Origin of the sequence: Streptomyces sp. NPDC088246 (assembly GCF_044741025.1) — a bacterium.
GTDB lineage: Bacteria > Actinomycetota > Actinomycetes > Streptomycetales > Streptomycetaceae > Streptomyces.
Window position 1 is genome coordinate 1 of the sequence record NZ_JBIURV010000047.1, and the last position, 45,753, is coordinate 45,753.

The following is a 45,753-nucleotide window of genomic DNA, read 5'->3' on the forward strand; positions in this document are numbered from 1 at the left end:
CCGCTACATCATCTGGCGAAACCGCAATGCCGACAACCGGCACCTACGCGCCGTCGTGGACAGGGCAAACGTTGCCTGATCCGGCACTAGCGAAGCGCCACGCCTGTCGCACCGGCCGCTGCAGACGCGGACGCACTCCGGTTTCGGGCCGAACTCGACCACGACACGGTCATTGTGATCGTCCGCCGGGTCCGCACCGCCGGCCGCAGTTCCGGCAAGCACGCGAGATCCTCAAACCCAACATGGGCCCGGTCCACCTGGCGATCTGCCGGAAACACTGCGACCCACAGCACTGAGGAGCAACGAATGACCCACCGCCCCGACCTGACGCGCTACTCCTACGACAAGTCGGACCAGGAGATGCTCAACGTCGGCTGGCCGGCGCTGGAGCACGGCCTGACGGACGCGTACCTCAACGCTCCGAACGACAGGAAGAGGCCGGGCCAGCCGTCCTTGAGGCGGCTGAACGCCTCAGCGAGGGCGGCTCTGCGGTCGGGCCGGGCGGAGGTGAGGTCGGGGGGCTCCAGGATGTAGCGGGCCAGGACATACACGGAGTCGTCGGGTTCTGGGCGGCCCGTGGCCTCGGCAAGCAATGTGGCGAGGCTGTTCTGGCAGGCGATCCAGACATGACGGGCGCAGGCGCCGAGGGCCGACGTACCGCCACCAGGTCCATACGGCGCCGGAACTCCCGGGAAGAAGCGCCAGGTCGCGAAAATTGGACAGCGGTGGTGCGGATCAGGGTCCGGGCTTGAACATGTCGGCAATCGGCAGGTACCGGCGCCAACGCCGCCCGAAGAGGGCCAGCAGCACCAGTATCGCCACCGCGACAAGCCCCCGAAGCTACGTCGGGCAGATTCAGCAGGGAGACAGTGATGGCTCCGCCGGCAATCACCACGACGGTAACACCCACGAGCATTGGCTCACGGTCACGTACGGGTTCAAGGTCCGCAACCGATCCGACCGGCAGCAGGGTTCAGACCTTGCCGCTCGCGTAGTGCTCCGCGATCGTCGCGACCAGCCGCGCCAACTCCTCCAACGCGTGCTGCGGATAGTGGCCGTGCAACTTCGCCTCAGCGATGCGGAGCTGGGCGACCACCTGACCGGCATGGCGCCGCAGGTCTGCGTTCGGAGGGGAGAAGGACGGCACCGACCCACGCCTGCGGTAAGCCGTCAGCACTTCACGATCACGGGAGGTGACGATGTCACCGTAAGGTTCCAGACGCTCGGGGTCGAAACCCTCCGTCCTGGCGAGTGCCACGCGGGCGTCGCCCTTGCAGCCCATCCACCACTTCTCGTCAGCCATGGGGCCCTCCAACGAAAAATCCCCTGCTGTTAACGGAAGCTTTAACGATGTTTTGGCAGGTCAGGCGGACAGAACCAGCGTAAAACGGATGACCCTAAGATTGGGACTCCCCAACCAGCACATCGTGGGCTTAACTTAGGTGTCATGACCTCCCCCCGCTCCACCTACGGCGGCGGCTACTACGCCGCACCGTCGTTCCCCGAAACTCCGATCTACGACTCCCTGGTCGCGGAGCGGGGCACCCCTCAGATCGCTCCGATCCGAGTGCCTGCCGTCTATGACACCGGCAACAGCTATCTGCCGGCTCTCCCGGCAGCGCTGCCGGCTCTTCCCGCGGCGCCTTCCCAGCCCAGTCCGTCGTACGGCTACCAGCAGCCGGCCCAGCAAGGCTATGCGCCGATGCAGCCCGCACAGCTGCAGCACGCCCCGGCGCCGTACATCCCGCAGCAGCCGACCGCGGCCCGTGGCGGGTACCAGGCGCCCTATCCGCCGCAACAGCAGCAGCGGCCGGCGCCCGGCACCGGTTACGAGGCGATGCGTCCGGCGTCACCGCGCCCCGCCCCGGCACCCTCGCCCTACGAGGACCCGTACGACCGCCCGCACCAGGGCCGGGGGTACTGAGCCGGGAATCGCTCGCAGTCGCACGAGGTCGTCGTCGAGCCATGGGGACTCGACGGCGACCTCGGTGTTCCCGCACCGGCAGCGCTGCCCCTCGGTCGCGCGCGCCCCGGACGGACCGTCAGCCCGGACCGGTGGGGCAGGGGAACTCACGGGGGCGGTCCCCGCGTTGGCCAGGGTGAGGTTGCTCTCTCTTCGCTGCTCCGGCGAGCGAAGCATGCCGTATCAGGTTAAGACGGATACGGAAGGGGGTGCAGGACTGTGCGAGCGGTTACGGGAGTGTGGCGTTGGCGGCGCAATCCCCTGCGCCGCGCCACTGACCGGCGCGAGGCATGGGTGGCTCTTGTCGCGCTGCTTCTCATGGTGCTGGCGGCACCGGCAGTGGGCTGGGTGTGCGGTTCGCTCACGGACGACGCCCTGCAGAAATCGGTGCGGGCCCAGCAGGCCCAGCGTCGTACCACGACCGCGGTCGTGGTACGCCGGGCCCCGGGAGCATCACGTCTCGTCAGCGATCCCGAAGTGTCCTCGGAGCGCACTACGCAGACCTCGGTGGTGGCGCGCTGGAAGGCCCTGGACGGCACGGACCGTCGCGGTACGGTGACCACCTCTTCCCGCAAGACGGATCCCGGGGCCGTGGTGAAGATCTGGACAGACCTCGACGGCCACCCCGCGCTGCGGCCCATGGACGCTCCGACGGCTCATACGCATGCGGCGCTGGCCGGGCTGGGGGCGATGCTGCTCGCCGTCGGACTGGTCGAGGGCGGCCGGCGCCTGATCGTCTGGCGCATGGTGCGGGGGCGGTACACCAGGATCGACCGAGCCTGGGCGAAGGCCGGTCCGGACTGGGGCAGGACCGGGACCGGCAGCTGATCAGCTGCCGGATCGGGTCAACTCCCGCCCGCCGCGCGCGCTACGGTGGACCGGCCCGCCCGCTTCCTCGGCGGGCGGGCCCGGGGTTCGTCGCTGCCGCAAGGCCGGTGACACGGGCATCACACACGCACGAGGTGGGGGCACAACAGCGCCATGGCACAGGGCACGGTCCAGGTGACGCACACCGGCACATCGCGGTGGCGGCGCCGCACAGGCGAATACGCCTCCCTCACCGCAGCCCTGGAGGCCGCGGCGGACGGTGATGTCCTCACCGTCGCGCCGGGCACTTATCGGGAGAATCTGGTCCTGCACCGCGCGGTGACGCTGCGCGGCCCCGAGGGCTCGGTCGGTTCCGTTCGGATCGCACCGGTCGACGGCGTACCGCTGACCGTCCGTGCCTCCGCCGTCGTCACGGACCTGCATGTGGAGGGTCAGGACTCGACGGCCCCGGCGCTGCTCGTCGAGGACGGCGCACCGGAGCTCGCGGATCTGCGGATCGTCACGCGTTCGGCCGCCGGGATCGAGGTGCGCGGTGCGGCCCGGCCGACCGTACGCCGCTGCACGGTCGACAACCCGGCCGGGGTCGGCATCGCCGTACTCGACGGTGCGGGTGGGGTGTTCGAACAGTGCGAGGTCGTCTCGGCCGGCCAGTCCGGTGTCTCGGTACGTGACGGTGCGCATCCGCGGCTGGAGCGCTGCCGGATCCACCATGCATCGGGTGCGGGGCTGAGTGTCACCGGCGAGGGCAGCGGTCTGGAGGCCGTCGGCTGCGAGGTGTACGAGATCAAGGGCAGTGGGATACAGGTGACCGCTCGCGCGGCCGCCCACCTCACCGACTGCACGGTGCACCGCACTTCGGCGGACGGGGTCACGCTCGACACCGACGCCGTACTGACACTCGCCGACTGCGACATCCACGACATCCCGGAGAACGCGGTGGATCTGCGTTCCCGTTCGGTCCTCACCCTGACCCGCTCCACGGTGCGCCGGTTCGGTCGCAACGGTCTGTCGGTCTGGGACCCCGGCACCCGTGTCGACGCCAACCAGTGTGAAATACATGACAGTACGGGCGATTACCCGGCGGTCTGGGTGAGCGACGGGGCGACCGTGATACTGGACTCCTGCCGGGTCCACGACGTACCGGACGCCATCTTCGTGCTCGACCGGGGATCGCGCGCCGACGTGGTCGACAGCGATCTGTCCCAGGTCCGCAATACCGCGGTGTCGGTGAGCGACGGGGCGACCGCCCAACTCGACGACTGCCGCATCCGTGAGGCGTCCACCGGCGCCTGGTTCCGCGACCACGGCAGCGGCGGCACGCTGAACAACTGCACCATCGACGCCGCGCAGACCGGAGTGATCGTCACCAAGGGCGCCGACCCGACGATCGAGCGCTGCACGGTCACCTCCCCCGCCGAGGCAGGTTTCTACGTCTCCGCCGAGGGCCGCGGCACCTTCCACAGCTGCCGGGTCACCGGAAGCGAGGGCTATGGCTTCCATGTGATGGACGGCTGTCGTACGACTCTGACCCGTTGCCGTACCGAGCGGTGTGCCCGCGGTGGATACGAGTTCGCCGAAGGCGGCTCCGCCCACGGCGACGGCACGGGAGCGGGGCCCGTCGTGGAGGACTGCACGAGCGACGAGAGCGCGCTGCGCTCCCCCGCTCCCCCGGCCCCGACCGTGCTGACGGCGACCCAGTCGGCCCCCGGGCTGCTCGGCACGATCCCCGGGCCGCGTGCCGTGGAGCCCGCCCCGGCCGAGGTGCCAGCCGCCGAGCCGGTACGCGCGTCGGACGCCGTCCTCGGGGAACTGGACGCGCTGGTGGGCCTGGACAGCGTGAAGCGGGAGGTGCGCGCCCTCACCGACATGATCGAGGTCGGCCGCCGGCGTCAGGAGGCCGGGCTCAAGGCCGCGTCGGTCCGTCGCCATCTCGTCTTCACCGGCTCCCCCGGCACCGGCAAGACCACCGTGGCCCGGCTTTACGGCGAGATCCTCGCCTCGCTCGGGGTGCTGGAGCGCGGACATCTGATCGAGGTGTCCCGCGTCGATCTGGTCGGTGAGCACATCGGCTCCACTGCCATCCGCACCCAGGAGGCATTCGACCGGGCGCGCGGCGGGGTGTTGTTCGTCGACGAGGCCTACGCCCTGTCACCCGAGGACTCCGGCCGGGACTTCGGCCGGGAGGCGATAGACACACTCGTGAAGCTGATGGAGGACCACCGGGACGCGGTGGTCGTCATCGTCGCCGGGTACACCCATGAGATGGAGCGGTTCCTCACCGTCAACCCCGGTGTGGCGTCCCGTTTTTCCCGGACCATCACCTTCTGCGACTACGAGCCCGCCGAGCTGCTGCGGATCGTCGAGCAGCAGGCCGACGAGCACGAGTACAGCCTGGCGTCCGGGGCCGGGGAAGCACTGCTGAAGTACTTCACGGAGCTTCCCAAGGGCCCGGCCTTCGGCAATGGGCGGACGGCTCGGCAGACCTTCGAGTCGATGGTGGAGCGGCATGCGGGCCGGGTCGCCCAGCTCGCCGAGCCGAGCACGGACGACCTCACGCTGCTCTACCCGGAGGATCTGCCGGAGCTCCCCTGAGCCCGCGGGGTGTCCTGGGCCCCCTCCCCGTCGGCCTGGCGCGGCAGGACCGGTGCCAGCCGGTCCAGCAGTGCGGCCCGCTCCTGGGCGAAGACCGGGTCGGCCTGGTAGTCCGAGTGCCCCAGAACGGGTTCGGGCAGCGGATGTTCGGGGGTGCGCCCGTAGACCAGGGGGTCCTTCAGCGGCCCCCGGTCCACCTCTGGCCCCGGTCCCTCGTCGAGCCGGACCCGGCCGCCGATCGGGTCGGTGGCCCGCCAGAGGTTGCGCCAGCAGTGCACGGACCGGTGCAGTCCGTGCAGCGGTGCGGGGCCGAAGTAGGCCGGGAACCAGCGCGCGTACAGTCGCTCGATCGGCGAGCCGTAGGTGAGCAGGGCGACCCGGCTCCTGGTCTCGGCGGACAGCTGCCAGACCGCGGATGCTGCGAGGACGCTGCCCTGGGAGTGGCCGGAGATGACGAGCCTGCCGCGGGTTCGTCCGGTCCAGCCGGACATCCGTGACGCCAGATCGGGGACGGCGCGCTCGGCGTAGCAGGGCGGTGCGAAGGGGTGGGCGGCGCGGGGCCAGAACGTACCGACGTCCCAGAGGATGCCGATGGTGCGCCGGGCGGAGGCGTCGCGGTAGGCACGCCGTCCCCAGGTGACGAAGAGTATGAAGCCGAGTCCGACCATCCAGGAGCCGGTCGACTGGGCCGCTTCGGCCACGGACTCGACGAACGGGCCGCTTCCCTCCATCGCGAGCCCGGGCACTTCACCGCTCGCCCAGGCCCCGCCGACCGCCGCCGCACCGAGCAGCAGCGTGGCGCCGGAGACCGGGCCGAGGATCCAGGGCGCGGAGTCGGTGAGGGCTGCCGTGGCCCGGATCCGGGCGATCTGCCGGGACCGGGCGGGGTCCGGCCGCTCCTGCCCGTACTCCCGGTCGACCTCGGGTTCCAGGGCGCGGGCGGCGAGCCAGGTGCGTACGAGCAGCAGAAGGCCGGGGACCGCCAGCAGCACCAGGAGCACGGGGATGACCGAGGCCTGCCAGCTGAGCAGCACCGGCGGTCCCTCGATGACGGCGTTCCGGCCCATGCCCGGGGTGCCGGAGCCGTCGAGCCAGTCGGCGACGCGCTGGGCTACCCCGCCGGTCATGACGCCGCCGAGAGCGCACGCGAGCATGGCGACGGCCGGTCCGCCGAGTCCGTACATGACGGTGCGGGGTTCGGGGGTCCGGCGGTACAGGCCCAGCGACACCACCGCGAGGACGACGACGAGCGCCGCCTGGCCGAGCGTGAGGACACTGAAGGCGACATCGCCGGGCAGAGCGCCCGCAGAGGCCCAGGCGGGGCGCGACCAGGCCGCGTACACCGCGGCGAGGGCGAGCAGGGCCAGGGCGGCGCCGGGCAGATAGGTGATGAGGGCATGGTCGAGCCGGTTGTCGAGACGTCGTTCGCTACGGCCGCGGCGGCAGACGACCCAGAGCACCACGAGCGCGCCCAGAACCAGCGCCGCCTCGATCAGCCTGCCGAGGATCTCGGGTACGGGGCCGGTGACTGCGCGGTCGTGGCGGGCCGCGGCGCCCGCGACCGATGCGGCGACGGTGAGGAATCCGGCGGCGGTGTGGGCGGCGCGCAGCCGGGCGACCAGCCGGCGGCCGTACCAGAATCCGGGCCGGCCGAGAGCCGGGCGGCCACCGGCCGCGATGCCGGAGGTGTTCAGGTCGTGAGCGGTCTCGGTGTCGACGTCGTCCGGTTCGGATCCGGTGAGCGGGCGCTGCGATTCGTACGCGCTCCATGTCCGGTTGGACAGGACCCAGAGCAGCCCCACCAGGGCGGTGGGCACCAGGGAGGCAAGGGCGAGCCTTCGGCCCGGCTGGGACCACCAGCCGCCCTGTGCCGTCGACAGGAAGCCGAGCCAGGAACGCTGGTTCGAGCAGTCCGGCACGCCCGCGCATTGCCAGGCCGTCAGATCGAGCGCGACCTCGCACGCCGCCGCGGTCAGCAGGACCGTGAGGCTGAGCGCCACGAGCCGGACGAGGACGCCGTACAGGCGCACCGCGCGGGTACGGCCCCGGGCGGTGGGGCGCATCCAGTGGGCGAGGTTGACCACCATGAAAGGGAGCAGCAGCAGCCACAGGGCACGGGAGCCGTTGCCGGATGTCAGGTTGGACCAGCAGTAGGCCTCGGCGATGGGCCGGTCGCGGTACCGCTCCGGGTGCTGTTCGGCGTCCATGTCCCCGGCGCGGCGGTAGATGGCGGCGGTCGCGTCGCCGGTGACCCGGACCGGACGCGGATCGTCGAGCATTTCCTGCGGGGTGGCTCCGCCCACGCCGTGGACCAGCAGTTCCAGCGCGGGCCCCGGACTCTGCGGGGCCTGGGTGACAGGTGGCACTGGATTGACTCGCTCTCTCGGTCGTGGGGGGAGTGCTGATGCACGGTCACCAGAATCATGGAGGAGGGCCGGTGTACGCACCGCTCTCACGGAATCTCCCCAGTGCGACGGCCGACGACACCGCGTGGCAGGATGACCCCGTCCGAAGAGACTGTTGTACGGCCAGAGGGAAGGACCGGACCGGCGTTGAGCGAGAATCAGAACCTGCTCGCGGAGCAGCGGCGCGCCCTGATCCTCGACGAGGTACGCAGGCGTGGCGGGGTCCGGGTCAATGAGCTGACCCGCAAGCTGAGCGTCTCCGACATGACTGTCCGCCGGGATCTGGACGCGCTGGCCCGCCAGGGTTTGATCGAGAAAGTGCACGGCGGGGCCGTTCCGGTGGTCGAGGCCAGCACGCACGAGCCCGGTTTCGAGGCCAAGTCGGCTCTGGAGCTGACCGCCAAGGAGGACATCGCGCGGGCGGCCGCGGCGATGGCGGTGCCCGGCAGCGCCATCGCGCTCTCCGGCGGTACGACGACGTATGCGCTCGCCCAACAGCTGCTGGACGTACCGGATCTGACGGTGGTGACCAACTCGGTGCGGGTCGCCGATGTGTTCCACTCCGCGCAGCGGTCGGGGGGTGCGGGCGGGGCGCGTACCGGGGCGGCCACGGTGGTGCTCACCGGTGGGGTGCGGACCCCGTCGGACTCGCTGGTCGGCCCGGTCGCCGATCAGGCGATCGCCTCGCTCCACTTCGACGTGCTGTTCCTCGGGGTGCACGGGATCTCGCTGGAGGCCGGTCTTTCGACGCCGAATCTGGCGGAGGCCGAGACCAACCGCCGTTTCGTCCAGTCGGCGCGGCGCGTGGTGGTGGTCGCCGACCACACCAAGTGGGGCAAGGTGGGTCTGAGTTCGTTCGCGACTCTGGAGCAGGTGGACACGTTCGTGACGGACGCGGGTCTGTCGGCCGCGGCCCGCGAGGAGATCGAGGAGCATCTTCCGGGCCTGCTGGTGACGGGGCGCATCGCGGACGCCGACTCCTGAACCGTGGGCCGGTACGTGGCTTCCGCTCAGCTCGCGATGGGCGGTGCACGGCCTAGGCTCGTGCTGTGGCCGTCTTCCGGATCGAGCGCTTCACGCCCCTGCCCGCAGCCGAGTCCTGGCGCCGGGTGACGGACTGGGAGCGGCACGCGGCGCATGTACCGCTGACCACGATCACTGTTCCCACGGGGCTGCCGACCCGGATCGGAACCGTCTTCGTGGCACGCACGGGTGTGGGGCCGCTGGGGTTCGACGATCCCATGGAAGTGGTGCGGTGGACACCGCCCGCAGCCGGGCGCGCGGGGCTGTGCCGACTGGAGAAGCGCGGTTCGCTGGTGCTGGGCCGGGCCTCGATCGATGTGTATCCGACAGATTCCGGATCGCATGTGGTGTGGGTGGAGGAACTGACTGTCCGGCTGCTGCCGCGATGGGCTGATCCGTTGCTCGCCGGAGCAGGCCGCCGGGTCTTCGGCCGGGTGCTGGACGGCATACTGGACCGTCCGGCGCGGCCGCATCCGTAGGCGGCCGCGGTTGCGCGGGGCCGGTGGCGGTGCGGTGGACCCGGGTACCCGCGTGCCGCCGTTCGGAGTGCTCCACCGGGCCCCGTACGGCGGTCCGGTGGAAGACTCGGGCGGGTGACCGAATCCTCCGGTGGTACGCAGCTGCGTTGTCTGGTGACCGGTGCTTCCGGGTACATCGGCGGCAGACTGGTGCCCGCACTCCTCGACGCCGGCCACCAGGTGTGCGCACTGGCCAGGACCTCGCGGAAACTGCGTGACCACCCGTGGGCGGACCGGGTCGAGGTGGTCGAGGGCGATGTCTCCGACGCCGCCTCGGTGCGGGCGGCGATGCGGGACATGGATGTGGCGTACTACCTGGTGCACGCGCTCGGCTCCGGACCCGGATTCGAGGAGACGGATCGCATGGCGGCCCGAATCTTCGGCGAGCAGGCACGGGCGGCGGGGGTCGGCCGGATCGTCTATCTCGGGGGGCTCACTCCGGCCGGGGTGCCTGAACGGGAACTGTCACCGCATCTGCGGTCGCGGTCCGAGGTGGGGCGCATTCTGCTGGATTCCGGGGTGCCGACGGCCGTCCTGCGGGCTGCGGTCATCATCGGATCGGGCTCGGCATCCTTCGAGATCCTGCGTCATCTCACCGAACGGCTGCCGGTGATGATCACCCCGAGCTGGGTGCGCACATCGATCCAGCCGATCGCGGTACGGGACGTGGTGCGGTATCTCGTCGGATGCGCCGACTTGCCGGCCGATGTGAACCGTACGTTCGACATCGGCGGCCCGGACGTCATGACGTACCGGGACATGATGCAGCGGTACGCCGCGGTCGCCGGGCTGGCCCACCGAGTGATCCTCCCCGTGCCGGTGCTCACCCCGGGACTCTCCAGTCTCTGGATCGGCCTGGTGACACCGGTGCCGCCCTCCATCGCCCGGCCGCTGGCCCAGTCGCTGCGCCACGAGGTGGTCTGTCACGAGCGCGACATCGCCCGGTACGTACCCGATCCGGCCGGCGGCATCATCGGCTTCGATCAGGCGCTGCGGCTGGCGCTCCAGCGGATCAAGGATGCCCGGGTCGACACCCGTTGGTCGTCCGCGGCAGTGCCCGGTGCCCCCAGTGACCCGTTGCCCACCGACCCCGACTGGTCCGGCGGCAGTCTCTACAGCGACGAACGGGAACTCACGGTGCCGGTGGCGCCGGAAGCGCTCTGGCGGGTGATCGAGGGCATCGGCGGCGAGAACGGCTGGTACTCCTTCCCGCTGGCCTGGGCCGTGAGGGGCTGGCTCGACCGGATCATCGGTGGCGTCGGGCTGCGGCGCGGGCGGCGGGACGCGCAGCGACTGCGGGTGGGCGACTCATTGGACTTCTGGCGTGTGGAGGAAATCGTTCCGGGTGAGCTGCTGCGGCTGCGCGCGGAGATGCGGCTGCCCGGTCCGGCCTGGCTCGAACTGTCGGTGGACCGGAACGAGCAGGGGCGGACGGTCTATCGACAACGGGCGCTGTTCCATCCGCACGGACTGCTCGGTCACGCCTACTGGTGGAGCGTGTGGCCGTTCCACTCGGTGGTGTTCGGCGGTATGGCCCGCAACATCACCGCAGCCGCACGGGCGGTCCCGTAGCACTCTGCCGCGTCATGCCCTTGCGGGCAGGGACATCTGACGATACGCCAGCTATGGTGTGCGCAACCCCGCCCGCCGCCGGCCGCACGGGAGGTGCGATCCGTGAAACGCCGACTCCGTTCCGTGGACCTCGACTTCATCGAGTCCGCTCCACTGCGACTGGTCTTCGCCGCCGAGGTGTCCGCGCCTCCCGAGGTGGTCTATCGTGCGCTCGCCGATGATGTGGCGGGCTGGCCCAGCTGGTTCACCTCGGTGACTGCGGCCCGGCCCACCGAGGCCGGCGCAGGTCGCGAGGTCCGGCTCAGGGGCGGCACGGTGTTGCGCGAGACGATCATCGCGACGGCACCCGGCGAGCGATACGTCTACCGAGTCGACGAGTCGAACGCCCCTGGCCCGCAAGCCCTGTTGGAGGAGTGGCGGCTCACCCCGGCCGGTACCGGGACGCAGGTGCAGTGGACGTTCGCCGCGGACGGTTCCGCACCCTTCCGGTTCGCGCTGCGGCTGGGCCGGTCAGGGATGGGCCGGGCTTTCCGGAACGCGGTACGCAATCTCGACAGGCGGCTGGCCGGGCCCGCGGCCTGAGAGCGGCCGCGGACCGGGTGCGCCGCGTCCCGTCCGGGCTATCCGGGCCAGTTGCCGTCGGCCAGGAAGGAGTCGATGGTTTCCGTGTACGGGGCGATGTCCAGGCCCTGTTCGGCGAGCCAGCTGTCGGAGTAGTACTTGTCGAGGTAACGGTCGCCCGGGTCGCAGATCAGGGTGACGATGCTGCCGGTGCTGCCCTGCTCGACCATTTCGGCGACCAGTTTGAACGCGCTCCACAGCCCGGTGCCGGTGGAGCCGCCAGCCTTCCGGCCGATGGCCTTCTCCAGGGCGCGCACGGCCGCGACACTGGCCGCGTCCGGCACCTTCATCATCCGGTCGATGGCCCCGGGCACAAAGCTCGGCTCCATCCGAGGCCTGCCGATGCCCTCGATCCGGGAGCCGCAGTCACTGGTGGCCAGGGGGTTGTGGTGGGTCCAGCCGTCGAAGAAACAGGAGTTCTCCGGGTCGGGCACACAGATCCGGGTGTCGAACTGCATGTAGTGCACGTAGCGGGCAATGGTGGCCGAGGTGCCGCCGGTTCCGGCCGTGGCGACGATCCACGTCGGCTCCGGGTAGCGCTCCAGTCCGAGCTGCTGGTAGATCGACTCGGCGATGTTGTTGTTCCCGCGCCAGTCGGTGGCCCGTTCGGCGTAGGTGAACTGGTCCATGTAGTGGCCGCCGGTGTCGGCGGCGAGCCTGGCGGACTCCTCGTACAACTTCCGTGAATCGTCGACGAAATGGCAGCGGCCGCCGTGGAATTCGATCAGGCGGCACTTCTCGGGGCTGGTGGTGCGGGGCATCACGGCGATGAACGGCACACCGATCAGCTTGGCGAAGTACGCCTCCGAGACGGCCGTCGAACCGCTGGACGCTTCGATCACCGGCTTGCCCGGCCGGATCCAGCCGTTGCAGAGCCCGTAGAGGAAGAGCGAGCGGGCCAGCCGGTGCTTGAGGCTCCCGGTGGGGTGCGTCGACTCGTCCTTGAGATAGAGGTCGATGCCCCATGCCTCGGGCAGCGGGAAGCGCAGCAGATGGGTGTCGGCGGAGCGATTGGCGTCGGCCTGGACCTTGCGTACGGCTTCCTTGAGCCAGGCCCGGTACTCGGGGTCGGAGCGGTCGATGTCGATGGTCGCCGTGGCCCGGCCGTCGTCTCTGTGCATTGCGGTGCCCATCAGCGCGTTCCTCCTCGTGTCGCCGTCACTCTCCACCGTCAACGATATTCCGTCTACCTGCACAAACGTTCGCTTTGATGGTCCATAGCCCTGCCTTGGTGCTGGCGGGCGGGGCAGCTGTGACATCGGCCCGGGACGCGGCCTGGCGCGTCGGCCCCGGCTTGTGCAGACTGCCCATCAGAAGCGTTACGAAGGGGGCGAAGCAGTCATGCCGGAAACGGAGTTCAGTGCGACGGGGGTACGGATCGAGCGGTGGGCCCGTTCGCTCACGAGGGCGGGGCAGGTGATCGTCAAGGACGGCAGGCTGGCTCTGCTGACCAGTTACGGCCGGGAGATCGACAGCGCCCCGGTGGGGGCGGTGAGCGCGGGCAGGCCGTGGTTCGCCGGAGCCGGTGCGGCCGTGGCGCGCCTCAACGGGACGCGGTACCGGCTGACGATGGGGCAGCGCAACCACGGTCCGGACGAGGCCGCGCCGGCCCACAGATTTCTCGAGACGCTGCGCAGTGCGGGTGGCCGGATGATCTGACGGGGCGCCGCCGGTACACCGCGAGTTGCGGAGCCGTGCCCCCTGAGCGACATTGGTCACACGTCACTCGTGGTTTACCGGCGGTGACATTGTGATTCGCACCGCCGGAGCTGAATCAGCAGCCAGTCATCTGCTGGATCGTTCCTTCGTCTTCTTCCGGACCTATTTCGGGGAGTCGCAAGCCGTGATCAGCGAGCCGAGCAGGCACTGCACGGTGGAGCTCCAGGCCCTGCCGTCGCGGATCGGTCAGGTCCGCAGAATCGTTTCGGCGCAGCTGCGCTACTGGCATCTCGATCCTCTGATCGACCATGCGGCGCTCGGCGTCACCGAACTGCTGACCAATGTCCACCGGCACGCCCAGCCGGACAAGTCATGCACCGTCGAGATCGAGTTGCTGCTCGAACGCCTGACGGTGTCCGTCCACGACCACGACCCACGGCTGCCGACCGTGCGCGAGGCCTCTGCGTCCAGTACGTCGGGGCGCGGGCTCGCGCTGATCGCCGCGGTCAGCGAGAGTTGGGGGGTCTGCCCGAGGGGCGGGGCCGGGAAGGTTGTCTGGTTCACTCTTCCGGCGCCTTCCCTGTTCGCCGCGCAGCCGCTGCACGCGGTGTACGGGGCAACCACTGACGGGCCTTTCGAGCCGGACACCGTGACGTACCTGGAGAGCCGGACACCTTTCGTCGCGCGGTCGTCGGTGATCGGCTAGCAGCGCCGGCGGAAGGTGGCGCGGGACACCGGACGGTGCCCCGCTCCACCTTCCGCTGGCGCGCTATTCAACGGCGATCGCGCGGAGCACGTCCAGCCGTGCCGCCCGACGGGCGGGCCGCCAGCCCGCCAGCGCCCCGGAGGTGATCCCCACGAGGGCCACCACCAGGAGCCGCAGTGGCGGCAGCACGAAGGCGAAGGCGGTGTCTCCCGTGCCCGCGGACGCCTTGACCAGCACCCAGCCGAGGACGCCGCCGAGCAACAGGCCACCCGCCGTGCCGAACGCTGCGACCAGTACGGATTCCCAGCGGACCATGGACCGCAGCTGGCTCCTGGTCTGTCCGACGGCCCGCAACAGGCCCAGCTCCCTGGTGCGTTCGTGAAGCGCCAGGCTCAGCGTGTTGGCGATGCCCAGCAGCGCGATCAGTACGGCGAGTGCGAGCAGGGCGTAGACCAGTGTGAGCATCATGTCGATGCCGCCGGCCGAGGACTGCGCGTACTCGCTGCGGGTCTGTACGTCCGGGTTGCCGTACGCCGCCGCGGTCTTCGCGACCGCCGCTTTGCCGTCGGCGGTGGTGACACCGGGCTTGAAGGAGACGGCGATCAGCGAGTCGGAGTCCTGCGCACGGTGCGGGGCCCAGGCCAGGCGGGTGATGATGTAGTCGCCCGCCAGTTCCGACCGGCCGTAGACGGCACGGACCGTGAAGTTCTGCTGCGTGCCGTCGGTGAAGGTGAGCCGTGCGGTGGAGCCGGTGTGCAGACCGCGCTTGCCGGCCTCCGTGTCGGACACGGCGATCCCGTTCGCGCCCAGCCCCTTCAGCGATCCGTCGACCCGGCCGAGGTCGAAGACCCTGCCGAGCGCGGCCGGGTCGGTGACGGTCAGCGCGCGTCCCGCACCGTCGACCTCCGCGACCCCCTTGCCGAGACCGACGGCGGTCGCGACCTCCGGCAGCCGGTCGACGGCCGGGGCCAGCCGGGGGCTGAGGCCGCTGCCGCCCGCCCCGAAGGCGGGAGCGCTGATGGCGACGTCGCCCGCGAAGGAGCGGTCGACCGTCCGGTTCATGGTCGCCTTCAGGGAGGCGCCGAAGACGGTGAAGAGGGAGACCACGGCGACGCCGATCATCAGTGCGGTCGCGGTGGACGCGGTCCGCCGGGGGCTGCGCAGGGCGTTGCGCCGGGCCAGTCGGCCCGTGACACCGCGCAACCGGTCGAGCGGGGCGCCGAGGATCCGAACGGCGTACGAGGAGGCGACCGGTCCGAGCACCACGAACGCGGCAAGTGCCGACACCGCACCGGCGGACGACAGCCGGACGGACACATCGGCCAGGGTGCCGGTCAGGATGGTGCCGAGGGAGGCCACCAGCAGCACGAGCCCGGCGAGGGCACGTGTCCGGGACGTCGCGGAGTCGTCGACAGCGCTCTCGCGCAGAGCGGCGAGCGGAGCGGTGCGTCCGGCCCGGACGGCGGGCAGGAGGGCGGAGCCGAGGCAGACGAGGACGCCGACGGCGAGCGGCACCAGCAGGGAAACGCCGCTGATCACCAGCGCTCCCTCGGGAAACGGGAATCCGACGGCGGGGAAGAGCACCTGCAGTCCGGCGGCGATGCCGATACCACCGGCCAGACCGGCGGCCGAAGCGATCACACCGACCGCGGCCGCCTCGACGAGGGTCGAGCCGACGACCTGCCTGCGGGAGGCGCCGAGGGCGCGCAACAGGGCGTTCTCGCGGGTCCGCTGGGCGACGACGATCGCGAAAGTGTTGTGGATGGAGAAGGTGGCGACCAGCAGCACGATCCCGGAGAACACCAGCAGCAGCGTGGTGAACACGCTCAGGAAGGCACCGGAGATCATGTCCCGGTTCTCGGCGGCCGATGCCTGTCCGGTGATGGCCTCGACGTCCTTGGGCAGTACAGGGCGCAGTGCGTCGACGAGCTCCTGCTGGCTGGTGCCGGGGCCTGCGCGCACCTGGATGGCCGATGCCTCGCCGGGCTTCGGCGTGAGGTACTTCTCGGCATCGGCCTGCGTCATGGCGGTGTAGGTGACCTGGCCCATGCCGTCCTGGCCGCCGAAGGTGGCCAGCCCGACGATCGTGACGTGCACGGGGTCGGGGGTGCGCAGCACGGTCGTGTCGCCGATCCCGAGCCCGCCCCGGTCGGCGGTGCCGCGGTTGATGACGACCTCACCGGGCGCGGACGGGGCGCGTCCGGCGGCGAGCCGGTACGGATTGAGCTTCGGGTCGTCGATCCAGTTGCCGGCGAGGGTGGGCGGCCCCTGACCGCCGATGGGTTTGCCGTCGGAGCCGATGAGCTGGCCGGCGCCCTGGATGTCGGGGGCCGCCGCGGCGACGCCGGGGGTCTGCTCGATCCTCTTCACGAGTGCGGTGCTCACCGGCTGCCGGGTGCCCTGGGACTCACCGGCGACCGTGACCACATCGGCACTGCGCACGACGGCGTCGGTACCGGCGGTGGCGTCGCCGAACATGGTGTCGAAGCTCGCGCGGAGCGTGTCGCCCATGACGAGCGTCCCGGTGAGGAACGCGACGCCGAGCAGGACGGCGACGAACGTACCGGCGAAGCGGCGCTTGTGGGCGCGGAGCGAGGAGATGCTCAGGCCTACGGAGGCCCGGGTGCTGGTCATGTCGTCACCGCCTGCGTGACGGGTGGGGGGCGAAGGACTTGAAGCGGTCGAGCACGCGCTCCGCCGTGGGATCGGGCATCCGGTCGACGAGCCTGCCGTCGGCGAGGAAGACGACCTCGTCGGCATGGGCGGCGGCGACCGGGTCATGCGTGACCATGACGACCGTGCGGGCGGTCTGCCGGACGGTTCGGCCGAGCAGCCGGAGCACCTCCTGGCCGGCACGGGAGTCGAGGTTGCCGGTCGGTTCATCGGCGAAGACGACATCGGGACTGCCCGCGAAGGCCCGCGCCACCGCCACCCGCTGCTGCTGCCCGCCGGACAGTTCGCCGGGCCGGTGGTGCAGCCGGTCCCGCAGTCCGACGGTGTCGACGAGTGCGTCGAGCCACTCCGGGTCGGGTCGCTCCCCGGCGAGATCCAGAGGGAGGGTGATGTTCTCGGCGACGGTGAGCGTCGGCAGGAGGTTGAAGGACTGGAAGACGAAGCCGATGCGCCGCCGGCGCAGCAGGGTGAGTCTGCGGTCGTCGAGGGCACTGATGTCGGTGTCGCCGATGAAGGCGGAGCCGGAGGTGAGGGTGTCGAGTCCCGCCGCGCAGTGCATCAGGGTGGATTTGCCGGAGCCGGAGGGCCCCATGATCGCGGTGAAGCGGCCGGCCGGGAAGTCGACGCTCACCGCATCGAGGGCCCTGACCCGGGTCTCGCCGGTGCCGTAGAGCTTCACGGCGTCGACGACCCGGGCAGCGGAGGCGGCAGAGGTGGACGTGGGGGTGGGCTCGGAGGTGGGGACGGTGGTGGTCACGCCACTCCTCCCTTGCTGCCGCGGCCGAACTGTTCGTCGAGTACGGAGAGCCGGCGCCAGTACTCGTCCTCGTCGACCTCTCCGGCCGCGAAGCGGCGGCCGAGCAGGGTGATCGGTGACGCTTCGGCGGGTGCTTCCTGGGTGGTACGGGCCTGCCAGGGGCCTCGTCGGCCGCGCCGGACGGTACGGCGCAGCAGGGTGACGCCGCCGATCACGACGGCCACCCAGAAGAGCGGGAAGAGGAGGATCCAGGGTCCGGGTCCACCGCTGTACGCCAGGGTGTTCATCTCGGTCAACTCCCTCGGTTCAGGGTTCGCGTTCAGGTTTTCCTGACGATTCCGAGCCTGGCCCCGGGAGGGGGTCCGAGTCGTCGTACGGCCAGCGGCCGTGCGCGTACCCCCTCGGGAGTACGTGGCGGATCTGCGGCTGCTCCCGTCGGCAGGCCGACATCACTGAATTCTGTACCTACTAGTATGTACAGTCGATTCATGAGCACTCCTGTCCGTCTGATCGAAGCCACCCAGGAGCTCCTGTGGGAGCGCGGCTATGTGGGCACCAGCCCCAAGGCCATCCAGCAGCAGGCGGGCGCGGGCCAGGGCAGCATGTACCACCACTTCGCGGGCAAACCCGATCTGGCGCTCACGGCGATCCGTCGCACGGCCTCGCAGATGCGCGAGACGGCCGGGCAGTTGTTCGACGGCCCGGGAACGGCGTACGCGCGGATCTCGGCATATCTCCTGCGCGAGCGCGATGTGCTGCGCGGCTGCCCGGTGGGCCGGCTGACGATGGATCCGGATGTCATCGCCAGTGACGAGTTGCGCGCACCGGTCGACGAGACGATCGGCTGGTTGCGCGGCCGGCTCGCCGAGATCGTCCAGGAGGGCCTGGACCAGGGCGAGTTCACCCGTCCTCTGGTTGCCGAGGACGTGGCGGCGACGATCGTCGCGACGGTGCAGGGCGGCTATGTGCTGGCCCGTGCCTCCGGTTCGGCGGACGCCTTCGACGCGGGCGCGCGTGGACTGCTCTCGCTGCTCGCCCCCGGTGACACCGCCGCCTGACACTCGAGGAGCACAACACACATGCACATCACGGGGAACCGCCCCGACACCTCCGCCTGGCCGGCCGGGCATTTCAACGGCACCGTCCGGCTCGACGAGATCGTGGCACCCCGGGCTCCCTCCGGCTGCCGCGCCGGAGCCGTCCACAACCGTGAGCCCTGCCGGGATGTACTTCCCGCCGCTGAGGACGATGACGGGCTGACCATCGCGGTACTCGATCGTCAGTGTGCCGATGTCCTCAGGCTTGAGCTGGTCGGTCGGGATGAGTGCGGGTTCGGTTGCCTCGGTCGGGAGCTTGATCGGGGCCGGTCCCTTGGCGTTGGGCGTGGTCCCTGACATGTCGTCTCCTCGCTGGCCGACGCGCCGCCTACCTGGTCAGAGCGTTGCAGGTCAGCGACACGAGGCGGAACGACCGGGAATCGACAGAGTGGCGCAAAGGAACCACCTGTGCGAGCCCTGACCAGGTCCGTGCGAGTGCGGCAGGGGTGCAGCGGGTCGACGGGCGTCTCCGTAGGGCTCTGCCCATCGACGGCGTCGGAAGTCGCGTGGGCAAAATGCACCAACTATCAGGCAACGTCGACCCACCGACCAGCGGAAACATAAAAGCCCCCGTCTTCACCGCCGCTACGAACGCAAGGCCGAGCACTTCCTTGCCTTCGCTGGCATCGCCGCGGCACTCATCTGCCTCCGGCGCCTCTCGCCTCAGAGGTGACGCGCCGGGCCAGCGCTAAGGGACGTTCCAGGCGGAGATGAAGGGCTGCCCGTCCTCGGCGGCCAGTAGGCTGAGAGTGCCTGGATGCGGGTGGCCGAGCATTCGGCTCGCGGACGCGTCGAGGCCGAGCCAGCGCACGGTGAGTACTCGGGCCAGGTGGCCGTGCGCGACGACGGCGACGTCACCGTCGCTCAGCCATGGACGGATGCGGTCCAACACCGCGTCCGTGCGCGCGGCCACCTGCGCGAGCTGCTCACCGGGGTGGTCGGCGTCGCCGGGAACGACGCCGTCCCGCCACAGGTCCCAGTCCGGCCTCGACTCGCGGATCTGCTCGGCGGTCAAGCCCTCGTAGCCGCCGTAGTCCCACTCCAACAGATCGGGATCGGGCTTGGCGCCGGTCAGGCCGGCCAGCTCGGCCGTCCGCATGGCGCGACTCAGCGGACTGCTGAACACGGCGACCAGACGGCGGCGGGCCAGCCTCGGAGCAAGAGCCCTGGCCGCAGCCTTGCCGACGTCGGTCAGCGGAACGTCGGTCCGGCCAGCGTGCTGGCCCGACAGGCTCCACTCGGTCTGGCCGTGCCTGATCACTATCAGCTCACCCATAGCCACGCACGCTATCTGATCTTGTGGCACGCCGAAACGGCTTCCTCGCCTTCGCCACCGTCGCCTGCCTCTCGCCATCCGCTGGGGGCTCACCAAATGAGATGGCTTCCTATTGGAGGAGCAGAGCCGCCGGTGGGATGGCCCTGCTCCTCCTCCGTCGGCAGGCGCGGACCGCACCTAGCTCCCGGGCATCTGCGGGGGAACAGAAGGGGCCGGTACGGGGTCTTCTCCTTCGCGGACGACGAACGCAATGCCAGTGCATTCGCGTCGGTACCGCCTGTGGTTACTGCGGGCCGCATGGCCTAGAGAGGCGTCGGGTGGGTAACGCAGCACGGGCTTTCGCGTGGAGGACGTCTTCGGTCCTGGCCGATGGTTGAGGACAGTGCGGCCGCCCGAGGCCCCGTCACGCAAGCGCGGCCAGCGGATCGTCCAGCACCGGCTGCCAGGCCAGTTCCGCCGCCCCCACCAGACTGTTGTGGTCGAGCGTGCACGGCAGGATGGGCACACTGCCGCTGCGCCCCCACAGGCTGCGGTCGGCCACCACCGCACGCAGCCGCTCCGGATCCGCGTCGAGCAGTGCGCGGTGCAGTCCGCCGAGGATGATGCGATCGGGGTTGAGGATGTTGACCAGCCCGGCGAGCCCGAGGCCGAGCCGGTCGATCAGCTCCTCGGCCGCGCCCCGTACCGCCGCGTCCTCGTACTCCGTACGCAGCAGATCGCCGGCCTGCTTGAGCAGCGACTCCTCCGGACCGGGTTCGCGACGGGCGGCGATGAGGAAGGCCAGCGGGTCGGTCTCGACGTCCAGGCAGCCGCGGCCGCCGCAGTGGCACGGGCGGCCCTCGGGGTTCACCGTGAGATGGCCGACCTCCAGCGCAAGTCCCGAACTCCCGGTGTGCAGACGGCCGTCGAGGACCAGGGCACCGCCCACGCCCCGGTGACCGGTGGCCACACAGAGCAGATGCTGGGCACCGCGCCCGGCACCGTGCCGGTGTTCGGCGAGCGCGGCGAGGTTGACGTCGTTCCCGGTGAACGCGGGTCCGGGGATGCCCGCTTCCCGTACACAGGCGGCGAAGATCTCTCGCACCGGGGCGCCCGCCGGCCAGGCGATGTGCAGCGGGTTGAGCGCGGTGCCCTCCGGTTCGGCGACCGCGGACGGCACCGCGAGGCCCGCACCGACACAGCGCAGTCCGCTGTCCCGCAGCAACCGGGCACAGTCGTCGACCACTTCGCCGATGACCTGCGCCGGGTCCGCCGTGACGGTGACGCAGCCGGGGGCGGTGGCGACGAGCCGTCCGCCGAGCCCGACGAGCGCGGCCCGGAACCCGTCGGCGTGCACCTGCGCGGCGATGGCGACGGGCCCGGACTCCCGGATGGCCAGCCGGTGCGAGGGGCGGCCCTGCGAGCCGGCGGCGGAGCCCGGCCGGGAGTCGACCCGGATCAGGCCGAGTGCCTCCAGTTCCGCGGCGACCGCACCGGCCGTCGCCCGGGTGACCCCGAGCTCGGAGGTGAGGACGGCACGGGTGGGCGCGCGTCCGGTGTGGACCAGTTCCAGCGCGGGTCCGAGCGCGCTGCGGCCCCTCTCCAACTTTGTCCGGGTGGTGGTCACCTTGCCGTTCATGGGGGCGAGTCTCCCATGATCCGGGGGTGCCGACGACGCCCCGGTGGCGCGCTTGTGCCCCTTGCGGCCGCGGCGGGCGGCCATCTTGCGCCCGTTACCCGGACGCCCCTATGCTGAGTTTGTGCCGCAACTAAACAAACTGCGGACGGCTCTACCGGGGGGACCGGGCGGCTACACCGCCCCACCTTCGTTGACCCGCCTCCGTACCGCGCTGACCGTGTTCTTCGCCCTCGACGGCTTCCTCTTCGCCGGCTGGGTGGTCCGCATCCCGGCCATCAAGCACCAGACCGGGGCCTCGGCCTCCACCCTGGGCCTCGCTCTGCTCGGCGTATCCGCCGGGGCCGTGGTGACCATGATGCTCACGGGCCGGCTGTGCCGGCGCTTCGGCAGCCATCCGGTGACCGTGGCCTGCGGCGTTCTGCTCCCCCTCAGCATCGCCCTGCCCGCGCAGACGCATTCGGCGCTCGCACTCGGCCTGGTGCTGCTGGTCTTCGGGGCCGCGTACGGCGGGATCAACGTGGCGATGAACAGCGCGGCGGTCGACCTGGTCGCCGCCCTGCGGCGTCCCGTGATGCCCAGCTTCCACGCCGCGTTCAGCCTCGGCGGAATGGTCGGTGCCGGGCTCGGCGGACTGGTCGCGGGCGGCCTCTCCCCCGCCACACATCTCTTCGTCCTCACCGGGATCGGGCTCCTGGTCACCGCGGCGGCGGGACCGGTACTGCTGCGCCAACCGGCGCCGAAGCCCGCACCCACGGCCGACGACGCCGAGAAGCCGCGGCGACCGGACGGGCGGGCCCGCCGCATGGTGCTCCTGTTCGGCGTGATCGCGCTCTGCACCGCGTACGGCGAAGGCGCGCTGGCCGACTGGGGCGCCCTCCATCTGGAACAGGACCTGCACGCCCACCCGGGCATCGCCGCCGCTGGATACTCCCTGTTCGCACTGGCCATGACGGCCGGCCGACTCAGCGGCACGGCACTGCTCGAACGGCTGGGCCAGACCCGGACCCTGGTCGCGGGCGGTGCGACGGCCGCCGCCGGGATGCTGCTCGGCTCGCTCGCCCCGACCACCTGGCTGGCGCTCCTCGGTTTCGCCGTCACCGGTCTCGGTCTGGCCAATATCTTCCCCGTCGCGGTCGGCCGGGCCGGTGAGCTGGCCGGACCCGGTGGAGTGGCCGCCGCGTCGACGCTCGGCTACGGCGGGATGCTGCTCGGACCGCCCGCGATCGGCTTCCTGGCCGACTGGTTCTCACTCCCGGCAGCCCTCACCACGGTGGCACTGCTGGCCACCGCGGCCGCGGCACTGGGGTACGGAGCACGCAACGCGGCGCACACATGACCGATTGAGTAGCCGTGCTCAGGCAGGAACAACTCTCCCCGGAGACACGATGGAAGCGTCATCCATCCATGGGGAGCGGGCCGTGAACAAGCCGGTCATCGACAAGCAGCACGTCCGCGCGCTCGCGCGCCCGACCTTCGGCAATGCCGCCTCGCTGATCCACCTCGGCCTCGTCCTGGCGGCCGCGGCGTTCGTCACCGTGGACACCCTGTTCGTCGCCCCCCAGGACGCCTCGTTCGCCGGGGTCTGGCTGTTCCTCCTCGCGGCGCCCACCGTGTTCGTCTTTTTCATCGGCAGCGCGCTGTGGGGCGCGGAGGCGGCCGGACCCGCCTGGTTCGTCCACCTCGCCCCGGTCGTGTCCGTACTGCTGCAGTCGCTCGCACTCGGCTGGTTCGTACGGCCGGTGCACGGCGGCAGCCGGACTCGCACCGCCCGCCCCCAGGAAGCCTGAACCGCTGGCACAATCGAGGCCATGGAGATCACGGACCACATCAAGTCCCTGGCCGTCGAGGGACAGCTGCTGGCGAACGCGGCGCAGGAGGCGGGAACCGGGGCACCGGTGCCGACCTGCCCGGGCTGGCAGGTACGCGATCTTCTCCGGCACACCGGGATGGTGCACCGCTGGGCGACCGCGTTCGTCGTCGAGGGCCACACGTCGTACCTCCCGGACGGCGGGGAGCCGGATCTGGACGGACCCGAGCTGCTCGACTGGTTCCGCGAGGGCCACGGCCTCCTGGTCGACGCACTGGCGGCCGCGCCGGCCGGACTGGAGTGCTGGACCTTCATGCCCGCGCCGTCGCCACTGGCCTTCTGGGCCCGGCGACAGGCTCACGAGACCACGATTCACCGGGTGGACGCGGAGTCGGCACGCGGTGGGCGGCTGTCACCGTTGGCGGCCGATCACGCGGTGGACGGAATCGACGAGCTGCTGCGCGGGCTCCACGCCCGCCCGAAGAGCAAAGTGCGTACGGAAACGCCACGTTCCCTGCGAGTACGGGCCACGGATACGGACGCCACCTGGACCGTGCGGCTCTCGCCGGAACCGCCGCAGGCCGTACGGGATGAAGCGGCACCCGAAGTGAGCCCTGCGGACTGCGAGTTGAGCGCGACGGCCGAGCAGCTCTATCTGACGCTCTGGAACCGGCTGCCGCTCACGGCGATCACTCTGAAAGGCGACCCGCAGCCGGCCCGGCTCTGGTGCGAGAACTCCGGAGTCACCTGGTCCTGACAGCAGGCAGGGGCGGGGCAGCACCCGACGGGGCGCTCAGCGCCTCGGTTCGTTCAGCATGCGGGCGAGCACCGACCTCTGCAACGGCTTCACCTCGGCGTGACGTGCCCGGCCCTTCGCCGTCAGCTCGACCCGGACACCTCGGCGGTCCTCGCTGCACATCCCGCGGCACACGAGGTCGTCCTTCTCCGGGCGAGCGACCAGACGGGGCTGCTGCCCGCCCCCATCTCACTGATCGCCCTGGTCGCGGGTCTGAAGCTGATCCCGCGCAGCGAGCGCGAGGACACCCGCGGCGGCTACCTGACCGGGCTGCGGCGCAGCCGGCCCGTGCAGCACACCGTGCTGGTCGCCTCGTCCGAAACGGACCGGGACGCCGCAGCCGAGGCATCCGCCGCGCAGAAGGTATCCATGCGGGACTGACCACCCGACGAGGGGAAATGTACGGTGGCCGGCGGGGAGTTCTCGCCTGCCGGCCACCGCATCGGTGACGCTTCGGAGCCCCGGCGGTTGCGCACCCTGCGTCGTGGCCGGGTCAGCCGAGCCAGCCGGGGCGTACGAGCCCCGACTCATAGGCGAGCACCACGAGTTGGGCCCTGTCACGGGCGCCGAGCTTCACCATGGTGCGGCTGACGTGGGTCTTGGCGGTGAGCGGACTGACAACCAGCCGACGGGCGATCTCCTCATTGGAGAGCCCTATGCCGACGAGTGCCATCACCTCCCTTTCACGTTCGGTGAGTTCGCCCAGCCCCGTTGCCGCCGCGGGCTCCTTGGACCGGGCCGCGAACTCGGCGATCAGCCGGCGGGTGACCCCCGGTGAGAGCAGTGCGTCGCCGCCCACCACCGCACGTACCGCCCGCAGCAGTTCCTCCGGTTCGGTGTCCTTGACGAGAAAGCCGGAGGCACCGGAGCGGATCGCCTCGAAGACGTACTCGTCGAGCTCGAAGGTGGTGAGCATGACCACCTTGACGTCGCACAGTTCGGGGTCCCCGGTGATGGCACGGGTCGCGGCCAGGCCATCGAGATGCGGCATCCGGATGTCCATCAGCACGGTGTCCGGCCGCAGTTCGCGCACCATGCGTACGGCCTCCTCGCCGTCGGCGGCCTCCCCCGCCACCTCGATGTCGGGCTGAGCGTCCAGCAGGGCCCGGAATCCGGCCCGGACCAGCAGCTGGTCGTCGGCGAGCAGTACGCGGATCACGTTGTCTCCTCCTTGTGCGCTGCCGCGCCGGGCGAATCGGACGGCAGCGGAAGTTCGGCCCGCACCCGGAAGCCGCCGCCGGCCCGGGGCCCGGCCTCGATCGTGCCACTCAGTGCGGCGGCCCGCTCCCGCATTCCTGCCAGCCCGTTGCCGCTGCCGCCTGCGTCATTGCCGGTGGCCGGTCCTTCGTCATCGATACGGAGCCGGATGTGGCCGGGCTCGTAACCGATACGGACGTGCGCGATACGCGATCCGGAGTGCCGGACCACATTCGTCAGCGCCTCCTGCACGATCCGGAAGGCGGCGAGATCCGCGCCGGGCGGGACCGCGCCGCGTACGCCATCGGTCTCGACGGTGACGGTCAGCCCGGCGCCCGCCGCCTGTTCGACGAGCTCGGGGAGCCGGTCGAGTCCGGGCGCCGGGGCCCTGGGGGCGTCTCCAGGGGTACGCAGGGTGTCGAGGACCTGGCGGACCTCGCCCAGCGCCTCCTTGCTGGCGGCCTTGATGGTGGTGAGGGCAGTACGGGCCTGCTCGGGGTCGGAGTCCAGCAACGCGAGACCGACACTCGACTGGACGTTGATGACGGAGATGCTGTGGGCCAGGACGTCATGGAGCTCGCGCGCCATCCGCAGCCGCTCCTCGTCGGCCCGGCGCTGCTCCGCGGCCTCCCGCTCCGCGCGCTGATCCGCCCACTGCTCACGGCGCACGCGTACGAACTCGGCAGCGGCGATGATGGCCACCACCCAAGCGGCAACGCCCAGTTCCTGCCCCCAGGCGGCGGGGTGGTCGCCGGAGGGCGGCAGCCACCGGTAGAGCCAGTGAGCCACCAGGACGTGCCCCAGCCACACCATCCCGACGGCCGTCCAAGCGGCCCGCCGGCGCCCGGAGACAACGGCGCTGAAGCAGCCCACGGCAACGGCAAGGAAGACCGGTCCGTACGGATAGCCGGCCGCCAGGTAGATCATCGCCGCGGCCGAACTGCCGAAGACGGCCACCACCGGGTGGCGGTGGCGCAGCAGAAGTACGGAGACGGCCAGGAAGAGCAGCAGCCGCGCAAAGATGTCCAGCGGCGCCCGCTCGTCCATCTGCCCCCGGGCCGCGATGGTCGAACCGACCATGACGACGGCGCCGAGCAGGATCGTCGACGGCCAGGGCAGCCGGGAGGCGTAGTGCCCCGGCGCCCCCGTCAGCCAGCGCGGCGGCCCGCCGTGCGCCCAGTGTGAGTGTTGCTCTTCCATGTCGGCCACGCTAGACCGCGAGCCGCGGAGGCGGCGTCAGCCGGGCGTGGTGATCACCCCTACTCCCTGTGGAGTACGTCGGACGGGGTCGGCGGGGACGGGCCTCATCCTGTCCGGCTGCTTCGGGGGCCGAGCAGGCCGAGCGTACGGGCCAGTTCGGTGACGGCTTCCCGGAAGAAGATCTCCCGGGCCTCCACCACCCGGTTGAACTGGCCGAAGATCTCGAAGGAGATCAGCCCGAACAGCTGCGACCAGGCAGCGATCAGCGGGGCGGCGACCTCCGGAGGAAGGCCGGGGGCGAACTCGGCGACCATCCGCTCGGCCTCGGCGCGCAGCTCGCCGGCGAGCGGCGGCAGGGCGAGACCGTCCGTGCGGTAGGCCTCGCCGACGACGGCAATCAGGACGAGACCGACGCGGGAGGCGGGACCGATCGTCGCCTGCGGTGCGCTGTAACCGGGCACGGGCGAGCCGTAGATCAGGGCGTATTCATGGGGGTGGGCGAGAGCCCAGTCGCGTACGGCGTGGGCGACGGCGGTCCAGCGGGTGATGTGAGGGGCGGCGGTGGCACGGGCGGCCCGGTGTGCGGCCTCGGCACTCTCGCCCACGGAGTCGTACGCATCGACGATCAGGGCCGTGAGCAGTTCGTCCCGGCTGGGGAAGTAGCGATAGAGCGCGGAGGATGCCATTCCGAGTTCCCGTGCCACGGCGCGCAGCGAGAGCTTTGCGGCACCTTCGGCCGCGAGCTGTTTCCTCGCCTCGTCCTTGATGGCGGCGGTGACCTCGATACGGGCCCGTTCCCTGGCTCCTCGGATAGCGCTCATGGTCTTCAGTCTGCCACGACCGAAGAGCGCCGACCAACAACGAGAGCACTGCTCTTGCTACTGAGCACCACTTCCATGCACACTGACCTCAAGCGAGAGCACTGCTCTCAAAACAGTGGGGAGTCACCATGTCTCAGCCGTACTACCTTCGGGGCAACGCGTTCAACGTCCGGATGAACAGCATCATCGGCTGGCTCGCCCGGCACGGCGTCAGCCTTCTCGGCTCGGCCGAGATGTCGGTGCGCGGCCGCAGGAGCGGGCAGATGCAGCGCATCCCCGTGAACTGCCACACCTACGAGGGCACGCAGTATCTGGTCTCCGCGCGGGGCCATTCCCAGTGGGTGCGCAACATGCGGGTCGCCGGTGGGGGCGAGCTGCGGGTGGGCCGGAAGATCCGTACCTTCACGGCCGTGGAGATCGCGGACGACGAGCAGAAGGTGCTGATCGTCCGCGCCTACCTGGAGCGGTGGGGCTGGGAGGTCAACCAGTACTTCCAGGGCATCACCGCAAAGTCCACGGACGCGGAACTCCTGGCCGCCTGCCCCGACCACCCCGTCTTCCGGATCACCGTGGAGGGCTGACCGTGCGGCCCGGCCCGCCCTCGGCGTCAGATGTCAGGTGTCAACGGTCCATAGCCGACAGGGCCCGCTGCGCGAGCGGATGCGTACGGACCAGCTCGGCCAGCGAAGTCGTTCCCCGGGTGATCCCGGCGAACGCGTTCCAGGCCGGGCGGAATCCCGTCAGCACCGCGTGCAGCACCCCCGGCCGGCGCTCGAACAGCTTCAGCATGCGCCGTCCGACACCCATCTCGACACCCAGGCCGGCCTTGATGGCGAAGGCGTAGTTGAGCGCCTGGCGTCGGGCGTCCACGGCATCGTGCGACTCCGCGATCCGAACCGCCCACTCACCGGCGAGCCGCCCCGACCGCAGTGCGAAGGAGATGCCTTCGCGGGTCCACGGCTCCAGCAGCCCCGCCGCATCGCCACACACCAGCACCCGCCCACGCGACAGCGGCGAGTCGTCGCTGCGGCAGCGCGTCAGGTGCCCGGAGGAGATCTTCGGCTCGAAGCCGGCGAGACCGAGCCGGGCGATGAAGTCCTCCAGATACCGCTTGGTCCCCGCCCCGTCACCCCGCGCCGAGATCACGCCGACAGTGAGGGTGTCGCCCTTGGGGAACACCCAGCCGTAACTGCCGGGCATGGGGCCCCAGTCGATCAGCACCCGCCCCGCCCAGTCCTCCGCGACCGTCTGCGGAACCGGGATCTCGGCCTCCAGGCCGAGATCCACCTGGTCGAGTTTCACCCCGACATGGGCTCCTATCCGCCCAGCGCTGCCATCCGCACCGACGACCGCGCGGGCCAGGACTGTCTCGCCGCCGGACAGCACCACGGCGACCGTGCGCCGGTCCGGCACCGCGGCGCCGTGCTGCTCGACCCTCGTCACGGTCGCTCCGGTACGGAGCTCGGCGCCCGCCTTCTGCGCCTCCTCGACCAGCCCCGCGTCGAACTCGGGGCGGTTGATGAGCCCGAAGAGCATCCGCTTGGAGCGGCGGGTCCGCGCCAGCCTGCCGTTGAGCGAGAACGTGACCGCGTGAATCCGGTCCCGCAGCGGCAGTTCGAATCCGGGCGGCAGCGAATCACGCGAAAACCCGATGATCCCGCCGCCACACGTCTTGTAGCGGGGCAGTTCCGCCTTCTCGAGGAGCAGTACCCGTCGGCCGGCGACCGCCGCCGCGTATGCCGCGGAGGCTCCGGCCGGTCCGCCACCGACTACGACGACGTCCCACACGGTCGACTCTTCGTGCTCATGTACGGCGTCTGCGTTCTCGCTGCTCACGATGTGCTTCTGCTCCCGATCCCACCAGTGGCCCATGCTGCTCACGGCATCCTACGGCGCGCCCGGCCCGGCCCCCGCTGTGGGAGGATCGACCGTGCGTTCGTCCTACATGCAACGCCGCACACTCGGTGTACATGTGCCCGGATTCGTATACATAACGTCGCACCCACGAGGAGCGTGCCCATGACCGCCCGTCCGATCTCCGAGACCATTGCCTCGCTGATGCCCCGTGCCAAGGCGGAGCTGACCGAGCTCGTGGCCTTCCGGTCGGTGGCGGATCCCGCGCAGTTCCCGAAGAGCGAGTGCGAGGCGGCTGCCGACTGGGTCGCCGACGCGCTGCGCGCCGAGGACTTCCGGGATGTCGCCCTGCTCGACACCCCCGACGGCACCCAGTCGGTGTACGGCTTCCTGCCCGGCCCGGCCGACGCCCCGACCGTACTGCTCTACGCGCACTACGACGTGCAGCCGCCGCTCGACGAGTCCGCATGGCTCTCCCCGCCGTTCGAGCTGACGGAGCGCGACGGCCGCTGGTTCGGCCGCGGCGCGGCCGACTGCAAGGGTGGCTTCATCATGCATCTCCTCGCCCTGCGCGCCCTCAAGGCGAACGGCGGCGTCCCGGTCTCCGTCAAGGTGATCGCCGAGGGTTCCGAGGAGCAGGGCACCGGCGGCCTGGAGCGGTACGCAGAGGCGCACCCCGAACTGCTGACCGCCGACACGATCGTCATCGGCGACACCGGCAACTTCCGGGTCGGTCTGCCGACCGTGACCGCGACGCTGCGCGGTATGACGATGCTGCGGGTCACGCTCGACACCCTCGAAGGAAACCTGCATTCCGGACAGTTCGGCGGCGCCGCCCCGGATGCGCTGGCAGCGATGATCCAGCTGCTGTCGTCGCTGCGCGCCGAGGACGGCACCACGACCGTCGACGGGCTCGCCACGGACGCCGAATGGGACGGACTGCAGTACGCGGAGGCCGAGTTCCGCAAGGACGCGAAGGTGCTCGACGGTGTCGGACTGATCGGCACGGGTACGGTCGCCGACCGGATCTGGGCGCGGCCCGCCGTCACCGTCATCGGCATCGACTGCCCGCCGGTGGTCGGCGCGACACCGTCGCTGCAGGCGAGCGCGCGGGCGCAGGTCAGCCTGCGGGTGCCGCCGGGCCAGGACGCCGCGAAGGCGACCGAGTTGCTGACCGCTCATCTCAAGGCGCATGCCCCGTGGGGGGCCAGGGTGTCGGTCGAACAGGTCGGCCAGGGCCAGCCGTTCCGCGCGGACACCTCCAGCCCGGCGTACACGTCCATGGCGCAGGCGATGGAGGCCGCGTACCCCGGCGAGAAGATGCAGACGTCCGGGATGGGCGGCTCGATCCCGCTCTGCAACACTCTCGCCGCCCTCTACCCGCAGGCCGAGATCCTCTTGATCGGCCTGAGCGAGCCGGAGGCCCAGATCCACGCGGTGAACGAGAGCGTCTCACCCGAGGAGCTGGAGCGGCTTTCGCTCGCCGAGGCCCTGTTCCTGCGGAACTACGCGGAGTCCAAGCAGGCCTGACTTTGCATCACTGATCCCGCCGCGTTCCTGCGGATCTCTGGTTCGCAGGGCTCGACCGGTCCGCCGCTCCGTCCACGGCGGACCGGGTCCGGACGTGCTCCTCGGGCCGGCCCGGACCACCCACCATGGGTCGGTCGGGTCGTCCGTGCAGCCGGACTACGCGCTGAGCGAAGCTCGCCCAGAGCGTAGATCCGGGCGGCGGGCGGGTACGTCCGCATACGTTCGCCGTATGGATCTCGTCGAGGTACTTCCCCAGCTGCACATGTTCCGCTTCCCCATCGGCCAGGCGTATCTGTGGCGCGACGGCGCGGACCTGACTCTGATCGACGCGGGCGACATCGATGCGGCGCCCGCGATCGAGGCCGCGGTGCGCGGCCTCGGCCTGGACCCCGGCGGCATCAGCCGGATCGTCGTCACTCATGGGCATCGCGACCACTACGGTTCCGCCCAGGTGCTCGCCGACCGGCACGGCGCCGAGATCCTGGCCCATCGGCTGGACGCCCCGGTGATCCGTGGCGAGGAGGAGATTGCCGACCCCGCCCTGCTGGACTGGGAACGCCCGTTGTACGAGCATGCGCTGACCGTGCCCCCGGCCCCGCCGACCCGTGTCGACCGCGAGCTGGGCGACGGCGACGAGATCCGCTTCGGATCGGGGGCCCGTGTGGTCCACGCGCCGGGCCACACCCCCGGCTCCATCGGTATCCATCTGCCGCACCACGGACTGCTGTTCACCGGCGACTGCGTGGCCGGGGTCGGCCAGGTGATGCTCGGCGTCTTCAACATCGACCGGGTGCAGGCCGTGGCCTCGTTCCGACGGCTGGCCGCGCTGGAACCGGCCACGGTCTGCTTCGGGCACGGCGATCCCCTCACCGTCGACGCCGCCGCGGTGCTGCGTGCCTCAGCCGACCGGGACTCCGGCCTCCAGGTTGAGCACGGTTGACCGCTCCCTGGCGCGCAGTGCCCAGCGCAGCCGTTCGTACCGGGTGGGGGGCAGCATGGTGGCCGCCTCCTCCTCGGTGACGAACCGCCAGCCGCGCAGTTCGGAGCCGGGCAGCAGCAGCCGTTCGGCGTCCGCGCCGGGCAGCAGGCCGCCGTCGAAGAGCATCCGCAGCCCTCCGTAGCCGGGTGGTTCGGGCGCCTCCCAGTCGATGAGGAGCAGTTTCGGCACCCGTTCGAGATGGATGCCTATCTCCTCGGCCACTTCACGGATCCCGGCCTGTGCCGGTGCCTCGCCGGCCTCGACCACTCCGCCCGGGAACTCCCAGCCTGGCTTGTACGTCGGGTCGACGAGCAGCACCCGGTCGTGTTCGTCGAAGAGCAGCACGCCGGCCGCGACGGTCTCCGCGGTCGGCTCGGGCGTCTGCACGATCTCGCATGCGGTGGCCGCTCCGGTGCGGACCGCCTCGGCGATCCGCTCAGCCGTCTCTAACGGAGTGAGCGCGCTGGTGTCGATGGTGTGGGCGTCCCGGGTGAGCCAGCCGAGCGCCGTCCGGTAGGGCTCGATGTGCTCGTAGGCCCACTGCCGGATCCGCTCGCTGTGCTCCGGGTCGTCGGCGAACTCCACCCGGTCGGCGATCCGTTTGCGCAGGATCGTTTCCTCAGGTGAGAGCAGAACATGACGCACCGGTATGCGCCGGGAGGCGAGCCCTCCGAAGATCTCGTCGCGGTACTCCTGTCGCAGCAGTGTCATCGGCACCACCAGCACCCCGGACACCTCGGCAAGCAGGGCCGCGGCAGTGTCCACCACCAGACGTCGCCAGATCGGCAGGTCCTGGAAGTCCGTCACCTCGGCAAGTCTCTTCTGGGGCAGCAGGTACCGCAGCCCTGCGCCGATCAGCTCAGGGTCGTAGAACGTGCTGTTCGGGATCAGATCGACCAGCTCGCGCGCGGCGCTCGTCTTGCCCGCGCTGAACGCACCGTTGATCCAGACGATCACGTTTCCCCCTCTTCCGTAGCCCCCTGTGGCTTGCCCGCAACACCCTGCCGCGAAAACCCGGCTGTGGCGATGCTGTTACCCGAAAGGAATCACCGGATGCCCGTGGACGGCGTCCCACGGTGCGATTCCGGCCGTCCGCGCAGCCGTAACGGGGGCGGCGGAGCCCGCTTTTACGGCCCCTCGCCCTGGCAGCAGGGTCCGGCCCACACCTCGGTATCGAGGTGTGGGCCCCGAGCCGGTCACGGATGATCCCGACGCTCACCGCACCGGACGTGAGGGGCTTCTTGCACCAGATGCAGGCACAGCCGGCGGACTGGTCCCACGTCAACGTCCCGGGATCAGGGAGCGGCCGGGATGCCGGTCCCTCGGCCAAGGCCGTCATGACGCCTGCTCGGCTTCCCGGACGCCGCAGGCGGCGGCGTCCGAGCAGGCCCGCGGGAACCAGCTGTACGCGGCGCCTCCCTCGGGCCGGGCCCGCTTCTCGCCGAGGTCCATGCCCTCACCGACGGTGAGAGCAGCTCTGCACCAGACGCAGGACCATCCGCGCTGCTGCTGCTCCGTCAGATCGCTGACTGGCGGTAAGTCCCTCACGGTCATGGCGTCCCCGGCTCGTCGTTGATCAGGTGAGACCAGCGTGAGGTGCGGGAAGGGGCGCAACGCTCACAGATTCGTGAGCGTTGGCAGGTCAGTGCGTGAGTGCGGCTACAGGCCGATCCAGGCAGCCATGTGGCCGAGGGTGTCCGGGGTGCGGCGCGAGATGTGCACCAAGCCCTTGATGGTCTCGCGGGCTCCCGGGTGGTAGCGCGTCTGTTCCGGGGCGGCGTGCCGGGCGTCGATGATGCTGCTGAGCGCGGCCTCGGTCCGGCCGGTCTCCATTTCCGAGCGGGCCTTGTCGATGAGGAAGTGGGCTCGCCGTGATGTGGCCAGTGCCGTCGGCAGGGCGATCTGCCGGGCCTGGGTGAGGGCTTCGTCGTACTGCCGCATCTCGACCGCGGCCGACATGCGGTGCAGGGCCACGTTGGTCGGCCCGAAGCTCAGCCAGTGAACTTCGGAGGCATCTCCGGTCTGCTCTGCGCAACGCTTCGCCTCGGCGATGTGAGTGTCGACTGCGGTCTGTTGGTCGGCGCGGGCTGCGATGACGGACGCCCCGAGGTGAAGCTGCCCGGTGACGGCGACAGCCTCCCGGTTCTGTTCCGCGGCGCCGACGATGCCATGGCCGGCGGCGACGAGGCGCTGCCCGATCGTGTACTCGCCCTCGCGGAAGTACACCAAAGCTCGCATGTACTGCCGGATGGCGGCCAGGCAGGGGTCGGAGGCCCGGTGGGCTGCCCAGTCCATGCGGTCCAGGGCCACGCTGGAGAGGTCGTAGTAGCCGAGCTTCACCGAGATGTCGTGGGCAGTGCGGTACGTCGAGGCAAGGGCCTGCCACAGCTCCGTCGACCGGGTGCGCCAAGCCGCGGTGGTGAGCTCTGCGATCGTGGTGGGCAGCAGGCGGGCGGCGTTGCGCAGATGCGTGGCCCTCACCCGGACGCACAGCTCCTCGGCGCTTGCGATCAGCAGCTCGGCCGGCCTGTCGGGGATGGTGTCGTCGGCTCCCAGGTCGTACAGGTCGAGCGCCTCCCTGATGGGGCGCACGAGTTCGGCGAGGCGGTCCTGCTGCAGTTCGGTCACGTAGGGCTGTCCCGTCAGCACGGTGACGTCGATCCGGAGGGCCTGGGCAACCGCCGCGACGAAGTCGAGGTTCGCCGGTTTGGCGCCGCACTCGACTTGGTTGAGGAGGCTGTACGAGTAAGGGAGCCGGTCGGCCAGCTGTCGCTGTGTCAGCCTGGCGAGTCTCCGTTGCTCTTTGATCCGGGCGCCTGTGTGGTCGTCGTCCGGTCTGGGCATACTGGTCTCCGTTCCTGACTCGTCGTCCGGAACGGTACCCGCGCATCCGCGCGCCGGATCCCGCATCGCCCCCGATTCCACCCGGTTCGGGGGCGGTTGCATGTGTGGTCGGATGGCGGCATGACGACTCTGTACCTGTTCGGATCCGCCGCCCCGCCCGTCTTCGAGGTTGCCGAGGTCATTGAGAACGCTCAGGCCCGCGGGTGGGATGTGTGCCTCGGGCTGACGCCGACGGCGGGCCGGTGGCTGGGTGAGCAGCTCCCGGAGCTGGAGTGGCTGACCGGGCATCCGGTGCGCTCCGAGTACAAACTGCCCGGGGAGCCGGATGTGTGGCCGCCGGCGGACGCGATTCTGCTCGCGCCGGCCACCTTCAACACGGTCAACGAGTGGTCCCTCGGCCTGACGAGCAAGTTCGTCGTAGGGGTGGTCGCGGAGGCGATCGGCAAGAAGATCCCGACCGTGGCCGTGCCGTGCGTCAACAGCGCCTACGCACGGCATCCACAGTTCCACCGGTCGGTGGATGCTCTGCGGTCGATGGGGGTGACAGTGCTGTACGGCGAGGGCGGGTTCGAGCCGAACCAGCCCGGTGAGCGTCGACCGGAGGGGTATCCGTGGCACCTTGCCCTGGACGCGGCCGGCGCGATTGCCAGTCCTGCCCCGTAGTCTGCTCCCATGCCGATCACCCCTTCGCCTTCCACCCTTGTGCGCTCCCCCGCCGCGGTGAACGCGGACATCCGCGCGCTGTGAGCGGCCGGCCCGCTGTCGCCGGAGGGTGAGAGCCGGTACCGGGAGCTGCTGGCGCGTGGACGGCCGCGGTCCGGGCGGCTGTCGTCGCAGTGGCCTGACCTGCGCGGCTCCGGTCGATTCTCAGTGCTGCCGTTGACGATCCGGCCGTGGCCATCGATATCCCTGAAGATCTGATCATGCTGGAACGTTCCGTCATTGAAGAGCAGTGCAAGGCCCTCGCCAAGCCGTACACGGAGGAGGCGCGGGCGCCGTGGCGGGAGGCGGCGGCGAAGTTCCAGGCCGCGGTGACCGGGCACGCCGAGGCGGCCGAGGTGTCCCGGTTCGAGCTGGAGATGGCCGTGAAGAAGGCCGTGCTGCATCCGGAGCCCCCAGCCGACGAGGGCTGACGCGCGTCCGGCCCGCACCCGGGCGCTTTCCGGGGGGCGGGGCGGTTCAGTAGCTGCGCCCAGCCATAGGCGCGAATGGGATGAGTCCACGGTACTGGGCCGGTATGGCGACGGGCCGAGCGGTCACTTGGGGCCTGCGCAACTATCTGCGTACCTCACTGCGTCCACGCCTACATCGAGTGGCGCCGGCCAAGGCGGTCCCATTCCTGCCTGACGGGCCGGGCTGGTGGTACGAGCCGAAATTCGACGTTCTCCAGACACTCAGAAGTTGTCTCATCGAGTGACTCTTGAGGGCGCCCCAACACGGCCACTACGCGCACAGCACCACACTGCGCGTGATCGACGGCAGCGTCGTCACGACCACCCAGAACCACTGCACCTCGGGCCACTGCTGGGGACTTCCTGACCGGGCGAGTCGAGTCACTCCATCATTGCGGTGCGTTGGCAAGGCCCCCCGAGCCGGTGCAGCACGTTACGTTCCGTATCCAACAGATACGGAACGTAATCGGTTCGAAGTGGAGGAGTCCTTCATGCGCATTCGATCTGCCTGCGCCGTGATCGCCGTAGCGTTAAGTGCGACCGTCCTCGGGGTGGGCACCGCCGACGCGACCGGGCCCTTGAGCGGCACCAAGGTCCACAACTGGCAGACCAGCTCCGCCCTTGGCGTCGCCGGTAACTCGACGGTCGGCGGCGCCGAGGTCCAGTACCAGGCCGACACCGGCGACCTGGCCCAGAAGTGGGCCATTAGTCGTCCACGGCCTCTCCCGCTCCGGCGGGCGGAGGGTCACCGTCAACGGGCAGATCGCCGGGCTCGCGCACGATGACCGCGACCTCGCCGAATTCCTGAGACGGGCCGGACTCGACGACGCCTGGGATCTCCTCGACGACCCGCACTGGATCGAATGGCGCGGCGGCCGGGCGCACCGGTACAAAGCGTCGTGATGAGGCGTTCCTTGTAGATCGACAGACGTCTGTCGAGTACCGCTCGCAAGGCTGTTTTCGCAGGTCAGTGCCTACCCCTTGCTGGAGCCCAGGGTGAGGCCCGCGATGAAGTGGCGCTGGAGCAGCAGGAAGACCACGAGGGTCGGCAGAGCGACGATCACCGAGCCTGCGGCGAGCAGGTTGTAGTCCGTGAAGAACTGGCCCCTGAGATTGTTCAGCGCCGAGGTGATGGGGAGCTTGTCGCCGTCGGAGATGAAGACCAGTGCCCACAGGAAATCGTTGTACATCCAGGTGAACTGGAGCGTGCCGAGCGCGGCCAGGGCCGGGCGGCACAGGGGCAGGGTGATCCGCCAGTACTGGGTCCAGACGCCCGCGCCGTCGACGATCGCGGCCTCCAGGATCTCCTGCGGCAGGGTGCGCATGAAGTTGGCCAGGACGAAGACGCAGAAGCCCAGCTGGAAGCCGATCTGCACGGTGACGACGGCCCAGTACGAGTCGAACATCGTCATCGAGTCGGACATCCAGTAGGGCAGTGGGATGCGGTTGAAGACGACGTACAGGGGCGTGACGATCACCTGCTGCGGCAACAGGTTCCCGGCGGTGAAAAGCATGAGCAGGACGAGCCCGCCGCGCATCTTCAGCCGGGCCAGCGCGAAGGCCACGAAGGAGGCGAGGAAGAGGGTGACGAGTACCCCCGGGACCGCGATGATCATGGTGTTGACGAAGTACTTCGTCATGCCGGAGTCGGAGAACGCCTGGCGGTAGTAGTCCAGGGAGAGGTGGCGCGGCAGCGAGAAGTAGCCGTGCGCGGAGGTCTCGTCGTACGGCCGCAGCGAGGCGTACACCGCGAGCAGCAGCGGGGCGAGGAAGGCGAGGGAGACCGCCATCAGGAAGGCGTGGACGCCGATCCTGCCGGGGCGGAGCCGGCGCCGGACGGCGGGGGCCGGTGGCGCAGGTGGGGCGGTGGGGCGGGCGGGGGCGATGTGGACGGTCAACGGTTCTTCTCCCCTCGGAGCTCCTGGACCAGGTACGTCACGACGAATCCCAGGGAGACGGCCAGCAGGACGACAGCGATGGCGGAGCCGAATCCGATGCGGCTGGCCTCACCGATGATGTTGTCGGTGACGAGCACCGAGAGGAGTTCGAGTCCGTTGCGGCCGTGGTTGACGGCGTACACGATGTCGAAGGCGCGCAGGGACTCGATGACGGTGATGACGCCGACGATGACATTGACCGGCCGCAGCGTGGGGAAGACGACGCGGAAGAAGGTCTGGGCCTCGCCCGCCCCGTCGATCGCCGCGGCCTCCTTCAGCGAGGGGTCGACGGCCTTGAGCCCGGCGAGGTAGAGAATCATCACGTAGCCGGTGTGCCGCCAGGCCGCGGCCAGCAGGACCATCCAGATGTTGAGGTTCGGATCGCCGAGCCAGTCGGTCGGCGACTTCGTGTCCCCGATGACCGCGTTGAGGGCTCCCTGATCACGGGAGAAAATCAGCTGGGCTATGAAACCGACCACGGCGAGCGACAGCACGACGGGCATGTACAGCGTCGACTGGTAGAAGCGGCTGAAGCGCACGCCCCTGTCGATGAGTACGGCGAGCAGCAGCCCGAACGGTGCGGCGACCAGGCCCAGGAAGGCGAGCCAGAGCAGATTGTGCCGGGCGGCGGGCCAGAACTGCGGGTAGTTGGTGAAGAGATTCTCGTAGTTCTGCGTACCGACCCACTTGATGTCGCCGATGCCGTCCCAGCTGGTGAAGGAGAGCACGACGGAGGCGAGGGTCGGTCCCCACACGATGGCGATGTCGAGCAGGACGGGTATGCCGAGCAGCACACCGAGTACGGCGAGGTCGCGGCCGGTGAACCGCCGCGAGACCCGCCGTCCGGTGCGCCGCGCCGAGATGAACGACACGGTCGGTACTCCAGGTTCAGTCGGATTCCATCGGGGTCGTCCGGGGTCAGTCGGCGGCGAAGATGGTCTTCTTCTGCCGTTCGATGTCGTTGACCAGGCCGTCCACGTCGTTCGGGTTGCTGATGAACTTCTGGATCGCCGGGATCATGACCGTGGAGGAGAAGTCCGGCCGGGTGTCGCGGTCCAGGAACTGGGAGATCTGCTTCGCCCCGGAGACCAGTTCCACGGCCTTCTTCTGGAGCGGTGAGTACGCGGAGATGTCCGCCTGGTCGCTGACCGCGATGTTGTTCGGATCGCTCTTCAGGTAGATGTCCTCGGCCTTGCCGGTGGCCAGCCACTTGAGCAGGTCCTTGGCGCTCTCCAGCGTCTTCTTGTTCTTGAGGTTCTTCGACTTCTTCGCCAGCAGGAACCCGTCGATGGGTGCCTCGACCGCGTCCTGCCCGTGCTCCGGATTGATGACGGGAAAGGGGAAGAAGTCGATGTCGCCCTGTTCGCCCTTGGGGAACTGTGCGCCCGGGTGCGGCAGGCCGAACACGGCCATGCCGGCCTCCTTCTTCTGGAGGCTGGTGGCGGCCTCCTGCCAGGTACGGCCGTTGGCGCCCTGCTGGCAGTACGGGAGGAGCCGGCGCCAGGTGTCGAAGACTTCCTTGACCCGCTTGTCGGTCCAGGCGACTTCACCCGCCATCAGGCTCTTGTGGAACTCATAGCCGTTGGTCCGCATGTTGATGTAGTCGAAGGTGCCCATGGCGGGCCAGCCGTCCTTGTCGCAGAAGGCGATGGGGTCCAGCTTGTCCTTCTGCATCTGCTTGGCGAGCGCCACGTACTCGTCGAGTGTCTTCGGTGCCTGGTAGCCGCGCTCGTCGAACAGGCTCTTACGGTGGAAGACGGCCCACGGATAGTAGTAGTAGGGCGTGAGGTACTGCTTGCCGTCCGCGCCGGTGGACTGGGCTTTCAGCGCGGCCGAGAAGCCCTTGTAGTCCTGCCAGTTGTCACTGACGTCGTGCAGCAGGCCTTTCTCGGCGAAGAACTGCATCCGGTAGCCGGCGAACCACATGAAGACATCGTCCGGCTTGCCCTGCAGATACCGGTTGATGTTCTCCTGAAAGGTGTTGTGGTCGACGGTGTTGACGTTCACCTTCCGCCCGCCCGACTGCGCCTCGTACGCCGCGAAAGCTTCGGCGAAGGCCTTCTTCGGAATGGGGTCGGACGAATTCGAGCCCAGGGTGATCGTCTTGCCGTCACCGCCGGGGCCGCTCCCGCAGGCGGTGAGCAAGGAGGGGAGCGTCACGGCTCCCGCACCGACTGCCGCACCACGCAACAGACTCCGCCGGGACATCCGATGTCCTGCGACGCTGCCCGGCACACCTGACCTGTCGTAATCAGACTGCGTCATGCCCAACTCCTTTGGGATGCAACCCAACACAACCGAACGTGCGATTGGATCTCACCCCCAAGCGATGGTGCCGTCAAGGGTTTTGACGAGATGCCGAACAACCGATGTCGCTCCCCTTCCAACAGACTTCAACACGCTCTAACGTAATCGCACGCCTTGGCGTGCACATGCTGTGACCGATCCGGCACGAGTATGGAGGAACGTAACGATGCGTCATCTTCCAACCCGTACAACCCGAACCAGCTACCGCGGAGTCATCGGAGCGCTGCTGGCCGGGCTGCTCTGCGCCGCGGGCGCGACCGCTCCCGCCGTCGCGGACTCGCCAGCTCCCGCGCCCGCTCCCCAGGCCGGCAACGGCCTTGCGCTCACCCCTCCGATGGGGTTCAACAATTGGAACTCGACCCACTGCCGTGCCGAGTTCAACGAGGCGATGGTCAAGGGCATCGCCGACATCTTTGTCGAGAAAGGCCTCAAGGACGCGGGCTATCAGTACGTCAATCTCGACGACTGCTGGGCAAAGCCGCAGCGTAATGCGGACGGAAAGCTGGAGGCCGATCCGCAGCGCTTCCCGAACGGCATCAAGTCCGTCGCGGACTATGTCCACTCCAAGGGCCTGAAAATCGGCATCTACACCAGCGCCGGCACCAAGACCTGCGACAGCGTGGGACTTCCGGGCGCGCTCGGCCATGAGTACAGCGACGCGCAGCAGTTCGCGGACTGGGGCATCGACTACCTCAAGTACGACAACTGCAACAACCAGGGCGTCGATGCGAAACAGCGCTATACGACGATGCGGGACGCACTGGCGGCAACCGGCCGCCCCATCGTCTACAGCATCTGTGAGTGGGGCGAGAACAAGCCCTGGGAGTGGGCCGGCGAAATCGGCAACCTCTGGCGCACGACCGGCGACATCAACGACAGCTGGGGCAGCATGCTGTCGATCATGAAGCAGAATCTGCCCCTCGCCGCCGCAGCGGGCCCGGGGCACTGGAACGACCCCGACATGCTGGAGGTCGGCAACGGCGGCATGACGGACACGGAGTACCGCACCCACTTCTCCATGTGGTCCGTGATGGCGGCGCCGCTGCTCATCGGTTCCGATCTGCGCAAGGCGGGCCCGGAGACCTTCGAGATCCTCTCCAACCACGAGGTCATCGCGGTCGATCAGGACCCGCTGGGCAAGCAGGGCACCGTGCTCTCCTCCACCGGCGGGCGCTGGGTCGTCACCAAGGAGATGCAGGACGGCAGCCGCGTCGTGGCCCTGTTCAACGAGACCGGCAGCGCACAGCGCATCTCGACGACGGCCGAGGCGGCGGGGCTGCCGAAGGCCACCGCGTACACGATGCGTGACCTGTGGGAGCACACGACGTACAACACGGCGGGCAGCGTTTCGGCGACCGTCCCGGCGCACGGGACCGTACTGCTGCGCATCGCCGCCGACCGCAAGTGGGCCGCGCATCCGCCTGCCGTGGAACTCGGCCTGAACGGAAGCCCGCTGGTCGAGGCCGGGCGCACGGCCGCACTGACGACGACGGTGACCGACCTCGGCCGTACCTCCGCCACGAAGGTCTCCGCGGCACTCACCGGCCCCTCGGGCTGGCAGGTGAAGGCGGCATCGCCGACCGGATCACCGGCTCTGCCGACCGGCCGGGCCCTCACCACCCGCTGGCAGGTGACTGCCCCTGCGGGCACAGCCACCGGTACGTACGATCTGACGCTCACCGCCCAGTACCGCTCACCGGCCGGGACACGGGTGCGGTCCACGGTCCCGTTCCGGGCCCATGTGGTGGTCGCGCCGCCTGCGGGCGCCGGCTACCTGAGCGATCTGCCCCAGCTCTCCGCCGCCAACGGCTGGGGCCCGGTCGAGAAGGACACCAGCAACGGCGAGAGCAAGGCGGGTGACGGGAATCCACTCACCATCGGCGGCGCGGTCTTCGCCAAGGGCCTCGGTGTGCATGCCGACAGCGCAGTCGAGTTCTACACCGGCGAGGCATGCAGCGCCGTGACGGCGCAGGTCGGGGTCGACGACGAGAAGGGCACCGAGGGAACCGTCGCCTTCGAGGTCTGGGCCGACGGTACGAAGGTGGCGTCGACCGGCGTACTGACCAATGCGATGCCCGCGCAGCCGCTCTCCGCGGATGTGAGCGGTGCGCAGGTGGTACGTCTGGTGGTCACCGACGGCGGGGACGGTGTCGATTCCGACCACGCGGACTGGGCGGACCTGCGGATCACCTGCTGACGCCGATCTGACGGGAGAATCGCGGTCGCGGCCATGTCGCGCCTTCGATCGCCGGACGGGCCCCAGGACACCGGTCCTGCCGTCCGGCGCTTCTCGCTCCGCCGGACGGCAGGCCCTAAACGGCCACCACCCCGCCCGGGTCCACCCGCACCGCCGCCGCCGCGCCCACCAACCCTGCGTCGGCGCCCATCACCGCCGGGGCCACCGTGAGCTGCTGGACGAAGGAGAGCGTGGCGTACTGACGCAGGGCGCGGCTCAGCGGAACGAAGAGGATGTCGCCCGCTCCGGCCACTCCCCCGCCGATCACCGCGATGTCGATCTCGACGAGCGTGGCGGTGGCGGCGATTCCGGCGGCCAACGCCTGAGCGGCGCGCTCGAACGAGGCGATGGCGACCTGGTCCCCGGCGCGCGCGGCGGCGGCCACGGCGGCGGCCGAGGCATCGGCGTCCGGTCCGGGCCGCCAGCCGGCCTCCAGCGCCCGGCGGGCGATGTTCGGTCCGCTGGCGATGCGCTCGACGCAGCCGCGCGAACCGCACGGGCACAGGTCACCGTCCAGGTCGACGCTGACGTGGCCGATGTGCCCGGAGTTGCCCGTGGGGCCGGGGTGCAGTTTTCCGCCGAGGACGAGCCCGCCGCCCACACCGGTCGACACGACCATGCACAGCGCGTTGTCGTGGCCGCGGGCTGCGCCCAGCCAGTGCTCGGCCGCCGTCATCGCGACGCCGTCGCCGACCAGTTCGACGGACAGTCCGCCGACCGCCCTACCGACTCGTTCCACCAGCGGGAAGTCGCGCCAGGCGGGGACATTGACGGGGCTGACCGTACCGGCCGAGGCGTCCACCGGGCCCGCGCTGCCGATACCGACGGCCGTCGCCCGCTCCCACAGTGGCGATGCTGACAGCTCGGCCAGGACCTCCGTCACGGCCCCCATCACCGTCTCGGCGCTCTCCCGGGCGGGCGTCGGCCGCTGCGCCCGCACAAGGAGCGCGCCGCTGCCGTCCACCAGCGCGCCGGCGATCTTGGTGCCGCCGATGTCCAGCGCGGCGACGAGGTCGGTATGCATCGGTGTGGCTCCGTGAGTAGGTGGCGAGGACCTGCGGCTTCGGTAAACAGTCTGCCCAGTCTCCATTCAGCTGACAACGTTGTCCAGGGCCTATGCTCGACGGCACAGCCTCCGGCCCCTCCGCAGCACCGCTCGCGGGCCCGCCGGACCGCCCGCACCCGACGACAGGACAGCGCACCGTGGCCGAGACCGCCCGTCACTCCGAGTCCCGTTACGGCAACCGGCCGACCATGAAGGATGTGGCCGCCCGCGCCGGAGTGGGCCTCAAGACGGTCTCCCGTGTGGTCAACAGCGAGCCGGGTGTCACGCCCGACACCGAACGCCGGGTCCAGGAGGCCATCGAGGCGCTCGGTTTCCGCCGCAACGACAGCGCGCGCGTTCTGCGCAAGGGCCGCACCGCTTCCATCGGCCTGGTCCTGGAGGATCTCGCCGACCCGTTCTACGGACCTCTGAGCCGCGCGGTGGAGGAGGTCGCCCGGGCCCACGGCGCCCTGCTCATCAACGGGTCGAGCGCCGAGGACCCGGAGCGCGAGCAGGAGCTCGTACTCGCCCTGTGTGCGCGCCGGGTGGACGGGCTCATCGTGATTCCGGCCGGCGACGACCACCGCTATCTGGAGCCGGAGATAAAGGCCGGCATCGCCACCGTCTTCGTGGACCGCCCGGCAGGCCGTATCGACGCCGACATGGTCCTGTCCGACAGCTTCGGCGGAGCCCGCGAGGGCGTCGCGCATCTGATCGCGCACGGCCACCGCCGGATCGGCTTCATCGGCGACCAGCCGCGCATCCACACCGCCACCGAGCGACTGCGCGGCTACCACGCGGCCATGGCGGACGCCGGGACAACGGTCGAGGACTCGTGGGTCTCCCTCGGTTCGACCGACCCCGACCGGGTCCGGGCCGCTGCCGAGCAGATGCTCTCCGGTCCCGAGCCCGTCACCGCGTTGTTCGCGGGCAACAACCGGGTGACGGTGACGGTAGTACGTGTCCTCGCGGAGCAGGAACGCCGGGTCGCCCTGGTGGGCTTCGACGACATCGAACTGGCCGACCTGCTCGGCATCACCGTCATCTCCCAGGACGCCGCCGCCGTCGGCCGCACCGCCGCCGAGCACCTCTTCCGCCGTCTGGACGGCGCGGACCACGCCCCGGCCCGCGTGGAGCTCCCCACGACGCTCATCCGGCGCGGCTCGGGCGAACTGCCGCCCGCCTGAGCCGCCGCGCCGCCACGGTCACCGGGACACGACGGCCGGCACGAGCACCCGTTACGGCGCGGTCACCGTGAGCCCGCCCCGCCGCGGCGACGCGAATGCGTCAAGGTCGGCGCGCGTCAGCCCGGTCAGGCGGGCGACCTCGGCGGTTTCCAGGGCGCCGCAGTCGATGCCCCGCAGGAGGTACCCGCTGAGCGCCTTGGCGGTGGCGGGTTCGTCCATGACGTCACCGCCGGCCTTGGCCACATACGCGGCGAGGCGGGCGGCGGCCTGCTCCAGGCCCTCGCGGTAGAAGGTGTAGACGGCTGCGTAACGGGTCGGCAGGTGGCCCGGGTGCATGTCCCAGCCCTGGTAGTAGGCGCGGGCCAAGGCGCGGCGGGTAAGGCCGTAGTGGAGCCGCCAGGCCTCGTGGACCTGGTGGGTGGGCCCGACCGGGAGGACGTTGGTGGAGCCGTCGGACACCCGTACGCCGGTGCCTGCGGCGGCGACCTGCATGACGGCCTTGGCGTGGTCGGCGGCCGGGTGGTCGCCGGCCTGGTAGGCGGGGCTGACGCCGACGCAGGCGCTGTAGTCGAAAGTGCCGTAGTGCAGACCGGTGGCGCGGCCCTGCGCGGCGTCGATCATGCGGGCGACGGCGGCGGTGCCGTCGGCGGCGAGGATGGACTGGCTGGTCTCGATCTGGATCTCGAAGCCGAGGCGGCCCGACAGCAGCCCGTGCGCCTGCTCGAACGCTTCGAGGAGCCGGACGAAGGCGGTGACCTGCTCGGGGTACGTCACCTTGGGGAGGGTGAGGACAAGCCCGTCGGGGAGGCCGCCCGCCTGCATCAGGCCGGTGAGGAAGATGTCCGTGGTGCGGATGCCGCGGTCGCGTACGGCGGCCTCCATGCACTTCATCCGGATGCCCATGTACGGGGCCGCCGTGCCGTTCCCGTACGCCTCCGAGACCAGCCGGGCGGCGCGGGCGGCGGCCTCGTCCTCCTCGGCATCGGGGCGGGGGCCGTAGCCGTCCTCGAAGTCGATGCGCAGGTCTTCGACGGGCTCGCGCTCCAGCTTGGCGCGCACCCGGTCGTGGACGGGTACGGCGAGTTCGTCGGGGATGCCGAGGACTGCGGCGAACGAGGCCGCCTCGGGGGCGTGCTCATCGAGGGCCTTCAGCGCCTGGTCGCCCCAGGAGCGGATGGTGCCGGAGGTGAACGTGTCGCCGGGGACGTAGACCGTGTGGACCGGCTGGCGCGTCCCCGGGTCGCCCGGGTAGCGGTGGGCGAGCTCGGCGTCGACCGCGGTGAGGGAGGCGCTGATCTCCTCGCTGACCGCACCGGCGAGGCTCGTTGCCACCTTCTCCTGCTGACCCATTTCCACACCTTCCACAGTCAACGCTGCTTCCGCTTCCCGGAATCAACAATCCGTATAGTGAAGTTATAAGTCCGCCGGACCTGCGTCAATGGTGATCGGAAACGGTCCGGGGCCGCGCGGTGAGTTCACACCACGCGGCCCCGGACCGTCGGAAAGGGGTGCGGCTGGACGGCGGGTCAGCCC

At 70.2% G+C, this 45,753-nt stretch carries 42 protein-coding genes and 1 pseudogene; 21 read left to right on the forward strand and 22 right to left on the reverse strand.

What is annotated here, in order from left to right; translation table 11 throughout:
• Window positions 1–306 precede the first annotated feature (306 nt).
• Window positions 307–534 carry a hypothetical protein gene (locus ACIPEK_RS37520; RefSeq protein ID WP_402005806.1) on the forward strand — a complete coding sequence of 76 codons (228 nt, stop codon included), beginning with the start codon at window positions 307–309 and terminating at the stop codon, window positions 532–534.
• Between the two features lie 439 nt (window positions 535–973).
• On the opposite strand, the gene ACIPEK_RS37525 is transcribed toward ACIPEK_RS37520, so the two are convergent.
• On the reverse strand, window positions 974–1,303 hold the full coding sequence (locus ACIPEK_RS37525) for a hypothetical protein (RefSeq protein WP_402005808.1): 330 nt from the start codon (window positions 1,301–1,303) through the stop codon (window positions 974–976).
• Window positions 1,304–1,447: 144 nt separating this feature from the next.
• On the opposite strand from ACIPEK_RS37525, the gene ACIPEK_RS37530 reads away from it, so the two are divergent.
• The 3 genes from ACIPEK_RS37530 to ACIPEK_RS37540 all read left to right on the forward strand — a co-directional run bounded on the left by ACIPEK_RS37530 (window position 1,448) and on the right by ACIPEK_RS37540 (window position 5,383).
• Entirely contained in the window at window positions 1,448–1,924 is a 477-nt protein-coding gene (locus ACIPEK_RS37530; protein ID WP_402005811.1) for a DUF6643 family protein, read from the forward strand.
• A 258-nt stretch (window positions 1,925–2,182) separates the two neighbouring features.
• Window positions 2,183–2,791 (forward strand): hypothetical protein, encoded by a 609-nt coding sequence (locus tag ACIPEK_RS37535; RefSeq protein WP_402005814.1) that lies wholly within the window; start codon window positions 2,183–2,185, stop codon window positions 2,789–2,791.
• A gap of 153 nt (window positions 2,792–2,944) precedes the next feature.
• Complete coding sequence (locus ACIPEK_RS37540; protein ID WP_402005817.1) at window positions 2,945–5,383, forward strand: right-handed parallel beta-helix repeat-containing protein; 2,439 nt, start codon at window positions 2,945–2,947, stop codon at window positions 5,381–5,383.
• Here ACIPEK_RS37540 and ACIPEK_RS37545 read toward each other — a convergent pair.
• Window positions 5,353–7,662, reverse strand: coding sequence for a hypothetical protein (locus ACIPEK_RS37545; RefSeq protein ID WP_402005896.1), 2,310 nt, complete (start codon window positions 7,660–7,662; stop codon window positions 5,353–5,355). The two genes, ACIPEK_RS37540 and ACIPEK_RS37545, sit on opposite strands and share 31 nt — an antisense overlap.
• Window positions 7,663–7,935: 273 nt before the next feature.
• On the opposite strand from ACIPEK_RS37545, the gene ACIPEK_RS37550 reads away from it, so the two are divergent.
• The 4 genes from ACIPEK_RS37550 to ACIPEK_RS37565 all read left to right on the forward strand — a co-directional run bounded on the left by ACIPEK_RS37550 (window position 7,936) and on the right by ACIPEK_RS37565 (window position 11,483).
• Window positions 7,936–8,772: a DeoR/GlpR family DNA-binding transcription regulator gene (locus tag ACIPEK_RS37550; RefSeq protein ID WP_402005820.1), complete on the forward strand. Its 837-nt coding sequence runs from the start codon at window positions 7,936–7,938 to the stop codon at window positions 8,770–8,772.
• Between the two features lie 65 nt (window positions 8,773–8,837).
• Window positions 8,838–9,290, forward strand: coding sequence for an SRPBCC family protein (locus tag ACIPEK_RS37555; protein WP_402005823.1), 453 nt, complete (start codon window positions 8,838–8,840; stop codon window positions 9,288–9,290).
• A 114-nt stretch (window positions 9,291–9,404) separates the two neighbouring features.
• Entirely contained in the window at window positions 9,405–10,901 is a 1,497-nt protein-coding gene (locus ACIPEK_RS37560) for an SDR family oxidoreductase (protein WP_402005826.1), read from the forward strand.
• 102 nt (window positions 10,902–11,003) lie between these two features.
• Window positions 11,004–11,483, forward strand: coding sequence for an SRPBCC family protein (locus tag ACIPEK_RS37565; RefSeq protein WP_402005829.1), 480 nt, complete (start codon window positions 11,004–11,006; stop codon window positions 11,481–11,483).
• A gap of 38 nt (window positions 11,484–11,521) precedes the next feature.
• On the opposite strand, the gene ACIPEK_RS37570 is transcribed toward ACIPEK_RS37565, so the two are convergent.
• Window positions 11,522–12,655: a PLP-dependent cysteine synthase family protein gene (locus tag ACIPEK_RS37570; RefSeq protein ID WP_402005832.1), complete on the reverse strand. Its 1,134-nt coding sequence runs from the start codon at window positions 12,653–12,655 to the stop codon at window positions 11,522–11,524.
• Window positions 12,656–12,863: 208 nt separating this feature from the next.
• Here ACIPEK_RS37570 and ACIPEK_RS37575 point away from each other — a divergent pair, with 208 nt between their 5' ends.
• Together ACIPEK_RS37575 and ACIPEK_RS37580 are read left to right on the forward strand one after the other, a co-directional pair.
• A complete protein-coding gene (locus ACIPEK_RS37575) occupies window positions 12,864–13,181 on the forward strand; it encodes a hypothetical protein (protein WP_402005835.1) in 318 nt (105 codons plus the stop codon).
• 184 nt (window positions 13,182–13,365) lie between these two features.
• A complete protein-coding gene (locus ACIPEK_RS37580; RefSeq protein WP_383078953.1) occupies window positions 13,366–13,887 on the forward strand; it encodes an ATP-binding protein in 522 nt (173 codons plus the stop codon).
• A gap of 63 nt (window positions 13,888–13,950) precedes the next feature.
• Here the strand turns inward: ACIPEK_RS37580 and ACIPEK_RS37585 are convergent, their stop codons facing one another.
• The 3 genes from ACIPEK_RS37585 to ACIPEK_RS37595 are packed head-to-tail and all read right to left on the reverse strand — an operon-like array spanning window position 13,951 to window position 17,604.
• Window positions 13,951–16,521, reverse strand: coding sequence for an ABC transporter permease (locus ACIPEK_RS37585; RefSeq protein WP_402005837.1), 2,571 nt, complete (start codon window positions 16,519–16,521; stop codon window positions 13,951–13,953).
• A 4-nt stretch (window positions 16,522–16,525) separates the two neighbouring features.
• The gene (locus ACIPEK_RS37590; protein WP_402005840.1) at window positions 16,526–17,317 is read right to left on the reverse strand and encodes an ABC transporter ATP-binding protein; all 792 of its coding nucleotides are present in this window, start codon (window positions 17,315–17,317) and stop codon (window positions 16,526–16,528) included.
• The gene (locus ACIPEK_RS37595; RefSeq protein ID WP_402005843.1) at window positions 17,314–17,604 is read right to left on the reverse strand and encodes an SHOCT domain-containing protein; all 291 of its coding nucleotides are present in this window, start codon (window positions 17,602–17,604) and stop codon (window positions 17,314–17,316) included. Before ACIPEK_RS37595 ends, ACIPEK_RS37590 begins: the two co-directional genes overlap by 4 nt.
• A gap of 201 nt (window positions 17,605–17,805) precedes the next feature.
• Between ACIPEK_RS37595 and ACIPEK_RS37600 the strand changes: the two genes are divergently transcribed.
• Window positions 17,806–18,375, forward strand: a complete 570-nt coding sequence (locus ACIPEK_RS37600) for a TetR/AcrR family transcriptional regulator (RefSeq protein ID WP_402005846.1) — start codon at window positions 17,806–17,808, stop codon at window positions 18,373–18,375.
• Window positions 18,376–19,102: 727 nt separating this feature from the next.
• Here ACIPEK_RS37600 and ACIPEK_RS37605 read toward each other — a convergent pair.
• Both ACIPEK_RS37605 and ACIPEK_RS37610 read right to left on the reverse strand, forming a co-directional pair.
• On the reverse strand, window positions 19,103–19,690 hold the full coding sequence (locus ACIPEK_RS37605; RefSeq protein ID WP_402005848.1) for a histidine phosphatase family protein: 588 nt from the start codon (window positions 19,688–19,690) through the stop codon (window positions 19,103–19,105).
• Window positions 19,691–20,093: 403 nt separating this feature from the next.
• Window positions 20,094–21,308, reverse strand: coding sequence for an ROK family protein (locus ACIPEK_RS37610; RefSeq protein WP_114243126.1), 1,215 nt, complete (start codon window positions 21,306–21,308; stop codon window positions 20,094–20,096).
• A 121-nt stretch (window positions 21,309–21,429) separates the two neighbouring features.
• Here ACIPEK_RS37610 and ACIPEK_RS37615 point away from each other — a divergent pair, with 121 nt between their 5' ends.
• The 3 genes from ACIPEK_RS37615 to ACIPEK_RS37625 all read left to right on the forward strand — a co-directional run bounded on the left by ACIPEK_RS37615 (window position 21,430) and on the right by ACIPEK_RS37625 (window position 23,872).
• The gene (locus tag ACIPEK_RS37615; RefSeq protein ID WP_402005851.1) at window positions 21,430–22,644 is read left to right on the forward strand and encodes an MFS transporter; all 1,215 of its coding nucleotides are present in this window, start codon (window positions 21,430–21,432) and stop codon (window positions 22,642–22,644) included.
• An 82-nt stretch (window positions 22,645–22,726) separates the two neighbouring features.
• Window positions 22,727–23,095: an SCO4225 family membrane protein gene (locus ACIPEK_RS37620; RefSeq protein WP_402005854.1), complete on the forward strand. Its 369-nt coding sequence runs from the start codon at window positions 22,727–22,729 to the stop codon at window positions 23,093–23,095.
• Between the two features lie 21 nt (window positions 23,096–23,116).
• Window positions 23,117–23,872 carry a maleylpyruvate isomerase family mycothiol-dependent enzyme gene (locus ACIPEK_RS37625; protein ID WP_402005857.1) on the forward strand — a complete coding sequence of 252 codons (756 nt, stop codon included), beginning with the start codon at window positions 23,117–23,119 and terminating at the stop codon, window positions 23,870–23,872.
• 36 nt (window positions 23,873–23,908) lie between these two features.
• On the opposite strand, the pseudogene ACIPEK_RS37630 reads toward ACIPEK_RS37625, so the two are convergent.
• From ACIPEK_RS37630 to ACIPEK_RS37645, 4 genes and pseudogenes are all read right to left on the reverse strand, one after another.
• Window positions 23,909–24,079 (reverse strand): annotated as a pseudogene (locus ACIPEK_RS37630) (MarR family transcriptional regulator); the annotation flags it as partial.
• Between the two features lie 325 nt (window positions 24,080–24,404).
• Complete coding sequence (locus ACIPEK_RS37635; protein ID WP_383078932.1) at window positions 24,405–25,070, reverse strand: response regulator; 666 nt, start codon at window positions 25,068–25,070, stop codon at window positions 24,405–24,407.
• Window positions 25,067–26,308, reverse strand: coding sequence for a sensor histidine kinase (locus ACIPEK_RS37640; RefSeq protein ID WP_402005860.1), 1,242 nt, complete (start codon window positions 26,306–26,308; stop codon window positions 25,067–25,069). Before ACIPEK_RS37640 ends, ACIPEK_RS37635 begins: the two co-directional genes overlap by 4 nt.
• A gap of 104 nt (window positions 26,309–26,412) precedes the next feature.
• Window positions 26,413–27,129 (reverse strand): TetR/AcrR family transcriptional regulator, encoded by a 717-nt coding sequence (locus ACIPEK_RS37645; RefSeq protein WP_383078928.1) that lies wholly within the window; start codon window positions 27,127–27,129, stop codon window positions 26,413–26,415.
• A 128-nt stretch (window positions 27,130–27,257) separates the two neighbouring features.
• Between ACIPEK_RS37645 and ACIPEK_RS37650 the strand changes: the two genes are divergently transcribed.
• Window positions 27,258–27,710 (forward strand): nitroreductase/quinone reductase family protein, encoded by a 453-nt coding sequence (locus tag ACIPEK_RS37650; RefSeq protein WP_402005863.1) that lies wholly within the window; start codon window positions 27,258–27,260, stop codon window positions 27,708–27,710.
• Between the two features lie 40 nt (window positions 27,711–27,750).
• Here the strand turns inward: ACIPEK_RS37650 and ACIPEK_RS37655 are convergent, their stop codons facing one another.
• Window positions 27,751–28,965: a geranylgeranyl reductase family protein gene (locus tag ACIPEK_RS37655; protein WP_327276742.1), complete on the reverse strand. Its 1,215-nt coding sequence runs from the start codon at window positions 28,963–28,965 to the stop codon at window positions 27,751–27,753.
• Window positions 28,966–29,148: 183 nt separating this feature from the next.
• On the opposite strand from ACIPEK_RS37655, the gene ACIPEK_RS37660 reads away from it, so the two are divergent.
• Together ACIPEK_RS37660 and ACIPEK_RS37665 are read left to right on the forward strand one after the other, a co-directional pair.
• The gene (locus tag ACIPEK_RS37660) at window positions 29,149–30,513 is read left to right on the forward strand and encodes a dipeptidase (protein WP_402005866.1); all 1,365 of its coding nucleotides are present in this window, start codon (window positions 29,149–29,151) and stop codon (window positions 30,511–30,513) included.
• Between the two features lie 229 nt (window positions 30,514–30,742).
• Complete coding sequence (locus ACIPEK_RS37665) at window positions 30,743–31,453, forward strand: MBL fold metallo-hydrolase (protein WP_402005868.1); 711 nt, start codon at window positions 30,743–30,745, stop codon at window positions 31,451–31,453.
• Here ACIPEK_RS37665 and ACIPEK_RS37670 read toward each other — a convergent pair.
• The 3 genes from ACIPEK_RS37670 to ACIPEK_RS37680 form a co-directional block, all read right to left on the reverse strand.
• The gene (locus ACIPEK_RS37670) at window positions 31,412–32,449 is read right to left on the reverse strand and encodes an NUDIX domain-containing protein (protein ID WP_402005871.1); all 1,038 of its coding nucleotides are present in this window, start codon (window positions 32,447–32,449) and stop codon (window positions 31,412–31,414) included. The two genes, ACIPEK_RS37665 and ACIPEK_RS37670, sit on opposite strands and share 42 nt — an antisense overlap.
• 378 nt (window positions 32,450–32,827) lie before the next feature.
• The gene (locus ACIPEK_RS37675; protein ID WP_402005873.1) at window positions 32,828–33,046 is read right to left on the reverse strand and encodes a hypothetical protein; all 219 of its coding nucleotides are present in this window, start codon (window positions 33,044–33,046) and stop codon (window positions 32,828–32,830) included.
• Window positions 33,047–33,151: 105 nt separating this feature from the next.
• On the reverse strand, window positions 33,152–34,336 hold the full coding sequence (locus tag ACIPEK_RS37680) for a helix-turn-helix domain-containing protein (RefSeq protein WP_402005876.1): 1,185 nt from the start codon (window positions 34,334–34,336) through the stop codon (window positions 33,152–33,154).
• Between the two features lie 120 nt (window positions 34,337–34,456).
• Between ACIPEK_RS37680 and ACIPEK_RS37685 the strand changes: the two genes are divergently transcribed.
• Both ACIPEK_RS37685 and ACIPEK_RS37690 read left to right on the forward strand, forming a co-directional pair.
• Complete coding sequence (locus tag ACIPEK_RS37685) at window positions 34,457–34,999, forward strand: flavoprotein (protein WP_402005878.1); 543 nt, start codon at window positions 34,457–34,459, stop codon at window positions 34,997–34,999.
• A gap of 230 nt (window positions 35,000–35,229) precedes the next feature.
• Window positions 35,230–35,469, forward strand: a complete 240-nt coding sequence (locus ACIPEK_RS37690) for a hypothetical protein (RefSeq protein ID WP_402005881.1) — start codon at window positions 35,230–35,232, stop codon at window positions 35,467–35,469.
• A gap of 744 nt (window positions 35,470–36,213) precedes the next feature.
• Here the strand turns inward: ACIPEK_RS37690 and ACIPEK_RS37695 are convergent.
• The 4 genes from ACIPEK_RS37695 to ACIPEK_RS37710 form a co-directional block, all read right to left on the reverse strand.
• Window positions 36,214–36,393 carry a hypothetical protein gene (locus ACIPEK_RS37695; protein ID WP_402005884.1) on the reverse strand — a complete coding sequence of 60 codons (180 nt, stop codon included), beginning with the start codon at window positions 36,391–36,393 and terminating at the stop codon, window positions 36,214–36,216.
• Window positions 36,394–36,482: 89 nt separating this feature from the next.
• Entirely contained in the window at window positions 36,483–37,394 is a 912-nt protein-coding gene (locus ACIPEK_RS37700; RefSeq protein ID WP_402005899.1) for a carbohydrate ABC transporter permease, read from the reverse strand.
• Between the two features lie 8 nt (window positions 37,395–37,402).
• A complete protein-coding gene (locus ACIPEK_RS37705) occupies window positions 37,403–38,317 on the reverse strand; it encodes a carbohydrate ABC transporter permease (RefSeq protein WP_383068864.1) in 915 nt (304 codons plus the stop codon).
• A gap of 46 nt (window positions 38,318–38,363) precedes the next feature.
• Window positions 38,364–39,653, reverse strand: a complete 1,290-nt coding sequence (locus ACIPEK_RS37710) for an ABC transporter substrate-binding protein (protein ID WP_402005902.1) — start codon at window positions 39,651–39,653, stop codon at window positions 38,364–38,366.
• A gap of 265 nt (window positions 39,654–39,918) precedes the next feature.
• Here ACIPEK_RS37710 and ACIPEK_RS37715 point away from each other — a divergent pair, with 265 nt between their 5' ends.
• Entirely contained in the window at window positions 39,919–41,949 is a 2,031-nt protein-coding gene (locus ACIPEK_RS37715; protein ID WP_402005887.1) for an NPCBM/NEW2 domain-containing protein, read from the forward strand.
• Between the two features lie 115 nt (window positions 41,950–42,064).
• Here the strand turns inward: ACIPEK_RS37715 and ACIPEK_RS37720 are convergent, their stop codons facing one another.
• The gene (locus ACIPEK_RS37720) at window positions 42,065–43,012 is read right to left on the reverse strand and encodes an ROK family protein (RefSeq protein ID WP_402005890.1); all 948 of its coding nucleotides are present in this window, start codon (window positions 43,010–43,012) and stop codon (window positions 42,065–42,067) included.
• A gap of 179 nt (window positions 43,013–43,191) precedes the next feature.
• Between ACIPEK_RS37720 and ACIPEK_RS37725 the strand changes: the two genes are divergently transcribed.
• Entirely contained in the window at window positions 43,192–44,220 is a 1,029-nt protein-coding gene (locus ACIPEK_RS37725; RefSeq protein ID WP_402005905.1) for a LacI family DNA-binding transcriptional regulator, read from the forward strand.
• A 51-nt stretch (window positions 44,221–44,271) separates the two neighbouring features.
• On the opposite strand, the gene ACIPEK_RS37730 is transcribed toward ACIPEK_RS37725, so the two are convergent.
• Window positions 44,272–45,570 carry a DUF6986 family protein gene (locus ACIPEK_RS37730; protein ID WP_402005893.1) on the reverse strand — a complete coding sequence of 433 codons (1,299 nt, stop codon included), beginning with the start codon at window positions 45,568–45,570 and terminating at the stop codon, window positions 44,272–44,274.
• Window positions 45,571–45,753 lie beyond the last annotated feature (183 nt).

Coding starts and splice junctions, on each gene's coding strand:
- ACIPEK_RS37575 (WP_402005835.1), top strand. CDS start 12,864: ATGCCGGAAACGGAGTTCAGTGCGACGGGGGTACGGATCGAGCGGTGG.
- ACIPEK_RS37650 (WP_402005863.1), top strand. CDS start 27,258: ATGTCTCAGCCGTACTACCTTCGGGGCAACGCGTTCAACGTCCGGATG.
- ACIPEK_RS37525 (WP_402005808.1), bottom strand. CDS start 1,303: ATGGCTGACGAGAAGTGGTGGATGGGCTGCAAGGGCGACGCCCGCGTG.
- ACIPEK_RS37665 (WP_402005868.1), top strand. CDS start 30,743: ATGGATCTCGTCGAGGTACTTCCCCAGCTGCACATGTTCCGCTTCCCC.
- ACIPEK_RS37675 (WP_402005873.1), bottom strand. CDS start 33,046: ATGACCGTGAGGGACTTACCGCCAGTCAGCGATCTGACGGAGCAGCAG.
- ACIPEK_RS37600 (WP_402005846.1), top strand. CDS start 17,806: ATGAGCACTCCTGTCCGTCTGATCGAAGCCACCCAGGAGCTCCTGTGG.
- ACIPEK_RS37680 (WP_402005876.1), bottom strand. CDS start 34,336: ATGCCCAGACCGGACGACGACCACACAGGCGCCCGGATCAAAGAGCAA.
- ACIPEK_RS37520 (WP_402005806.1), top strand. CDS start 307: ATGACCCACCGCCCCGACCTGACGCGCTACTCCTACGACAAGTCGGAC.
- ACIPEK_RS37530 (WP_402005811.1), top strand. CDS start 1,448: ATGACCTCCCCCCGCTCCACCTACGGCGGCGGCTACTACGCCGCACCG.
- ACIPEK_RS37605 (WP_402005848.1), bottom strand. CDS start 19,690: ATGGGTGAGCTGATAGTGATCAGGCACGGCCAGACCGAGTGGAGCCTG.
- ACIPEK_RS37660 (WP_402005866.1), top strand. CDS start 29,149: ATGACCGCCCGTCCGATCTCCGAGACCATTGCCTCGCTGATGCCCCGT.
- ACIPEK_RS37545 (WP_402005896.1), bottom strand. CDS start 7,662: ATGCTCGACGATCCGCGTCCGGTCCGGGTCACCGGCGACGCGACCGCC.
- ACIPEK_RS37640 (WP_402005860.1), bottom strand. CDS start 26,308: ATGGAAGAGCAACACTCACACTGGGCGCACGGCGGGCCGCCGCGCTGG.
- ACIPEK_RS37715 (WP_402005887.1), top strand. CDS start 39,919: ATGCGTCATCTTCCAACCCGTACAACCCGAACCAGCTACCGCGGAGTC.
- ACIPEK_RS37625 (WP_402005857.1), top strand. CDS start 23,117: ATGGAGATCACGGACCACATCAAGTCCCTGGCCGTCGAGGGACAGCTG.
- ACIPEK_RS37595 (WP_402005843.1), bottom strand. CDS start 17,604: ATGAACACCCTGGCGTACAGCGGTGGACCCGGACCCTGGATCCTCCTC.
- ACIPEK_RS37645 (WP_383078928.1), bottom strand. CDS start 27,129: ATGAGCGCTATCCGAGGAGCCAGGGAACGGGCCCGTATCGAGGTCACC.
- ACIPEK_RS37730 (WP_402005893.1), bottom strand. CDS start 45,570: ATGGGTCAGCAGGAGAAGGTGGCAACGAGCCTCGCCGGTGCGGTCAGC.
- ACIPEK_RS37570 (WP_402005832.1), bottom strand. CDS start 12,655: ATGGGCACCGCAATGCACAGAGACGACGGCCGGGCCACGGCGACCATC.
- ACIPEK_RS37685 (WP_402005878.1), top strand. CDS start 34,457: ATGACGACTCTGTACCTGTTCGGATCCGCCGCCCCGCCCGTCTTCGAG.
- ACIPEK_RS37720 (WP_402005890.1), bottom strand. CDS start 43,012: ATGCATACCGACCTCGTCGCCGCGCTGGACATCGGCGGCACCAAGATC.
- ACIPEK_RS37540 (WP_402005817.1), top strand. CDS start 2,945: ATGGCACAGGGCACGGTCCAGGTGACGCACACCGGCACATCGCGGTGG.
- ACIPEK_RS37610 (WP_114243126.1), bottom strand. CDS start 21,308: ATGAACGGCAAGGTGACCACCACCCGGACAAAGTTGGAGAGGGGCCGC.
- ACIPEK_RS37585 (WP_402005837.1), bottom strand. CDS start 16,521: ATGACCAGCACCCGGGCCTCCGTAGGCCTGAGCATCTCCTCGCTCCGC.
- ACIPEK_RS37710 (WP_402005902.1), bottom strand. CDS start 39,653: ATGTCCCGGCGGAGTCTGTTGCGTGGTGCGGCAGTCGGTGCGGGAGCC.